This is a genomic window from Pseudomonas agarici, assembly GCF_001543125.1.
Classification (GTDB): domain Bacteria; phylum Pseudomonadota; class Gammaproteobacteria; order Pseudomonadales; family Pseudomonadaceae; genus Aquipseudomonas; species Aquipseudomonas agarici.
The window spans coordinates 3,353,557-3,397,054 of sequence record NZ_CP014135.1 but is presented as its reverse complement, the minus strand read 5'-3'; the positions used below and the strand labels follow the sequence as shown (position 1 = coordinate 3,397,054).

The following is a 43,498-nucleotide window of genomic DNA, read 5'->3' as shown; positions in this document are numbered from 1 at the left end:
TTAAGATGTCTCGCTCTTCAGTGACCCGCTTGAGTTCTGCTCGCAGACGACGCAGTTCAGCGTGCTGATCATCGTCCTGCTGCCGTTCTTCTTGAGGTTTGCTGTAGCGCTTTATCCAGGCGTAGAGGCTATGCGTCGACACGCCAAGACGGGCCGCTACATCAGCGACAGGCAGCTTCTTTTCGGTCACTTGATTGACCGCTTGGATTTTGAATTCTTCGGGATAACGCGGGTTGCTCATGGCACCTCCTGATTGGCCTCAGTTTAAGGCATGGAGGTGTCTACGGAACCTGGGGCGATTCATTGCGCTGTTCGATCCTGCTCAGCAAATCCAACAGATCGTGACGACTGATGTCGTAGATGGACCGCCCACCCAGCGTTGGCAGGACGTCTTTATTGAAGATTCTCAAGATTTGCGAGAGCGTGCTTTGGCGGCCCTCCTTCAGGCTCAGTCTGCGGAACTCCACCCACTGATCGAACACGGCCTCGAAGGTATGCTCTGTCGCAAAACGAACAGCACGGCGCTGCTGTTTTCGGTGCTCATAAGGATTGATGCCTTGGGCAACCAAGGCGCGCGCCTCGTCACGTCGTGTGCGCGCTTCTTTGAGGCTGATTTGCGGGTAACAACCCAAGGACATGCGCTTCTGCTTGCCCGTCCAGTAGTAACGGAAAAGCCAGATTTTTCCGCCGCTGGCCGTCACATTGAGCGTGAGACCATCGCTGTCACCGAGAGTGTAGTCATTACCAGTGATTCGGGCGTGCCGAACTGCCATTTCTGAGAGTGCCATCGCGAGCTCCTGAACAGAGTCAGGGCCAGATGCTCATCTCGCTACGCAAACTGCTCCAGCAACAAACCGATTCAGTGCGCATCAGAATCCTGGACTTAATCCTGGACTTAAACGCACCGGATAATGCTGGATTTCAGTGGTTCCCGCCGGAACGAAAAAAGGACCCGAAGGTCCTGATTTCAATCACTTACAGAATTCAGTGGAACTCTGCAGCGCAATATTTGGAGCGGGAAACGAGACTCGAACTCGCGACCCCGACCTTGGCAAGGTCGTGCTCTACCAACTGAGCTATTCCCGCGTCTTGGTGGAGCGCATTCTATAGAATCCACGCACCACGTCAACCTCTTGATTCAAAATAGTTTTATTTCTTTTCAGGATTTTCCGCATTGATCTTCAGATGCGGCCAGGCAGCCCGCAGATACTGCACCATCGACCACAAGGTCAGACCAGCGGCAATCATCAACAGGCTGTAGCCCACCAGAACCCAAAAACTGAAGTCCGACGGGTTGGCCAGCAGAATCACCAGCGCCAGCATCTGTGCCGCAGTTTTCCATTTGCCCATGTTCGATACGGCGACCTGCGCACGCTCACCCAACTCGGCCATCCACTCGCGCAGGGCCGAGACGACAATCTCTCGCCCAATGATCACCGCCGCTGGCAAGGTCAGCCAGAGGTTGCCATGCTCCTGCACCAGCAGGACCAGCGCCACCGCCACCATCAGCTTGTCCGCCACCGGATCGAGGAACGCCCCGAAGGGGGTGCTCTGTTCCAGGCGTCGTGCCAGGTACCCATCCAGCCAATCCGTCGCCGCAGCGAACGCGAACACCGAACTGGCCGCCATGTAGCTCCATTGGTATGGCAGGTAAAACAGCAAGATGAAGATTGGAATAAGTAAAACGCGTAGAACGGTGATCAGATTAGGGATATTCATCGGCACAACTGGCTACGAGGTGAGGGAGCATTCTACTCGCTGTGCAGATTTGCATAAATCAACTCCGCGAGCTTTTTACTGATCCCCGGTGCTTTGGCGATCTCGTCGATGCTGGCACGGGACAGCTCCTGCAAGCCACCAAAATGTTTCAATAGTTCACGGCGGCGCTTCGGCCCGACACCCGCCACCCCTTCCAGAGTCGAAGTCCGGCGGGTCTTGCCCCGTCGTGCACGGTGTCCGGTAATGGCGAAACGGTGCGCCTCGTCGCGAATCTGCTGGATCAGGTGCAGTGCCGGCGAATCGCCCTTGAGGGTGAACTCGTGAGCCGCATCGTTGAGGTACAGGGTTTCGAAACCAGCCTTGCGCGTGGCCCCTTTGGCCACCCCCAGCAGGATCAGGTCGGGCACCGCCAGCTCGTTGAGCACATCGCGGGCCATGGATAATTGTCCCTTGCCACCGTCCACCAACAGAATATCCGGTAACTTGCCCTCACCGTCCTTGAGCTTGCTGAAACGCCGGGTCAGCGCCTGATGCATCGCCGCATAGTCGTCGCCGGCGGTCACGCCCTCAATATTGTAGCGCCGATAGTCGGACTTGATCGGCCCTTCCGGCCCGAACACTACGCAGGACGCCACGGTCGCCTCGCCGCTGGAGTGGCTGATGTCGTAACACTCCAGACGCTGCGGCGATTCCTCCAGGTTCAGCACCTCGGCCAGCGCTTCGAAACGCGCGGCGACATGCTGACGGTTCGCCAGACGTGCGCCCAGCGCCTGCTCGGCATTGGTCACCGCCAGTTGTTGCCAGCGAGCCCGAGTACCGCGCACCCGGTGACTGATGCTCAACTCACGGCCACGCAACTCATCGATGGCGGCGATCAGGGTCGGGAAGTCTTCATGGACTACGTTGACGATCAGCTCGCTGGGCAGGTCGCGTTCGGGGCTGCTGATGAAGTACTGCCCGAGAAATGCCGCCATGACTTCGGAAACATCTTCATCGATCCCGACTTGCGGGAAGAAGTTCTTGCTGCCCAGGACCCTCCCGCCACGCACGCTGATCAGGTGCACGCAGGCGCCACCTGGGTTGACGAACGCGGCGATGACATCGACATCGCCGGTACCACCTTCCATGCTCTGCTGGTCCTGCACCCGCCGCAGCAGCGAAATCTGGTCGCGCAATTCGGCCGCCCGCTCGAAATCCAGGGTACTGGCCGCCAGCTCCATGCCAACATTGAGTTCGTCGGTCAGGGCGTTGCTGCGACCTTCCAGGAACATCACCGAATGGCGCACGTCCTCGGCGTACTCCTGCGGTTCCACCAGTCCGACACAAGGCGCCTTGCAGCGTTTGATCTGGTACTGCAGGCACGGGCGCGTGCGGTTTTTGTAGTAGCTGTCCTCGCACTGGCGCACATGGAAGGTCTTTTGCAGCAACGCAAGGCTTTCTCTGATCGCTCCGGCACTCGGGTATGGCCCAAAGTACTTGCCCTTGAGTTTCTTCGCCCCACGGTGAATGCTCAGGCGCGGGTAATCGCCGGCCGAGAGAAAGACGTAAGGATAGGATTTGTCATCGCGCAGCAGAATGTTGTATGGAGGCCGCCACTCCTTGATCAGCGTCTGCTCGAGCAACAACGCTTCGGTTTCGTTGGCGGTGATGGTGGTTTCCACCTGGGCGATACGCGCCACCAGGGCCATGGTCTTCGGAGCGAGGCCGGTCTTGCGAAAATAGCTGGCGAGGCGATTCCTCAGGTTCTTGGCCTTGCCCACGTAAAGCAAGCGCGCATCGCTGTCGAACATGCGATACACACCGGGACGTCCACTGCAGGTGGAAAGAAAAGCACTTGAATCGAACAGATTAGTCATTGTCAGCCGGCATCGATCATGCCATGGCGAACCGCCAGGAGCGTCAACTCAACATCACTGCTGACCGACAGTTTCTCGAAAATCCGATAACGGTAGGTATTCACGGTTTTCGGCGACAGGCACAGCTTGTCGGAGATGATCTGTACCTTCTGACAACCGACAATCATCAAGGCAATCTGGATCTCCCGCTCGGACAAGGCGTCGAATGGCGAGTCGCTGGCCGGCTGGAAGGATTTGAGCGCCAACTGCTGGGCGATTTGCGGGCTGATGTAGCGTTGTCCGGCGAACACCAGGCGAATCGCCTGGACCATTTCCGCCAATCCCGCCCCCTTGGTCAGGTAACCCGCAGCACCGGCTTGCAGCAGGCGCGTCGGAAACGGGTCTTCTTCACACACAGTAACCGCCACGACCTTGATATCAGGATGGCTACGCAGCAATTTACGTGTGGCTTCAAGCCCTCCGATGCCCGGCATCTTGACGTCCATCAGCACTACATCAGGCTTGAGTTCCCGCGTTTTGAGCAGGGCTTCCTCTCCCGACTCCGCCTGGCCTACAACCTGCAGGCCATCGATGTCAGCGAGCATCCGAGTAATGCCTGTACGCACAAGATCATGGTCATCGACAACTAGCACCCTAATCAAGCAGACACCTCGCGAATATGGTCTTATCAGGTTATTGAGCACCTTAGCAAAAAACCGTGGGCCAGACCTAGCTACAAGCGTCACATAAAAGCGTGTGAACGCACTGTAAGCACCCGCAGGGTCGCAAACGCTTGCGATCAATGCGCAAATGACTCACGAACCACCCGATCCCTTGTTGCCCCTGGTGCCATAGACGGCGATGGCTTCGGCCAGGGTCGCAGTCAACTGGCTGATCGCTTCCTGATCTTCTTTGCGCAGCGCGCGGTAGCTGCCCAGAACCTTCTCTTCGTTAGAGTTGAGGTTGTCCACCAGCGTGGGCGTTCGGTTGTTGGTCAGGACATACAACACATCGACGCCACGCGCGGCCACGCGTGACAAATAATCCGCCTTCGGTGCACGATCACCACTTTCATATTTACCCTGAGCGTTAGCCTCAACGCCTCCGATTTCGCCAAAAGCCTTCTGCGACAATCCGAGTCGCTCCCTCTCTTGTCGCAACCGCGAACCAATTCCACTCATTTGAATGTAAAATCCCAGTTTAGGCACCCCTAAGGATGGTATACTCAGCACGATTTGAACAAAATTGAACGGTTTTGAACTATGCCCGGTATTCGCACTGCCGCACAAGCCAAGGCTTGGCTGGAACATCAAGGGAAATCGGTTCAGGAGTTTGCACGCGAGCATGGTGTCGACCCGGCAACCACCTATCAAGTACTCGCTGGGCGAAAGAAGGGACGCCGTGGGGAAGCCCATAAGGTAGCGGTCCTGCTGGGCATGAAAGACGGAATCATCCTTGAAACCGACAATCAGGCTAGTGAATAAGCCAGCCTGATCAAGCCAGTATGCGCCTCAAAATATCAAGGGGTAGGTTAAATCCGAAAATACCATCAGTCGGATCCTATGCCCGCTTTCAAGGCCGAAGTGCTCATGCGAAAGAAGCATTCATCCTCCCCGACGACCTCCATCCCCACGCGCTGATAGAGCTGTCTTGCGGGGTTGCTCTTGAAGACGCTCAGCCGCATTTCCGGTCGACCTTCCCTGAAGGCGATATCACGGGCCTGGGCAATCAACCAGCTACCCAACCCTTGCCTGCGCGCTGTCTCGACCAGTTGCAGCTCGCGTATATAGAGAGCTCTCGGGTCCCGGCTGAAACTGACAAAACCCAAGACCTGCGAACCCTCGCACAACAAGGCGTTCTGCCGCCCGGCCCAAGCCACATCGAAGGCCTCTTCCTGCCAGAGCAAGTCGTACTCACGGTAATACGCCAGCATGTTGCGACGCGTCAGCGTCCGGGCAAACGCCAGGTCCGCTTCGGTCGCCGGTCGAAAACGCCAGTCCCGATTCACCATCGCTCAACCTCCACCACCTCGCCACGCCAGTGACCGCCAGTACATCGCCCGATCACCAACATCCCTCCCAACCCCATCGCGGCAATCACCCGCGCTGCGTCCAGATCACAATGCGCCCGGTCGACTGCCAACCACCCACAGCACCGCCATGATTGGCCATCAGCACTGCCCTGGCATGTTCACCAGCGTACCCTTCCAATAATGTGCTATCCGGTACATAACCGCCGCTGGCGATCAACAGGCCGGCTGCATACAGATTAGCGCCAGATTGCGCAGCATGCTGGACGTCCCTTGCGTGGGAAAAGTCAGCGCAGACTGACGGAGTGACAGCGTCGTCGTCGATGGCCAAGGCGGCGCCCGCTTTTCCGGGGAAAACGCTGGATATAACCCGGCCGGTGCGTCATACACCTTTAGCGCATTTTAAGTCATGGCGATTGCTCGATATGGCCTATAGAAATTTCTAATTGAACAGGTTCCTACCCCTCGAGTAAGCTCGCTGACATTCCATCGGAGACGGACCATGCACCCTGTTCATTTCGCGCCTTGCCACACCGTCAGCGCCTCGCGTTCGTCGGCGGCTGCCCGGATGAACGGTGTCGGTGCATCCACAAGCTTTTATTTTGGGTATTGGTTTAGCCACTGGCGCGCCTGATACCCAACCGGCGCCCACTACTCAAGGGTCGCCTACCAGAGAACTCTCAACCCCCGGTCGGCCTCCCGACCGGGGGTTTTGTTTTTTCAGCGCACTGTTTTTTCAACAGATTGCTCAACCAGATATTTTGAATCGAGGAATACCGACATGAACGACGCCACCGACTACCGCTACGAATCCACCATCGCCTGGCGATTTAGCAACCTCCGCTCGGGACAGCTCGCCGCCTCCGAACGGTCACGCACAGGTGGCAAGCACACACTCGTAGCCAATCCGGCTGTTGATTGTCGAACACCCCAGTAGGGCCGCGCGCGGGAAGACCCGCCGCCCGCCCAGGAAGCCCGAATATGAATGCGTCACTCCCGGCTCTGCCACTGTCCACGTTGTCGTCCGCCAACGAGTCGCTGACCCAGCGCCTGCCCAGTGCCCTGCAACTCAAACAACATCTGCCGCTCAATGCGCTGCTGGGCGAACAAGTCGCCAAGCACCGCCAGGCGGTGCGCGCCATCCTCGACGGTGACGACCCGCGCCTCCTGGTGATCGTCGGCCCCTGCTCGATCCACGACCGGCAATCAGCCCTCGAATACGCCGGCCATCTGGCCAACCTGGCCAATGATGTCAGCGACCAGATGCTTCTGGTGATGCGCGCCTATATCGAAAAACCGCGCACCACCGTCGGCTGGAAGGGCCTGGCCTACGACCCCCACCTGGACGGCAGCGACGATATGGCGGGCGGCTTGGCGCTGTCTCGCGAGTTGATGCGCGAAATACTGCGCATGGGCCTACCGATTGCCACCGAACTGCTGCAGCCCATGGCCGCCAGCTACTTCGATGACCTCCTGAGCTGGGTCGCAATCGGTGCCCGCACCACCGAATCGCAGATCCACCGGGAAATGACCAGTGGCCTGCCAATGCCCGTGGGCTTCAAGAACGGCACCGATGGCAGTGTCGGCATCGCCGCTGACGCCATGCGCTGCGCTGCGCATCCACACCGCCACTTCGGCGTCGACAGCCACGGCCATCCGGCGATCATCCAGACCCGTGGCAATCCCGACACTCACCTGGTGCTGCGCGGCGGTCATCGCGGCCCGAACTACGACGCCCAAAGCGTTGCCCGAGCCCGGGCAGACCTGGAGAAGCAAACCATTGCAGTGCGAATGATGGTCGACTGCAGTCATGCCAACAGCGGCAAGGACCCGCTGCGCCAACCGGCGGTGTTCGCCGATGTACTCGAACAGCGCCTGCTGGGCGACCGCTCGTTGATCGGGATGATGCTGGAGAGCCATCTGTTCGAAGGCTGTCAGCCGTTGAGCGGTGCATTGAAATACGGCGTGTCGATCACCGACGGCTGCCTGGGTTGGAAGGCCACCGAGCAGATGCTACGTGCCGCCGCCCAGCGCTTGCGCTACCCGCCCGCGGCCAAGGCGGTAGTCGCCTGACCCCTCGGAGTGTGGGTCGACTGACTTCCCCCCGAATGTCCCAGAACTTTTGCCGGGAAAAACCGGCTTGAATCCGGTAATCTCAGCACTTTCTTGAAAGGAGCATCTCCCCATGGCCAAAGCCACTGCCCGTCACATCCTGGTTAGCACTGAAGCCAAGTGCAACGAACTCAAGACCCTAATCGACGGCGGCGCCGATTTCGCAGAGATCGCCAAAGCGAACTCGACGTGCCCTTCCAGTCGTCAAGGCGGTGACCTGGGCTCCTTCGGTCCCGGCCAGATGGTCAAGGAATTCGACACCGTGGTTTTCAGCGCTCCGATCAACACCGTGCAAGGGCCGGTCAAAACTCAGTTCGGCTATCACCTGCTGGAAGTCACCAGTCGCCAGGATTGATCCCGCGGCCTGCCACGCAGCCTCCTGTGGCGAGGAGGCTTGCTCTCCTGGCGTCGATCACTTCGGTATATCAGACAGAACGAAGTGACCGATTTTACGACTGCTTGGCAGTCGAGCGCGGCGAGCAGGCGCCCCGACAAGCCCGCTCACCACACCACCCCGATACTTCGAACCGTCTTCAAGGCTGATGATGCGACTGGCTCTATCCCTGACATTTACCGTCCTGACCCTGTTCGCGGGGTCACGGGCTTTCGCCGCCACCGCGCAACATGCACTGACGGTCTACGGCGAACCGGCCAAGTACCCAGCCGATTTCAGCCACTTCGACTACGCCAACCCCAATGCCCCCAAAGGCGGCAGCCTGAAGCGCTCGGCCATCGAGATCGGCCAGTTCGATCACGTGCTGCCCTATGTCGACAAAGGCATCGGCGTTTCGCAGGTCGACGGCTGGATCTATTCACCGCTGGCCGTGCGTTCCCTCGACGAGCCCTACACCGTCTATGGCCTGGTCGCGGAAAAAATGCAGCGCTCCGATGACGGCCTGTCCCTGCGATTCTTCCTCAACCCCAAGGCGCGCTTCGCCGACAACACACCGATCACTGCCGAAGATGTGCGCTACACCTTCAACCTGCTGATGAGCGAAGGCAGCTTGAGCTATCGCCTGCAGTTCGAAGGGATCAAGGATGTCCAGGTTGAATCGCCGACCCAAGTCCGCTTCGATTTCAAGAACACCGAGAACCGTTCGCTGCCACTGGATATCGCAACCCTGCCGGTACTTCCACAGCACTGGTGGAAGACCCGCGACTTTGCCGATGGCGGCGGCTACGAAGCACCGTTAGGCAGCGGCCCGTATCGGGTCGGCAAGATCGACTCTGGCCGCAGCATCACCTTTGTCCGCAACGCCGATTGGTGGGGCAAGGACCTGCCGGTCAATCGCGGTTTGTACAATTTTGACCGTTTCAGCATCGAATACTTCGGCGACACCGATGTGGCCCGCCAGGTGCTGCGCGGCGGTGCCTACGACTACAACCGCGAATTTTCCGCCACCGCCTACTCCATCGGCTACGACAGCCCGGCCTTGAGCGACGGTCGCCTGCAAAAAGCCCACCTGGCGCAAGAGTCGCCGCAGCCGGCTCAGGGCTACGTGTTCAATCTGCAAAAGCCACTGTTCCAGGATCGCCGTGTGCGTCAGGCCCTGGCCATGCTCTGGGACTTCGAGTGGAGTAATCGGCAGATGATGCGCAACATGTACCTGCGCCAGCAGAGCTTCTTTTCCAATACGCCCTTGGCGGCCCGCGAACTGCCCGACAAGGCGGAACTGGCGATCCTCGAACCGTTGCGCGGGCAGATCCCCGAGGAAGTCTTCACCCAGGTCTTCGAAGCCCCCAAGACCGATGCCAGCGGCAACCTGCGGGACAAGCAGTTGCAGGCCCTGGCCCTGTTGGAACAAGCCGGCTGGAAACCCGACGGCGACCAGTTGGTCAACGCCCAGGGCGAACCGTTGAGCTTCACCTTCCTCAATGCCCAAAACGGCTTGGAGCGCCTGCTTCTGCCCTACAAGCGTAACCTGGCACAAATTGGCATCCGCATGAATATCCGTCGCATCGACGCCTCGCAGTATGTCAATCGCCTCAAGGCCCGCGACTACGACATGATCGTCAGCGGCTACCCGGTCAGCACCTCGCCGGGAATCGAGCTGTACAACTTCTTCGGCTCCTCGGCGGCCAACGATCCTGGCTCGAACAACTTTATGGCCCTGCGCAACCCCGCCGTGGACAGCCTGATCAGCGGCCTGATCAAGTCCGATACGCAGAAGCAGATGCTCAGCTACGCCCATGCCCTGGACAGGGTATTGCAATGGAATTACTACTGGATTCCCAACTATTATCCACCGGGGATCTCGACGGTCTGGTGGAACCGCTTCGGTATTCCACCCGTGCAGGCCAGCAATGACGCCGCCGTCGAAACCTGGTGGGAAGTCAGCCCGACGCCGCTGACCAACGAGCAGATGACCGCCGAGCTGATCAAGCGCGGCCACAGCGAAGGAGGCCATTGATGCTGGCCTATATCCTGCGGCGCCTGTTGTTGATCATCCCGACGTTGCTGATGATCCTGTTGGTCAACTTCGTGATCGTCCAGGCTGCCCCCGGCGGTCCGGTGGAACAGGCCATCGCCCGCTTACAAGGGCTGGGCGGCACTGGCGGCGCCATCGGTGGCGCAGGTGACTCGTTGCACGGTTCGTCCAGGGCCAGTCGTGGCCTCGACCCGAAGCTGCTTGCCGATATCGAACGCCAATACGGCTTCGACCAGCCAGCGCCACAACGTTTCTGGCTGATGCTCAAGAGCTACGCCAACCTGGATTTCGGCAAGAGTTTCTTCCGCGGCGCCCAGGTCACCGACCTGATCCTGGAAAAAATGCCAGTGACCATTTCCCTTGGCCTCTGGGCCACGCTGATCACCTATCTGGTGTCGATCCCCCTGGGTATTCGCAAGGCCATCCGCCACGGCAGTCGCTTCGATATCTGGAGCAGCACGGCCATTGTCCTGGGCTATGCCATGCCGGCCTTTCTGTTCGCCATGCTGCTGATCGTGACCTTCGCCGGCGGCACTTCGCTGAACTGGTTCCCGGTCCGCGGCCTGGTCTCGGACAACTTCGATCAATTGTCGACCCTGGGCAAGATCGCCGACTACTTCTGGCACCTGGTGTTGCCAGTGACCTCATTGGTGATCGGCGGCTTCGCCAGCCTGACCATCCTGACCAAGAATTCGTTTCTCAACGAGATCACCCGCCAGTACGTCGTCACCGCCCGAGCCAAGGGCCTGAGCGAACGGCGCGTGCTCTATGGCCACGTGTTCCGCAATGCCATGCTGTTGGTGGTCTCGGGGATTCCCCAGGCCTTTATCAGCGTGTTCTTCGCCGGCTCGCTGTTGATCGAGGTGATCTTCTCCCTCGACGGCCTCGGTCGCATGAGCTACGAGGCGGCAGTGTCCCGCGACTATCCGGTGGTGTTCGGGTCGTTATTCATCTTCACCCTGTTCGGCCTGCTGATAAAACTGCTCGGTGATCTGTGCTACACCCTGGTCGACCCGCGTATCGATTTCGCCGCGAGGAACGCCTGATGCTCAGACTTTCGCCCATGAGCCGGCGCCGCTTCGACCGTTTCAAGGCCAACCGCCGTGGCTGGTGGTCGCTGTGGCTGTTCGCCGCACTGTTGCTCCTGAGCCTGGGCGGTGAACTGATCGCTAACGACAAGCCGTTGGTACTCAACTACCAGGGCTCACTGTATTTTCCAGTGTTCAAGCGCTACACCGAGCAGGAGTTCGGCGGCCAGTTGCCGTTCCAAGCCGACTACCGTAGCGACTACGTGCGCCAGTTGATCACCAAGAACGGCGGCTGGATGTTGTTCCCGCCGGTCCCGTTCAGCGCCGACACCCCCAACTATGACCTCGACAAGCCAGCCCCCAGCCCACCGACCACGGTGAACTGGCTGGGTACCGACGACCAGGCCCGCGACGTGCTGGCCCGCGTGATCTTTGGCGCGCGGGTATCGATCCTGTTCGCCCTGGCCCTGACGGCTATCAGCGCGCTGATCGGTATCGCCGCCGGCGCGCTGCAGGGCTACTACGGCGGTTGGGTCGACCTGCTCGGCCAGCGCGTGCTGGAAGTCTGGTCCGGGTTGCCGGTGCTGTACCTGCTGATCATCCTGTCGGGCTTCGTCGAGCCGAATTTCTGGTGGCTGTTGGGGATCATGGCACTGTTTTCCTGGCTGGCCCTGGTCGACGTGGTGCGCGCCGAATTCCTCCGTGGGCGCAACCTGGAATACGTCAAGGCCGCCCGCGCCCTGGGCCTGAGCGACCGCAAGATTATCCTGCGCCATATCCTGCCCAACGCCATGAACGCCACCCTGAGCTACCTGCCGTTCATTCTCACCGGCGCCATCTCGACCCTCACCGCCCTGGATTTCCTCGGTTTCGGCATGCCCGCCGGCAGCGCTTCGCTGGGCGAACTGATTGGCCAGGGCAAACAGAACCTGCAAGCCCCATGGTTGGGATTCACCGCTTTTTTCACCCTGGCGCTGATCCTCTCCTTGTTGGTCTTTATCGGCGAGGCGTTGCGCGATGCCTTTGACCCCCGCTCATGAACAAGGCTACGCGATGACCGATAACCTGATTGAAATCCGCCAACTGAGCGTTACTTTCGGCGACCAGCCCGTGGTGCGCGAGCTGTGCCTGGATATCCGCGCCGGCGAATGCCTGGCACTGGTCGGCGAGTCAGGTTCGGGCAAATCGGTGACGGCCCACTCGATCCTGCAACTGCTGCCACGCACCGGCTGTCAATCCAGCGGCAGCGTGTCTTATCGCGGCCAGCAATTGCTCGGCGCCGATACCGCCACCCTGCGCAAGATTCGTGGCGACCGCATCGCCATGATCTTCCAGGAACCGATGACTTCCCTCAACCCGCTGCACAACATCGAGAAACAGATCGGCGAAACCCTGCTGCTGCACAAGGGCCTGGGTGGCAAGGCGGCCCAGGCGCGAATCCTCCAATTGCTGGAACTGGTGGGCATCCAGAAACCCCGCGAGCGGCTCAAGGCCTATCCCCATCAACTCTCCGGCGGCCAGCGCCAGCGGGTGATGATCGCCATGGCCCTGGCCTGCGAGCCGGAGCTATTGATTGCCGACGAACCGACCACCGCCCTCGACGTGACCGTGCAGCGCAAAATCCTGTTGCTGCTCAAATCCCTGCAACAGCGGCTGGGCATGTCGTTGCTGCTGATCAGCCACGACCTCAACCTGGTGCGCAGCATTGCCCAACGGGTCTGCGTGATGAAGGACGGGGAAATTGTCGAACAGGCCGACTGCGAAACTCTGTTCAACCAGCCACGACACCCTTACAGCCGCCTGCTACTGGATGCCGAGCCGGTCGGCGTGGCATTGCCGCTGGACGAGCATGAAAGCGTGCTGGAGGTCGACGACTTGCGCGTGCGCTTCCAGATCGGCGGCGGGCTGTTTCGCCGCAAGCAATACCTGCAAGCCGTGGATGGCATCAGCCTCAGTGTGCAACGCGGCAAAACCCTGGGTATTGTCGGTGAGTCCGGCTCAGGCAAGTCCACTCTGGGCCAGGCGATCCTGCGGCTGCTCGACTCGCAGGGCGGCATCCGCTTCCAGGGCCAGGCCCTCGATGGCCTGAACCAGAAACAGTTGCGCCCCTGGCGCAAGCAGATGCAGGTGGTTTTCCAGGATCCGTTCGGCAGTCTCAGCCCGCGCCTGTCGGTGGCGCAGATCATCAGCGAAGGCATCGAGGTACACAGTGCCAGCACCGCCGCCGAGTGCGAAGCCCAGGTGATCCGTGCCTTGCAGGAAGTCGGTCTCGACCCGCAAAGCCGCCATCGTTACCCTCATGAATTTTCCGGCGGCCAACGCCAGCGCATCGCTATCGCTCGCGCCCTGGTGCTCAAACCCGCGCTGATCCTGCTCGACGAGCCGACTTCGGCCCTCGACCGCACGGTGCAGAAGCAGGTGGTCGCCCTGTTGCGCGATCTCCAGGAAAAACATGGCCTGACCTACTTGTTCATCAGCCATGACTTGTCGGTGATGCGGGCGCTGGCCCACGACCTGATCGTGGTCAAGGACGGCCAGGTGGTCGAGCGCGGCAGCACCTGCGAGGTCTTCGACGATCCCCGGCACCCCTACACTCGGGAACTGCTGGCGGCGACCCTGCCAGCCTCCGCTACTTCGTGTAAACCTTGAGCGAAACGCCCATGAACGACCGCGAAAGTCTGCAGGACTACCAACGGGTCCGCCTGCTGGCAATTCGCTCACTGTTCGAGATCATCGAACAGTCCAGCGAAGGCACGGTGATCGTCGATCGCGACGCACGGATCGTCTGGATAAACGAACGCTACGCCAAGCGCTTCGGCCTCGCCAGCGCCGGGCAAGCCATCGGTCAGCCTTGCGAAAGCGTAATCCCCGGCAGCCTGTTGCGCGAAGTAGTGAAGACTGGGCGACCGATCTTGCTGGACCTGCAAGAGATGCCCAAGGAACCGCTGGTGGTGATGCGCCTGCCGATTCACGACGACGCGGGCGCGGTGATCGGCGCTATCGGTTTTGCCCTGTTCGGCGAACTGCACAGCTTGTCGCCGCTGCTCACGCGCTACCAGAGCATGCAGGCCGAGCTGGCATCGACCCGCTCACTGCTGCGGGCGCGGCAAACCAAATACAATTTCACCCACTTTATCGGCACCAGCGCCGCGAGCCTGGAAGTCAAGCGCCGCGCCCGACGCAGCGCCAGCACCGATTCGCCGATCCTGCTGCGGGGGGAAACCGGTACCGGCAAGGAGTTGCTGGCCCATGCCATCCACAGCGCCTCGCCACGGGCGCACCGGGCCTTTGTCAGTATCAACAGCGCGGCGATTCCGGAAACTCTACTCGAAGCCGAGTTCTTCGGCACCGTGCCTGGCGCCTTTACCGGTGCCGATCGCAAGGGGCGCCCCGGTAAATTGCAGATCGCTCAGGGGGGCACGCTGTTCCTCGACGAGATCGGCGATATGCCATTGCCCCTGCAGAGCAAGTTGCTGCGGGTGTTGCAAGAAAAGGAGTTCGAACCGGTGGGCTCCAACGAAGTACTGCGCAGCGACGTTCGGGTGATCGCCGCGACCTCGACCGACCTGGAAACGGCAATCAAGCGTGGCAAGTTCCGCGCCGACCTGTATTACCGCCTGAATGTCCTGCCGATCCAGGTACCGCCGTTGCGCGAGCGCCTGGACGATCTGCCGGCGCTGAGTGAGGCGATTCTCGAGGAGCTGCGCAGCCACCATGAACTGACTGCCGAGGCCCTCGACCTACTTGGGCAACATGCCTGGCCGGGCAATATCCGCGAACTGCGCAATGTACTGGAACGCGCAGCATTGCTGAGCGATACCCTGGCCCTGGACGTCGCCGACATTCGTGGCGCCATAGGTACCTTCAGCCCACTGGAACGCCCACATGTTCAAGCCCTGGCCCCCCAGGGCAATGAAACCTTCAGCGCTGCCCGGGCATGTTTCGACCGCCAACTGATTGAAGCCACCCTGGCCCAATGCGCCGGGAAGGTCGGCGAAGCGGCACACAGGCTGGGCCTGGGCAGATCGACCCTGTACAAGAAGATGCTCACCTTGGGTATCGCCGAGTCTCAATAGAGAGACACATGTTCTAAAATAGAGACGCCGCGCCCTGAAGCCAGGCCAATCCTCCTGCTGCGGGCGGTCTCGCCGCATTAAAGCGGGTTTCGGGTGCCATGAGTTGTGTACAGATGTCTCGCGATAGAGAAAAATTCTAAAAAGAAACTCAAAAAGCCATAACGCTTCAATATATTTCAATACATTTCAATTAGTTAGACGTTTGGCACGAAACTCGCTAACGCTTCCGGAGATCCAGACCTAACCCGCAAAAATAACAATTGGAGACACACCATGAGTGTGATCATCGCCCTCGCGGCCCTGGCGCTGCTGATGCTGGCCGCTTACCGTGGCTACAGCGTCATCTTATTTGCTCCCATTGCTGCCCTCGGCGCTGTCCTGCTAACCGATCCCTCCGCCGTGGCCCCTGCCTTCACTGGGGTGTTCATGGAGAAAATGGTCGGTTTCATCAAGCTCTACTTTCCGGTCTTCTTGCTCGGCGCGGTATTCGGCAAGCTGATTGAATTGTCCGGGTTCTCTCGCTCCATCGTCGCCGCCGCCATCCGCCTGCTCGGCACCCGCCAGGCAATGTTAGTGATCGTACTGGTCTGCGCGTTGCTGACCTACGGTGGCGTTTCGCTGTTCGTGGTGGTGTTCGCGGTCTATCCGTTCGCCGCCGAGATGTTCCGCCAGAGCAATATTCCCAAACGCCTGATCCCGGCGACCATCGCCCTCGGTGCGTTCTCCTTCACCATGGACGCCCTGCCCGGCACGCCACAGATCCAGAACATCATCCCCAGTACCTTCTTCAATACTACCGCTTGGGCCGCGCCCTGGCTGGGAGTGATCGGCACAGTGTTCGTATTCTGCGCCGGCATGCTGTTTCTGCAACGCCAGCGTAACAAGGCCCAAAGCGCAGGCGAAGGCTACGGCAGCGAACTGCACAACGAACCGGAAACAGCCGAGGATATTCAACTACCCAACCCTTGGATCGCCCTCTCGCCGCTGCTGTTGGTAGGCATCATGAACCTGCTGTTCACCCACTGGATTCCCCTCTGGTACGGCAAGACCCACAGTCTCAGCCTGCCGGGCATGGCCGCGCCGGTGCAGACCGAAATCGCCAAACTCACCGCCATCTGGGCGGTCCAGGCGGCACTGTTGGTGGGCATCATCATGGTGCTGGTATTCGGCTTCCGAGCCATTCACGGCAAACTGGCCGAAGGCAGCAAGAGCGCGGTCGGCGGTGCCCTGCTGGCGGCGATGAACACCGCCTCGGAATACGGTTTCGGCGCGGTCATCGCTTCGCTGCCGGGCTTCCTGGTGCTGGCCGACTGGCTCAAGAGCATTCCTAATCCACTGGTCAACGAAGCCATTACCGTGACCCTGCTGGCCGGGATCACCGGTTCGGCCTCGGGCGGCATGAGCATCGCCCTGGCGGCCATGGCCGACAGTTTCATCAGCGCCGCCCATGCCGCCAATATTCCCCTGGAGGTGCTGCACCGGGTAGCCGCCATGGCCAGCGGCGGCATGGACACCCTGCCCCACAACGGTGCGGTGATCACTCTGCTGGCGGTGACCGGACTGACCCACCGCGAAGCCTACAAAGATATTTTCTGCATTACACTGCTCAAGACCCTGGCGGTGTTCGTGGTGATCGCCACCTTCTACGCCACCGGCATTGTCTGAGGAATCGACTATGAGTCTCAAAGGAAAAACCGCATTAGTTACCGGCTCCACCAGCGGCATCGGCCTGGGCATTGCCCTGAGCCTGGCCAGGGCTGGAGCCGATGTGGTCCTCAACGGCTTCGGCGATGCCAGTGCGGTGATTGCCCAAGTGCGCCAGTTCGGCGGCCGGGTCGGCCATCACCCGGCCGATGTCAGCGACCCGGCGCAGATCGCCGATATGCTCGCCTACGCCGAACGGGAGTTCGCCGGGGTCGATATCCTCGTCAACAACGCCGGCGTCCAGCATGTGGCAGCGGTGGAAGACTTTCCGGTGGAGCGCTGGGACTCGATCATCGCGATCAACTTGTCTTCGGTATTCCATAGCACCCGCCTGGCGTTGCCGGGCATGCGTGCCCGCGGCTGGGGACGAATCGTCAATATTGCCTCGACGCACGGCCTGGTCGGCTCCGTGGGCAAGGCTGCCTATGTCGCGGCCAAGCACGGGGTAATCGGCCTGACCAAGGTGATTGGCCTGGAAACCGCCACCAGCAATGTCACCTGCAACGCCATCTGCCCGGGCTGGGTGCTGACGCCGCTGGTGCAGAAGCAGATCGACGATCGCGCGGCCGGCGGAGTCGATCCACAACAGGCACAACATGATCTACTGGCGGAGAAACAACCGTCGCTGGAGTTCGTCACGCCACTGCAACTGGGTGAACTGGTACTGTTCCTGTGCAGCGAGGCCGGTAGCCAGGTGCGCGGCGCGGCGTGGAATATCGACGGTGGTTGGCTGGCGCAATAGTCGCGCCCGTCCACTCATCCCAGATAACGCATCACCACTGCCCGGAAAGTACCGAGCAGTGAGTGTCCGGCCACCAGGATCCGCCGATCACTCTGCAAGGCAATCGCCGTGGCCGTGTCCAGGCTCTTGCCCAAACGGGTGCGTGCCCAGCCTTGGCCGGCGGCGAAGTCGCGGTCAAGTCGCCCATTCGGAAGATAACGTGCCAGCACCAGGTCCGAATCGAATCCCCCTACTGTCGAGCCGGCAGCGAGAATGGTGCCATCGGCTTGCACCGCGATTGCCGCCCATTGGCTGGCAGGGGCGTCGATTTCCAACAGCACTGCCTCGCCTTTGTTGAAACGCCCAGTGACGTAGCCATTGGCGGTAAAGCCCTGTAGCGCGCCGCCCAGCGGATCAAAACGATTGCCCACGCACAACACTTGATCCTGGGCGCCACGGGCCAGTTGCGTAACCATCGAACTGGCCCCGGCAAACCGCACGGACAAGTACCCCTCGTCACCAAACGCCGAATCCAGTCGACCATCGGCCAGGTAGCGGACAATCAGGCCGCTGGAAGGAAAATCAATCGAGCCACCCGCCAGGATCTTGCCATCAGGTTGAACCTGCACACAGCTAAGCCAGGTATTCACCCGCTGGCGCCGTACCACCACGAAACCATGGCCGTTGAAACTGTGGTCGAGAGCACCGTCCGGCTCTAGTCGAACCAACAGGCCGACATGATCGGCACAGGCATAATTGTGATTGAGGCTCAGCAGGATCTTACCGTCTGGCTGGAGACTGCCGGAGCAACTTTCGACACCCGGCAAACCCGGCGGCAACCAGCCGTCGCGAGGTCCCTCGGACAGATTGCCGGGCAGGCGCAACACCTGGATGCCCTGATTGCCAAACTGCGGATCAAGGCGGCCGTCGGCGAAAAACCGCGCCACGGCTGGCAAAGTCCGACGCTCATCCAGATAGTGCAGACCAAAGAGCAGAATTCGTCCGTCGGGTAACGGACACAGGCTGATACCGGTCGATTCGCCCTCGGTTTCGAAACCGCCGGCCAGGCTGCCGCTCTCGCCGAACGAGGTATCCATCGAGCCATCGCTATGCAAGCGCGCTAGGCCAAAACACGCGCCTTTGATAAAGTCCACCTTGGCCACTACCAGAATCTTACCGTCGGCGCAGAACACCACGTCATTGGCCTGACTCGACAAACTGCCGGGAAACCGTACCAACGCCTTACCCGAGCAACCGAACTCAAGATCGAGCTCACCCGCCGGACTGGCCCGTCGCAACGCTTTGAGCAGCATCAGCGGACTCCTCTCCATAAAAAGGGGCATCGCCTAAGACCATAGCAGCCCGCGCGACCTGCTCGTTATTCAATCCATCGAGGTGGCGCCACACAACTGTCAGAAATAACAGGTTTTGCGGTTTACCGTGCCATTTCACTGACTTTCCGTACCTTTCCCTACTTCTGGAACGATCAGAGGGGTGACTCCATCCCCCCCTATCGCCAGCTCGCGATGGCCAAAGAGCTGATCGAACAGCTCTTTGCCAAGACCGCGCGCCGCTCTTCGCCGGTCAGAGTGGAAATCAACACACGCCGAACACTTGTTCCATCCCGACGGTCCATACTCCTGAGTAATCTATGTCCTGATACCATTGGATCAGCAATTTCCTGCATAGGACCATCATGGAAGTTTCCGGAAGCCGGGCGTTCGAACAACTGGTCGAACGAGAAGCGCATTATCGAACCATGTTCGAGGCGGTCGATACGGGTTTCTGCACCATCGAAGTAAAGTTCGACGCCGCGGGCAAAGCGGTGGACTACCGCCTTATCGACATGAATCCCGCGTTCGAGCGCAAGACCGGGCTGATCGGTGGCCGGGGCCGCTGGGTACGCGACCTGCTCCCCACCCACGAGCAGCACGGGTTGGACATCTACGGCGAAGTCGCCGTAACCGGAGTGCCGCGGCGTTTTGAACACCATACCCAGGAACCGGAACGCTGGTACGCCGTGCATGCGGTCCGCATCGGTAACATTGGCGAGCACAAGGTCGCGGTGTTCTTCAACGACATTACTGAACGACGCCAGGTGGAAACCGCGCTCAAGCAACTGAACGCTTCGCTGGAACAGGAGGTCGCCTCCCGTACCGATGATCGCAACCAGCTCTGGATGCTATCTTCCGACATCATGCTGCGCTGCAGCTTCGAGGGCCAAATCATTGCCATCAACCCTGCGTGGACCGACACCCTGGGCTGGATCGAAACGGACTTGCTCGGCAGCTCGCTGTACGATCTGATCCATCCCGATGACCTGGAGCGTACCCTCGAAGGTGTTCGCCAATCTGCCTCGGGACATAGCTTTCTGCGTTTCGAAAACCGTTATCGCTGTAAAAATGGCGGTTATCGCTGGATCAACTGGTCTTCCAGCCCTTCCGACCAGGTCATCAATGCCGTGGGCCGCGATTGCACCCTCGACAAAGAACAGGCCCTGGCCAAGGCCGAGGCACAATTGCGCCAGAGCCAGAAGATGGAAGCTGTGGGACAACTTACCGGCGGCTTGGCCCATGACTTCAACAATCTGCTGACCGGTATCAGCGGTAATCTGGAAATGCTCCAGATCCGGATCTGCCAGCACCGGGTAAACAACCTCGAATGCTATATCAGTGCCGCGCTGACCGCTGCGCGTCGGGCCACGGCCCTGACCCATCGGCTGCTGGCCTTTTCCCGACGCCAGACCCTGGACTCCCGGGCCACTGACATCAACCAATTGGTGCATGAGACGGAGGATCTGCTGCGACGCACTATCGGCCCGTCGATACGGCTGGAATCGAATCTGTCCGATCGCCCGTGGATCACCCTGGTGGACCAAAACCAGCTGGAAAACTCGCTGCTCAATCTGTGCGTCAACGCCCGTGAAGCCATGCCCGACGGTGGCCGTTTGGTGATCGAAACCACGAATATCAACCTCACCTCGGCAGCGGCCTTAGCCCTGGAGTTGCTGCCCGGGGGCTACGTCTGCCTGAGTGTCACCGATAGCGGTAGTGGAATGTCGGCAGAGGTCCTGAGTAAAGCCTTCGACCCATTCTTCACCACTAAACCCCAGGGCACTGGCACCGGCCTGGGGCTGTCGACGGTCTACCGTTTTGCCCTGCAGTCCGGCGGCCAGGTACGGATCAACTCACACCCTGGTAGCGGAACGCAGGTACGCCTCTACCTACCGCGTCACTTTGTCGAGCCCGACGATCCGGGTGTACGCCACTCGCCACTGCCCGCCTTAGAAGCCATGGCCGGTGAGACCGTGTTGGTGGTCGACGATGAAGCTCAGGTACGGATGCTGGAAGTCGAATTGCTGGAGGAACGTGGCTACAAGGTATTGGAAGCCAGCGACGGAGTGGCCGGATTGAAAATCCTGCAGTCGCCGATCCGCATCGACCTGCTGGTCAGCGACGTCGGTCTGCCCGGTGGCATGAATGGCCGCCAGCTCGCAGAGCTGGCCCGACGCACACGGCCGGGGCTCAAGGTGTTGTTCGTCACCGGCTATGCCGAGAATTCGGTGATCTGCGACAGCGGCCTGCCGCCCGGCATGCAGGTGATGGCCAAACCATTTACCCTCGACGACCTAGCCAACCGCGTGCGAGAACTGATCAACAACCTCTGATCAGCCGCCACGGATCACCACGCCGCCATGTGGGCACCTAGTGGCCTGTGTGGTTAGTTCTATGAGTCAATTTCGGATGCCATAAATCCCTGGCTTGCGTTGCTGTTCCTCGCCATAGCCCGGCTATGACTCGTCACAGCGCCTTAGCCATGAACTCATGGCATCCGAACTTGAGCTAACGAACTAACCGTACAGGCCACTAGCCTGACGCCGACGCCCGTAGTGGGATAAAAATGCACACGGACCGCGTACCTTTGGCACCCAGGCCCAAGAGCAGCGCCTATTCTTGGTCGTCTCAATTTCGCAGAAGGGTCTTATTCAGGATCGATATGAAATACCGGATATACCATGGCTCGCAAGAGCCTGTCCGACACCTGCAAGAACAAACTCCAGGCAAAAAAAAGCCCAAGCGGCTGATGGACGCTTGGGGCTTAAAAATGCATAAACCGTGGTAGGTGAACGCGGGGCTATATTAACTGATCGAGGCGACTTGTAACAAGATATTTACCACATCATTTTACCAAAAATTTACTCTAACTCATTCAATAACCACATGTTTTTTCTGGACATCAATCGAGTCACGGCAGCAAGAGCTGCTGTAGTGGTTCATTCAGCCGAGCGCCCTTACTTTGCCCTAATCAGCTCATCCGACTAAACGAAATAAATAAAAAGACCACGGTGAAAGACTGAGAAACCGTCAGAAAGAAAGTCAACTCAACAGCTCCGCAGATAGATTATCCGATGACGCTCCAGCCTTTCCCGAAACAGGGAAGTTCCCTGATAGAGAAAAAATATAAACTCGCGCTGGCCCTCAACAGCGTTTGCGTCGCTGCCCGTGGCCGGTGACAATGACAGCTCCATTTATTTCGAGGTTCGCAACATGCGTAAAGCACTTACCGTCCTGGCGCTCAGCGCCCTGTTCGCCCAAGGCGCCGTGGCTGCCGGCGGTACCCAGGCGGCGGTTGGCGGAGGCTTGGGTGGCGTCTTGGGCAATGTGGTCGGTCAGCAGATGGGCGGCAGTACCGGCGCAGCCCTCGGTGCGGGCCTGGGCGGTGCGGCCGGTGGTGCCGTGAGTGCCAAGAAAGGCAAGAAGACCAAGGCAGCCCTCGGTGGCGGCCTGGGTGCGGCAGGCGGCTCGCTGTTGGGCAATCAGCTCGGCGGCAGCACTGGTGCGGCGATTGGCGCCGGGCTGGGTGGCGCGGCAGGCGGCGCACTGGGCGGTCGTAAGTAACCCTCAAATCCTCCTAAAAACCCGGCACCCGTTGTCGGGTTTTTTATGTTTTTTTTAAGCCAAGGCCTTGAATCAGTTGCCTCGTCGCGGTTTCAGCCAGCGACTTACCTTCCCTCTCGCAGGCCACTTTGATCCATGACATTTTTCACCTTGGTCGAGCAATCCGGGGTATTCCTGTTCCAAGCGTCAATATTTAACTGTATATTTATACAGATAACGATTGCCCGAAGCTTCAACTCCGAGCATTCTGTAGCCCTTTCCAGGCGCCGAATGAAACAAGGTGGTTATGCGGTTGTTCCTCTGTGAGAAGCCCTCCCAAGCCAAAGACATTGCCGCCGTGCTCGGTGCCACGCGCCGTGGCGACGGTTGCTGGGTAGGCCCGAATGTCACCGTCACCTGGTGCATCGGCCACCTGCTGGAAACCGCTCCGCCGGATGCCTACGATGCTCGCTACAAACGCTGGGTACTGGCCGATCTGCCCATCGTCCCGGAAAAATGGAAGATGCAGGTCAAACCCAAGACCGCCAGCCAGTACAAAGCCGTCAAGCGCCTTCTGGGTGAGGCACGGGAGTTGGTGATCGCCACCGACGCCGACCGCGAAGGGGAAATGATCGCCCGGGAATTGGTGGAGCATTGCCGTTATCGCGGGCCGATCCAGCGCCTGTGGCTATCGGCGCTGGACGATGCCTCCATCCGCAAGGCGCTGGCGACCCTCAAGCCAGGGAGTGAAACCTTCACGCTCTATCACTCAGCTCTGGGCCGCTCACGCGCCGACTGGTTGATCGGGATGAACATGAGTCGCCTGTTCACTCTACTTGGGCGCCAGTCTGGCTATCAGGGTGTGTTGCCGGTCGGTCGGGTGCAGACGCCAACCTTGCGCCTGGTGGTGGACCGTGACCGCAGCATCGCCGACTTCGTACCGGTGGCCTATTGGGCGATCGACGTACACCTGCTGCATGAGGGCCAATCCTTTGTCGCCCAATGGCGCGCTCCTCAGGATGCCTGTGATGACCAGGACCGTTGTCTGAACCAAGCCCTGGCGCAACAGGCGGCACATGCCATGGGCAGGGCCAGCGACGCCACGGTGATGAAACTCAAGACCGAGCGGATTCGCGAGCCGGCCCCCCTGCCCTTCGATCTCGGCACCCTGCAGGAAGTGTGTTCGAAACGACTGGGACTGGGCGCCCAAGAGACACTGGATATTGCCCAGGCGCTGTACGAAACCCACAAGGTCATCACCTACCCACGCAGCGATTGTGGTTTTCTGCCACTGAGCCAGCATGGTGATTGCGGGCGGGTATTGGCGGCACTGGAGCGGTCTGATCCGAGCCTGGGCAAGCTGGCGCCCTATCTTGACCCGACGCGTCGCTCGCGGGCCTGGAACGATGCCAGGATCACCGCCCACCACGGTATTATCCCGACAGGCAGCGGTGCCAGCCTTGACCGTCTGCAAGGCAAGCCACGGGCAGTCTATACGCTGATTCGTGCCCGTTACCTGGCACAATTCCTACCCAACCATGAATACGACCGGACCCAGGCTGATTTCGACTGTGCCGCACAGGCGCTGCGAGCGGTGGGCAAGCAGATTGTCGAGCCTGGCTGGAAACGGGCGTTGCCTGAAGCGCTGGCGCCGACCAAGGGACGCGAGCCCGCCGAACCACAGGCCCTGCCAGCATTGCGTGAAGGCTGCGAATGCGCGGTGAACCGGGTCGACCTCAAGGACCTTTGGACCCAGCCACCGAAGCCCTTCACCGAAGGTGACCTGATCAAGGCGATGAAAAACGTCGCCAAATACGTGGAGGACCCGCGCCTCAAGCAGAAGCTCAAGGACACCACTGGCATCGGCACCGAAGCGACCCGCGCCGGAATTATCCAGGGCTTGCTGGATCGCCATTACCTGGTCAAGCACGGGAAAAGCCTGTCAGCGACCTCGGCGGCCTTCAGCCTGATCGATGCGGTACCACGGGCGATTGCCGACCCCGGCACCACGGCGATCTGGGAACAGGCGTTGGACATGGTGCAGAGCAGCGAGATGAGTCTGGAAGAATTTGTCGCCAAACAGGCGGCATGGATGAGCAAGCAGGTGGGGCGTTGTGTCGAGCTGAAGCTGCAAATCACCCTACCGACCGGGATGACGGCACCGGCACCGTGGAAGAAAAAACGCAAGTCGGTAGGCGCCAAGACAACAAGGAGCCGCCCTCCGAAGAAGTCCTGACGGCCTCGAAAGACCAAGGACCGACAACCAACCTTATTTCAAGGGCAGCGCAGAGCAACCCACCCAAAATGCAGATTAGATAGGCGCAGAGCCCCATCAGGCACTAGACGCAAAAAAGGGCCAATCTCTCGATTGACCCTGTTTAACCGCCCAGCAGAGCGGATTTTGTTTGGTAGGCGCGATTGGACTCGAACCAACGACCCCCACCATGTCAAGGTGGTGCTCTAACCAACTGAGCTACGTGCCTGCTGTGGGCTGCATTCTACGGATTTTCAGCGAGGTGGCAACCTGTTTTTTTGCTAAGCCTATGAATAGACTTGGAAAATCATCGGTTCATTTGAGACTGTTTTAGCCGGGCACTTAGCGCTTGAGCCTTGCTCTAACGCACGTCGTTACTGCTTGTGTCAAATCCGACGCCAACTTACACACACAAAAGTCACGCACATGAAAAAGCCCGATACTGTGAATATCGGGCTAAGTCATTGAATTAATTGGTCGGGACGGAGTGATTCGAACACTCGACCCCTTGCACCCCATGCAAGTGCGCTACCGGGCTGCGCTACGCCCCGACACTGAGTAGCTGTGCTTCCAAACCTCTGAAAGCGATTAGGAATTTAACCTAACCTTTTGAATTTTGGAAGTATTATTTCCAAAAAAATTACTTCTTCAGCACCATCAACACATCCTCCAGCTCGGAAATCATCTGGCGGATAAGCTGTTTGTACTGGGTGCTGTCGTCCCTGGCCTCATCGCCGGAGAGGCGCAGACGCGCCCCGCCGATGGTAAAGCCTTGGTCGTACAGCAAAGCGCGGATCTGCCGGATCATCAGCACGTCGTGACGCTGATAATACCGACGATTACCACCACGCTTGGCGGGGTTGAGTTGAGGAAACTCCTGCTCCCAGTAACGCAGCACGTGTGGTTTTACCGCACACAACTCGCTGACTTCACCAATGGTGAAGTAGCGTTTGCCTGGGATCGGCGGGAGCTCGTCGTTATGACTTGGTTCCAGCATAGGCCTCAACTCGGGCTTTCAACTTCTGCCCTGGACGAAAGGTGACCACACGGCGAGCCGTAATCGGGATTTCTTCTCCCGTTTTTGGATTGCGGCCAGGCCGCTGGCGTTTGTCCCGCAGATCGAAATTGCCGAATCCCGACAATTTGACCTGCTCGTTGTCTTCCAGAGCGTGTCTGATTTCTTCAAAAAACAGTTCGACCAATTCCTTGGCCTCCCGTTTATTCAGACCCAGCTCCTCGTAGAGACGTTCCGCCATTTCAGCTTTCGTCAGAGCCCCCATACGTCACTTCCTTAACGTGGCGTTCAACCTTTGTTCGAGCGAGGTGAGAATGTTTTGCGTCGTGGAATTCACCTCATCGTCATTAAGAGTGCGCGATGGATGCTGCCAGGTCAAGCCAACTGCAAGGCTTTTTCTATGCGGATCAATGCCTTTACCCTCATAGACGTCAAAGAGCCTGAGCTCTGTGAGCCATTCGCCTGCATTTTCACGAATTACTTCCAGTACGGCACTGGCCGCCACGCCCTTGTCCGCCACCAGTGCGAGGTCACGACGCACCTCAGGGAAGCGCGACAACTCGTTGAATTTCGGCATTTTACCCAATGCCACTTCGGCCAAGACCAGCTCGAAAACGAAGACGGGGCGATCAAGACCGAGGGTTTTCGACAGTTCGGGGTGGATCGCGCCAATGAAACCGACCAGACGCCCTTCCCGTTCGACGCGCGCGGTTTGACCCGGATGCAACGCGGGGTGCTTGCCCGCCACGAAAGTGAACGAATCCAGCGCACCGGCAAAGCCCAGCAACGCTTCCACGTCTGCTTTGACGTCGAAGAAGTCGACGGTATCGCGACCCTGTGCCCAGCCCTCCGGCAGGCGACTGCCACAGACCACCCCGGCGAGCATGGGTTCTTGCTTCAGGCCTTCCAGCTGCCCGACGAAACGCAGGCCGCTTTCGAACAGGCGAACGCGATCCTGTTGGCGGTTCAGGTTGTGCTGCAACACCTTGACCAAACCTGGCCACAGGGACGAGCGCATGGCCGCCATGTCATTGGAGATCGGGTTGGCCAGCAACAACGGCTCGACGCCAGGGTTGAACAATTCGAACTGCTTTGGATCGATGAAGCTATAGGTGATTGCTTCCTGGTAACCACGGGCCACCAGCAGGCGGCGCAGCTCCGGTAGCTCGCTACGAGCTTCGGCCTTGGCTTTGGGTGCCAGGCGGGCTTGCGGATAACGAACCGGCAGGCGGTTGTAACCATACAGGCGCGCCAGCTCTTCGATCAGATCGACTTCCAGGCTGATATCGAAGCGATGGCTGGGTACCTCGACCTGCCACTGCCCTACTCCGCTGGCGACAATGCTCAGGCCCAGGCCGGACAGCAGGCGCTCCACCTGGGCCGCGTCCATTTCCATGCCCAGCATCTGGGTGACGCGCTCGGCACGCAGAGTCACCGGAGCTACGGCAGGCAGGTGCGCCTCGCTGACAGTTTCGATGATGGGGCCGGCTTCGCCACCGGTGATTTCCAGCAGCAGGCCGGTGGCGCGTTCCATGGCTTCACGGGCCAACTGCCAGTCCACGCCACGCTCATAGCGATGCGAGGCATCGGTGTGCAGCCCATAGGAACGGGCCTTGCCAGCGACAGCGATCTGATCGAAGAAAGCACTTTCCAAAAAGATGTCGCGGGTGGTCGCGGTGTTGACACCACTGTGTTCGCCACCCATCACGCCGGCCATCGCCAGGGCACGAGTGTGGTCGGCAATCACCAGGGTATCGCTACGCAGGCTGACTTCCTGACCGTCGAGCAGCACCAGCTTCTCGCCCTCCTCAGCCATTCGCACACGGATGCCGCCGTTGATCTCGGCGAGGTCGAAAGCGTGCAGCGGCTGGCCCAGTTCGATCATCACGTAGTTGGTGATGTCGACGGCGGCATCGATGCTGCGCACGTCGCAACGACGCAGGCGCTCGACCATCCACAACGGGGTCGGCTTCGACAAGTCGACGTTGCGAATCACCCGCCCCAGGTAACGCGGGCAAGCTGCTGGCACCAACACCTCGATCGACCGCACTTCGTCATGCACGGCAGGCACAGCCTGGACCAATGGGCGAGTGACTGGAGCGGCATACAGCGCGCCGACTTCACGGGCCAGGCCAGCCAGGGACAGGCAGTCGCCGCGGTTCGGGGTCAGGTCGACCTCGATGCTGGCGTCGTCCAAGCTCAGGTAAACACGAATATCTTCGCCAACCGGCGCATCGGCGGCCAGCTCCATCAAGCCGTCATTGCCTTCACCGACCTGCAACTCGGCTTGCGAGCACAGCATGCCATGCGACTCGACGCCGCGCAGCTTGGCTTTCTTGATCTTGAAGTCGCCGGGCAGTTCGGCACCGATCATCGCGAACGGAATCTTCAGACCTGGGCGCACGTTGGGTGCGCCACAAACAACCTGGAAGGTCTGCGAACCGTTGCTGACCTGACAGACACGCAATTTGTCGGCGTCCGGGTGCTGCTCGGTGCTGAGTACTTCACCGACGACCACGCCGCTGAAAGCGCCGGCGGCCGGGGTCACGCTATCGACCTCAAGACCGGCCATCGACAGACGAGCAACCAGCTCGTCGCGGCTCACCTGCGGGTTTACCCAGCCGCGCAGCCATTGTTCACTGAATTTCATCCTGTTCTCCTAATAAGTTCGTGACGACTAGCGAAATTGCGCGAGGAACCGCAAGTCGTTATCGAAGAACAGACGCAGGTCGTTCACGCCGTAACGCAGCATGGCCAGACGCTCGACGCCCATGCCGAAGGCAAAGCCCTGGAATTCTTCAGGGTCGATGCCAGACATGCGCAGTACATTGGGGTGTACCATGCCGCAGCCCATGACTTCCAGCCAGCCGGTCTGCTTGCAGACGCGACAGCCTTTACCGCTGCACATTACGCATTCCATGTCGACTTCAGCGGATGGCTCGGTGAATGGGAAGTACGAAGGCCGAAAACGCACCGCCAGTTCTTTCTCGAAGAACACCCGCAGGAACTCTTCGATGGTGCCTTTGAGGTCGGCAAAATTGATGTCGCGATCGACCAGCAGGCCTTCGACCTGGTGGAACATCGGCGAATGAGTGATATCGGAATCGCTACGGTACACACGGCCTGGACAGACGATGCGGATCGGCGGCTTCTGCGACTCCATGGTGCGCACCTGTACCGGTGAGGTATGGGTGCGCAACAGCATGCTGGCGTTGAAATAAAAGGTGTCATGCATCGACCGGGCCGGGTGATGGCCAGGGATGTTGAGCGCCTCGAAGTTGTGGTAATCGTCTTCCACCTCGGGACCTTCGGCGATGCCGTAGCCGATGCGGGTAAAGAATTGTTCGACGCGTTCCAGAGTCCGGGTAACCGGATGCAGACCGCCCGAGGTCTGGCCGCGGCCAGGCAGGGTCACGTCAATGGACTCGGCGGCGAGTTTGGCAGCCAGATCCGCCTCCTCGAACGCAGCCTTGCGCGCGTTGAGAACCTCTGTGACACGCTCCTTGGCGACGTTGATCAGAGCACCGACTTGCGGACGCTCCTCTGCCGGCAGGCTCCCCAGGGTCTTCATCACCTGAGTCAGCTCGCCCTTCTTGCCAAGGTAGTGAACCCGGATTTGCTCCAGGGCATTGATATCTTCAGCGCTTTGCACAGCCTCAAGTGCTTGAGAGACCAGTGCGTCCAGGTTTTCCATGTACAGACTCCAGATACGAAATAGGGGAAGAGCTTTAAGGCTCTTCCCCTATTTACTGACGTTTAACACCCGAGCCCGCAAAGGCGTGCCCAGGTGATTGTCGGGGGGTACTTAAGCCAAGGTGGCTTTAGCTTTCTCGACAATCGCAGCAAACGCCGCTTTTTCGTTCACTGCCAGATCAGCCAGAACCTTACGGTCGATCTCGATGGCCGCTTTTTTCAAGCCGGCGATGAAACGGCTGTAGGACAGACCGTTGATACGCGCACCGGCGTTGATACGAGCGATCCACAAAGCGCGGAACTGACGTTTTTTCTGACGACGGTCACGGTAGGCGTATTGGCCTGCCTTGATAACCGCTTGCTTGGCAACACGGAATACGCGCGAGCGAGCGCCGTAGTAGCCTTTAGCAAGTTTCAGAATTTTTTTGTGACGCTTACGGGCAATGACGCCACGCTTTACACGAGCCATGAGTTACTTCCTCTATTCTTGATCCAAAAATTAACGAAGGCGCAGCATGCGCTCGACCTTTGCCACGTCAGACGGATGCAGCAAGCTGCTACCGCGCAGTTGACGCTTACGCTTGGTCGACATTTTGGTCAGGATGTGGCTCTTGAAAGCGTGCTTGTGCTTGATACCGTTAGCAGTTTTCAGAAACCGCTTAGCAGCACCACTTTTAGTTTTCATCTTTGGCATGTTCGGATACTCCGCATTCAGTTGATAAACATAACCGCAAGGCCTGCCGTGCCCTGGTGGTTACTTCTTCTTTTTCGGGGCGATGACCATAATAAGCTGGCGTCCTTCCATCTTAGGATGCTGTTCGACCGAACCGTACTCAAGCAGGTCACTTTCAACCCGCTTGAGGAGTTCCATCCCCAGCTCCTGGTGGGCCATCTCACGACCGCGGAATCTCAAGGAAACCTTGGCCCTGTCCCCATCACTCAGGAAACGTACCAGGTTGCGCAGTTTTACCTGGTAATCCCCTTCCTCCGTCCCTGGACGAAACTTGATTTCTTTAACCTGCACTTGCTTCTGGTTTTTCTTCGCAGCAGCAATTTGCTTTTTCTTTTCGAAAATCGACTTGCCGTAGTCCATCACCCGACAAACGGGTGGCACTGCATCGGCGGAAATTTCCACCAGATCCAGCTTGGCTTCTTCGGCAATCCGAAGCGCTTCATCAATCGAGACGATGCCAATCTGCTCGCCATCAGCGCCAATTAACCGAACCTCGCGTGCCGAGATATTCTCGTTGATCGGGGCCTTCGGTGCAGCTCGTTTATCTTGTCTCATTTCACGCTTAATAATAATTACTCCGAATCTGGGCGACCACGCCGGGAAACCGCTTGCGCGAGGAACTCGGCGAACTGGGCGACGGGCATCGAGCCCAGGTCAGCACCTTCACGAGTACGCACAGCGACAGTCTGCATCTCGACTTCCCGATCTCCGATAACCAAAAGATAGGGAACCTTGAGCAAAGTATGCTCGCGGATTTTAAAGCCGATCTTTTCATTTCTCAAGTCGGACTTGGCACGAAATCCGCTTTCGGCCAGAGTTTTTTCCACTTCGAGGGCGAAATCAGCCTGTTTGTCCGTGATATTCATGATCACGGCCTGGGTGGGCGCCAGCCAGGCCGGGAACGCACCTTCGTAGTGTTCGATCAAAATGCCGACGAAGCGCTCGAACGAGCCGAGGATCGCCCGATGCAACATCACCGGGTGCTTGCGGCTGTTGTCTTCGGACACGTATTCGGCACCGAGACGGATAGGCAGGTTGAAATCGAGCTGCAGGGTACCACACTGCCACACGCGGCCGAGGCAGTCCTTGAGCGAAAACTCGATCTTTGGACCATAGAAGGCCCCTTCGCCCGGTTGCAGGTCATACGGCAGGCCGGCGCTGTCGAGTGCCGCCGCCAAGGCATTTTCGGCCCGATCCCACAACTCATCGGAACCTACGCGTTTCTCCGGACGAGTGGACAGTTTCATCTCGATGTCCTTGAAACCGAAGTCGGCGTAGACATCCATGGTCAGCTTGATGAACGCGGCGGATTCGGCCTGCATCTGCTCTTCGGTGCAGAAGATATGGGCGTCGTCCTGGGTAAAAGCACGCACGCGCATGATGCCGTGCAGCGCGCCCGACGGCTCGTTGCGGTGGCAGGCACCGAATTCGGCCAGGCGCAGCGGCAGCTCGCGGTAGCTCTTCAGGCCCTGGTTGAACACCTGCACGTGGCATGGGCAGTTCATCGGCTTGATCGCGTAGTCGCGGCTTTCCGATTCGGTGGTGAACATGTTCTCGGCGTAGTTGGCCCAATGCCCGGACTTCTCCCACAGGGAGCGATCGACCACTTGCGGGGTCTTGATCTCCAGGTAGCCGTGGTCACGTTGCACCTTGCGCATGTACTGCTCAAGCACCTGGTACAGGGTCCAGCCGTTCGGGTGCCAGAACACCATCCCCGGCGCTTCTTCCTGGGTGTGGAACAGGCCCAGGCGCTTGCCGATCTTACGGTGGTCGCGTTTTTCCGCTTCTTCGATGCGCAGGATGTAGGCAGCCAACTGTTTCTTGTCCGCCCAAGCCGTGCCGTAGACACGTTGCAGTTGTTCGTTCTTGGCGTCGCCGCGCCAGTAGGCACCGGACAGCTTGGTCAGCTTGAACGACTTCAGGAAGCGCGTGTTCGGCACATGGGGACCACGACACATGTCGACGTATTCTTCATGATAATACAAGCCCATGGCCTGTTCATTCGGCATGTCCTCGACCAGACGTAGCTTGTAGTCCTCGCCACGTTGGGTGAACACGTCGATCACTTCGGCGCGCGGCGTGACTTTCTTGATCACGTCGTAGTCTTTTTCGATCAACAACTGCATGCGCTGCTCAATCGCGGCCAGGTCGTCCGGAGTGAAAGGACGCTCGTAGGCGATGTCGTAGTAGAAACCTTCGTCAATGACCGGACCGATCACCATCTTGGCCGTCGGGTACAGCTGTTTGACCGCATGGCCAACCAGGTGGGCACAAGAGTGACGAATGATCTCCAGCCCCTCCTCATCCTTGGGCGTGATGATCTGTAGCGTGGCGTCGGCGTCGATCAAGTCACAGGCATCGACCAGCTTGCCGTCGACCTTACCGGCCACCGTGGCCTTGGCCAGGCCGGCACCAATGGAGGCGGCAACCTCAGCGACGGAAATGGGACGATCGAACGAGCGTTGACTGCCGTCGGGAAGAGTAATAGTGGGCATGGCGCCTCCTCTCCTAGTGGTGACCCCTACCAAAGGTCACGTGGGTTGGGATGAGCAGCCAGTACATGATCCGTCCAGCCGTTCAGTGAAGAACGCCTGCCGCACAGTGGCAGGAGCCGCAAGGGCCAACCGGAAAACGAACCACCGTGACTGGAGTTCAAAAAAGGGTTGATGGCAGTGGCATCGATTAGTTGCAGCTCGCACCGATGCCGGAAATAGCCAGGTCGGGGATGCTAGCACAGATGAACGGTCATCGCCTCGCTTGACGCACAAACTGCTAAAGTCCGCGGGTTAATAGCCCGACTGAACTTGAATTGCACCCACGCCCTCAAATACGGGGCAAGCGCTACTACTCAGCCCGTCGTTTTTATCCGGAGAAGTATTCAACCATGCGCCTGACTCAGCTTTTTGCCTTTGCCGTTCCAACCCTTCTCCTGCTGCCCTCGGGTGCCCACGCTGACTGGCCTTCAAAGGAAACGCGCACTGCCTACATGAACGACTGTACCGCTGCCGCCAGCCGGAGCGTCCCGGTCAACGTGGCGAAACAACACTGTGCCTGTAGTGCCGACAAGCTGCGGGACAACTTCAGCAAGAATGAAATCTCCGCACTGATGAACGCCAAAAAAGAGCCCAGTCCCGAACTCAAGACCAAGGCCCTGGGCGCCATTGCCGACTGCCGGGTCGTCAAATAATCCCTGACATACGGAGATTTACGCGGTCTTCAGAACCAAAAACGGCTTGAAAACCAGCCTTTTCACACATTTTATGCAGCTTTACGGCTTTTTTTATCACCGCCGGTTTTTCCTGCAACCCTTTTAAACCGGGGCTCTCAGCCAATCACTGCGATAAAGAAAGCACGACTGCTTGGCAATCGGGAACTGCGGGGGGCTCCCAAGTCGAACATTTCGACTATGATAGGCCTGTGTGCCCAGTTGGCCTGAGCAGCACAGTACTACTGAAAATATATGTTTCTTGGAGATACACCATGTCTAATCGCCAAACCGGCACCGTAAAATGGTTCAACGATGAAAAAGGCTTCGGCTTCATCACTCCTCAAGGTGGCGGTGACGACCTGTTCGTACACTTCAAAGCTATCGAAAGCGACGGTTTCAAAAGCCTGAAAGAAGGCCAGAGCGTTTCCTTCGTGGCTGAGAAAGGCCAAAAGGGTATGCAAGCTGCACAGGTTCGTCCGGAGTAAATTTCCGCGAACTGAAAAAACCCCGTCCACGTGGCGGGGTTTTTTATGGAGGCTACAAAACTCAGCCGCAATTGACCCGCTCGATCTTGCCCGCGCTGTCCGCATTAAGGTTCAGGCGTTCTGAACGATATTCCAGGGTGACCATATCATCGGGTCCAAGAATCCGTGCCATCTGTGCGCCACTGCGGTTGCGCGCCTGCTCAAGCAGCTCGGCGGAGGCCTGCTTGCCAAGCGCGAACTCGGCGCCTTTAGCTTCGCAACGGCTATGGCCACTCTCGCCGGCAGACGCATTGGCCGTCGAGGCCGAGCCGCCATTCGCGCAACCCGCCAGGACCAACATGGCGAACAACGCCCCCAAAGATGCAAGCTTGCAAGGCATGAAGCCTCCTTTAAAAAAATAAGTAGAGTGCGTGCGACCGTCGTTTACGTCATTGGTTGCATGCCGAACAATCGTCAGCCCGATTCCTACGGCAACGAAGGATAAGTCTGCCTGAGTCGCCGGCTCACCCGTGCAATGAATCGTGACTGAATATGAACGCATTGTTGAATCAGTAAACATCGATGTAATCGGATGGCGGATTGGGCCAGTTTTCTTTCAACGCATTGAAGACCTGCATGACCCAGACTTCGTCACTGGCCGCGACGTTGCCGACATAACCGGAACCGGCTGCCCAGGTTTCGAGCCGGAACGACAGACCCTCGATATCCTGCCCGCCGACGACACGAGAAGACAGATAGGCGATGCCGGAACGGGTCACCCGCAATTGAGCGTGCACCTCGTCACTGGCCGATGCGAGCAACTGGCGCACGGCCTCGAGGGTCAGGTTGGCGGGGTTGTTCAAATCGATTTGCACGGATGGGTTCCAGAAAAAGCAAAACCCGATTCTGGCATGCTGCCGCCCCTTGTGCCTAGGAACCCGCAGGCAAGTGCCCGCGGGTTATCACCGTTACTTCAGGCGGGCCAGGCGCGCCGTCAGCAGGTCGAAGAAGCCCTGGGCGTCGCCATTCTCGACCCAGAACACGTTTTTGTTCTGTTGCAGGCCATCGTACCAGTCGACAATGGTCTGGCCGAAGGTCGGGCCTTCACGGCTGTCGACCACCATGTTGACCCGGCGCCCGCTGAATAACTCGGGCTTGAGCAAATAGGCGATCACCGTGGCGTCATGTACCGGGCCACCAGGGATACCGTAGTGCTCCATATCGCCCTTGACGTATTCGTTGAGAATATCGCCGACCACCTGGCTGGCGTTGTTGTTCAGCGCCGCGATCTTCTTCAGGCGCTCGTCACTGGTGAGAATCTTATGGGTCACGTCGAGCGGTAGGTAGGTCAGCTTGACCCCACTCTTGAGCACCACCTCGGCGGCCTGGGGATCGGCGAACAGGTTAAACTCGGCCACCGGGGTGATATTGCCACCGTTAAAGTGCGCGCCGCCCATGACCACCACTTCCTTGATGCCCTGGGTGATCTCGGGATCTTGGATCAAGGCCAGCGCCAGGTTGGTCTGTGGCCCCAGCATGGCAATGGTGATGCTGTGGGGCTTGGCGCCACGCAGGGTTTCGATCAGGTAGTTGATGGCATTGCCCTTGGCCAGGGGTGCCTTGGGTTCGTGCACGGTGACGCCGGAGATGCCTTCCTTGCCGTGGATGTTCTCGGCATAGATCGGCGTGCGCAGCAACGGCTTGGGCGCACCGGCATACACCGGCACCTCCTCGCGCCCTGCCCATTCACGGGCCAGGCGCGCGTTGCGCGAGGTCTTGTCCAGGCGCACGTTACCGGCCACGGTGGTCAAGGCACGAATATGCAACTCCTCAGGCGAAGCCAGGGCGAACAGCAGCGCGACCACGTCGTCGGCCCCTGGGTCGGTATCGATGATCAGATCGATTTTTTCCGCCGCCTGGGCGCCTGTAGCAGTGAGCAAGGACAAAATCAGCAGACTCCGGAACCAGCGTTGCAAGATCTGAGCATAGCGGTGCATTGTGCGCTCCTTGTGCGAGGGTTTGAATCGGGAAAGAGGCTCTTAAAAAGTAACGCCTGCAACCAGGACGATGTTGCAGTACGGCTGACACTCGCCGGTGCGTACCACCGCCCTGGCCTGGCGGTTGAGTAACTTCAAATCCTCGTGACCGAGCAGGCGGCGCTGCCCGAGATTGCCCTGGGCATTCAAGGCTTCCAGGTACTCCAATGGCGGCGGACGCTTGAGCAGGATTTCCTCGGCCAGCACGTGACTCTCTACCTGCATCTCGCTAAGCACGGTGCGCAGGGTACTGACGAAATCCGGAATGCCTTGGGTCAGGGCCAAATCGATCAGCTCGACGCCCGGCGGCACCGGCAGACCGGCATCAGCGATTACCAACATATCGCCATGCCCCAGCGAGGCGATCACGCGGGACAGGGCGATATTGAGCAGCGGTGTTTTTTTCATGGCTGTTTGAAACCCTGTACGTCGGACAAATGCGGAATGGACGGCTGCGCACCGGCACGGGTGACCGACAACGCCGCCGCCGCCTGGCCAAAACGAATGGCCTCGGCTTCGCTCTTGCCGCAGGCCAGCGCCGCGGCAAAGCCACCGACAAAGGTGTCGCCGGCGGCGGTGGTATCGAGCGCCTTGACCTTGGGCGCCGGGAAATGCACCAAAGCCTGGCCATCGGCAAACAACAAGCCCTGGGCACCGAGGGTGATGATCACCTTCCCTGCCCCGGCCGCCATCAGGTGGGTCGCGGCAGTCTCGGCGCTCGCCAGCGAATCCACCGGCAAGCCGCTCAGGGCCTCTGCCTCGCTCTCGTTGGGAATCAGATAGTCGATGGATGCATACCAGTCAGCCGGCAGCGGCGTACTGGCCGGTGCCGGATTGAGGATGACGGTCTTACCCAGCTCACGACCGCGTTTGAGCGCATAGCCGACGGTTTCCATCGGCACTTCGAGCTGACAGATGATGACATCCGCCTCTCGCAGCACCGCATCGAAGCCCTTGAGCACATCGGTGGTCAGGCAGCCGTTGCCGCCAGCGACAATGACAATCGCGTTCTGGCTGCTGGCATCGACCACGATCAAGGCAACTCCGCTGGACACGCCGCCAACCGCCGTGACCGCCTGGCAATCGATGCCCTCGACCCGTAACGCATCCCGCAGTTGCTCACCGTAGGCGTCATCGCCGACGCAGCCGATCATCGACACCTGCGCGCCCAGACGCGCCGCCGCCACCGCCTGGTTCGCGCCCTTGCCGCCGGAAACCGTGGCAAAGGACTGGCCGATTAAAGTCTCGCCCGCGCGCGGCAGACGTTCGGCCCGTGTAACCAAATCCATGTTGAGACTGCCTATGACCGCTACTTTTGCTTGCATGCACCATTACTCTTGAATTCAATTCGGTCAGATTCAGCGCTATGGCCCCAAAGGGACTTATGCGAGCCCGGTCGAAACTGGCGCCGTCGACTCGCGCAAGACGATACTCGGGATCACGATCCGCTGATCGATCGGCACATGCGGCGTGGCAATACGCCGCAGCAGCAGCTCAGCCGCCGTCTCCCCCAGGTGCAGGATCGACTGGCCGACCGTGGTCAGCGCCGGATAGACATAGCGACTCATCTGGATATCGTCGAAACCGATGACCGACAGTTCGCCGGGCACGCGGATATTACGTTCCGCCGCTGCCCGCAATACGCCAATGCCGAGCAAGTCGTTACCGGCGAAAATCGCGCTAGGGCGCTCGCCGTCGAGCAATCCGGCCGCCGCTTGATAACCGCCGGTGCTGGTGAAGTCGCTGGCCAGCAGCCACTTGGCGGGCACCTTGACCTTCGCCTGCCGCAGCGCCCGCAGATGACCGGCCAGGCGCAGTTGCGCCACGCTGGTATTGTCCGGTCCGCCGATAAAGGCAATCGCCCGATGTCCCAGCTCCAGCAGGTGCCGGGTCGCCAGGTACGCGCCTTCTTCGTGGTCGATACGCACCATATCGGTTTCCAGACCGACGACACCACGGTCGACGATTACCATCGGCGTGCGCACCGCCGACAGGCCCGCCGCGCAGCTTTCGTCGCCACCGGTTGAGGCCACGATCAGGCCGTCGACGCGCTTCTCCAGCAGCACCCGCAGGTAACTGCGCTGCTTGTCCGGATCATCGTCGGAATTGCAGAGGATCACGCAATAGTTGTTGCGTTCACAGTAATCCTCGATGCCCCGTGCCAGTTCGGCGAAGTATGGATTCAGGCTGTTGGGCACCAGCAAGCCGATAGTCGCGGTAGTCTTGGCCTTCAGCGACCGCGCCACGGCACTGGGTACATAGTCGAGGGCGGCAATCGCCGCCTCGACCTTGAGCCGGACTTCCTCGCTGACCGGCCGGGTCTTGTTCAACACATGGGACACCGTGGTGTAGGAGATCCCAGCCAGCGCGGCAACATCCTTGATGGTTGCCATGCTTCAAGCCCGCCGACGAGCGCGCTGACTGCGGTAGGTATCCAGCACCACCGCGATCACGATCACGGCACCGGTGATGATCCGTTTGGTCGGCTCGCTCGCGCCGATCTGTGCCAGGCCAGCGGCCAGCACGGAGATGATCAGGACACCGAAGAAGGTGCTGATGACCGAACCGCGTCCGCCCATCAGACTGGTTCCACCGATCACCACGGCGGCGATCACCTGCAGTTCCAGGCCGGAGCCAGCATTCGGGTCAGCCGCTTCCAGACGCGAGACCTGAAACAGTGCCGCGATTCCGGCCAGCAGCCCCATCAGGCTGAACACCAGGATCTTGTAGGGCTTGGGATTGATCCCCGCCAGCCGTACCGCTTCCTCGTTGGTACCGATACCGATCAGGTAGCGACCGAACACCGTGCGGGTCAGCACCAGTTGGGCGGTGATGATGATCGCCAGGGCGATAATGAATGAGGGCGAGATACCGAAGGCCATCGGGTTCGACAGCCAGGCGAACGAGTCGCCGATATAGGCGGTGCGCGAGCCGGTCATCTGGTACGCGACACCACGGGCCATTTCCAGCACGCCAAGGGACACGATAAACGACGGAATCCGCCAAGCCACCGTGATCGAGCCGGTCAGGGTCCCGGCCAAGGCTGCACAGCCCATGCCCAGCGCCGCCGCCGGCAGCACGCTCCAGCCCCAACTGAGAATCGCCACGCTGACCGCCGATGCCGCCAGCGCCAGCACCGACCCCACCGACAGGTCGATGCCACCGATGATCAGCACGAAGGTCATGCCCACGGCCAGCACCATCAGATCGGGAATCTGGTTGGCCAGGGTGCTGAAGGTGTCATAGGAGAGGAAATGACTGCTCAGGCTGGAGAACAGGATAATCATTGCCAGCAGCGCGCCGGCCAGCCCCAGGTAAGTCCCAAGGCCATAGAAGTTGCGACTGGCTTTGCTGGTCGAGGGTGCAGTTTTCATAGGGTCCCCCTAGGCGCTGCATCGTTGAGCAACGCGTCACGTTTTTGGTAGCCGGCAAAGGCGGCGGCAAGCAAATCATCCTGGGTCCAAGTGCCGCGCTCGAAGGTTTCGATCAAGCGCCCGGCCGACAGCACACCGATCCGGTCGCAGATCAGCATCAGTTCACGCAGGTCGCTGGACACCACCACCAGCGCCTTGCCTTGGCGGGTCAATTCGCCGAGCAAGGCATAGATATCGAACTTGGCACCGACGTCGATCCCGCGCGTCGGCTCATCGAACAGCAATACCGAACAATCGCGCTCCAGCCAGCGACCGATCACCACCTTTTGCTGATTGCCGCCGGACAGCTCGGACACTTGTTGGTCCGGGCTCGAACTGCGAATGCGCATGGCCTCGATCTGTCGCCGCGCCAGAGCTACTTCGGCACCTCCATTGACCAGCCCACCGCGGGAGATCGCCGGCATATTGCCCAACGCGATATTGGCGCTGATCGACTGCGTCAGCAGCAACCCCTCGCCCTTGCGATCCTCGGTGATCAGGGCAATGCCATGACGTACTGCATCCACCGGCGAACGGATGTCCACGACCTGCGCCGGCGAACCGAGGGACACCGTGCCACTATCGGCGGTATCCGCGCCGTAGATCAAGCGCAGCAACTCGGTACGGCCCGCGCCGATCAGGCCGGAGATGCCATAGATTTCCCCAGCGCGGACTTCGAATGAGACATCGAGTACCTTGTCTGAACGGCTCAGGCCCTTGATCGTCAGGGCCGGCGCGCCAACATTGCGCACGCCCCTATCCATCTGTTCGCCGAGTGTGCGGCCCACCATCAGATTGACCAGCTGCTCGCTGTTGTAATTGACCATCGGTTCGACGCAGACCAGGTTACCGTCGCGCAGTACCGCGATGCGCTGGGCGACCCGTGCCAGCTCTTCGAGCCGATGGGAGATATAGATGATCGACACGCCCCGGGCCTGCAGGCGGGTAATTTGCTCAAAGAGCATTTCGACTTCGCGAGCGGTGAGCATCGCAGTCGGCTCGTCGAGAATCAGCACATGGCAATCGCCGATCAGGTTACGGGCGATTTCCACCATCTGCTGATGGCCGATGCCCAGCTCGCCGACCAGAGTATCCGGGTCGATGGCGTCAAGTCCGACCTGGGCCATCGCCTCGATGGCGGCCTTGCGTAGTTGCTTGCGGCTGATCCAGCCGCCATGGCTGGGCAGGTTGTCGAGAAACAGATTCTCCGCCACCGACAGGGTCGGCAGCAGATTGAGTTCCTGCATGACCATGCGGATCCCCTGTTCTTCTGCCTGACTCCGGCTACCGGGGGTATAGGCCCGGCCGTTGAACTGCATCTGACCGGTGGTCGGCGCGACCAGCCCGCCGATGATCTTCGACAAGGTGCTTTTTCCCGCGCCGTTTTCACCGGTCAGCGCCAACACTTCACCACGCATCAGCGTCAGGTCGATGTCGTTCAGCACGGGTTGCGCGTAGATCTTGCCGATACCGCTGACCGCCAGGACAACGTTCGGTGCGGAAGATGACATAGGAAAGCTCTCCAGGCACCCGCTCAGGACGAGCGGGTGCTATCGCGTGCGGCTAAGTGCGGGGATTACTGCTTGAGGACCAACTCGACCGGGGTTTCGATCACGCCGTCGACACTATCGACTTTTTCGCCCTTGACCAGCTTGAGCGCGTTCTGGATACCGAAGACGGCTTGCTGGGCGGCAGCCTGGTCAGCGGTGGCCAGGACACGACCGTCCCGCAGCATCGGCTTGATGGCTTCGATATTGTCGTAGCCGACCACTTGCACTTTGCCGGCCTTACCTGCGGCACGGACCGCGGAAACAGCGCCCAGGGCCATGTTGTCGTTACCCGCCAGCAAGGCCTTGAGGTCCGGGTACTCGCTCAACATGGCCGAGGCTACCTTGTTGCCCTGGTCGATTTCCCAGTTGCCGGATTGAGTGGAAACGATCTTCATGCCAGCCGCCTCCATCGCGTCCTTGAAGCCGGCGGTACGCTGCTGGGCGTTGGTGGTGGTCGGTACGCCTTCGATGATGCCGACCTTGTCGCCCGCGGCCAGGGTCTTGGCCAGGTAATCGCCCACCAGGCGCGCGCCCTTACGGTTATCCGGCCCTACGAAGGGGATATCGAGGTGTTTGCTTTTCAGTACATCCGGATCCAGACGGTTGTCGATGTTGACGACCTTGATACCGGCGTCGCTGGCTTTCTTCAGGACCATCACCAGGGCCTTGGAGTCAGCCGGGGCAATCACCAGTGCATCGACCTTGGACAGAATCATCTGGTTGACGATATCGATCTGCGCGCTCGTATCGGTTTCATTCTTGATGCCGTTGGTGATCATGTCGAAATCGGCGGAGTGGGCTTTCTGGTAATCCTTAGCGCCATCCTGCATGGTGACGAAGAATTCATTGGCGAGAGATTTCATGACCAGGCCAACCTTCGGTTTGGTGGCGGTTTGCGCGGCGAAGGCCGAAGAAAACGGCAGAGCGGCAGAGGCGGCAGCCAGCACACCGACAGCGAGAAGACGTCCAGCGAATGGCAACTTCATGGGGTTCACTCCGATCTTATGATTATTGTGAGCAACGCCAGGAGCGCGACAGGGCTTTCGGTGCGTTTTTTTGGAGAAAGCCCCTAAAACAGTCAGCGCAAACGTTTGCGTAAGACAAACTATGAGAACCTCGCCGAATTTTGTCAACGGGCTTGTAGGGGTTTTAGCCAAAGAGTTCCATGAAGAAAGCGTCATCGACAAGCCCTCGACACGCAGTGGCGATCAGACGGCTGTATTGATCGTGAAGCCCAAACTCGCCGGTTCGATTAAGCCCCCTACCAGGACGCTGATTGCTTTCATCAGATTGCCTTCGGTCTTGGATTTAGCCGAGCCTGCTATCGATACCAATCCAGACACTTCAACCTACATTCAACGCCGCAAAAGCTGAATCCCCCTACCAGTTAAAAATCATCAGCTGACATCCATCCTATTGTAAATCCTTATAATTTTCCCTACGACTGACATCAAATCGCAAAAATAGTTGTCAGAAAACGCACCAGATTTTGCTAAGAGTTGCGAAATTGCCTACGTTTAAATACTGTATGCACGTACAGTTTATTAAGGATAGTTCCGTGGCAAATCCAATCTCAGTCTCCGCCGCCCCCAGCGCCTACGAACGCATGGGCCTGCGCGTACAGAACATCATCAACTCACCGACAGCCCAGAAAGCCAGGGCCGCGCTGATCTTCCGCCTGCTGGAAGAGTCTATCGACGACTGGGAACAACTGCTCGAGGAAATCGCCGAGAACGACAACGTCACCCTCGCCTATCGCGATGACGGTGGCGTGCAGATTTTCTGGGTCGTGCCGAAGGAAGACTGAAACAATGCTCGTGCGTGTTATCGCTTTGCTCTGCCTGTGTTGGCTGCTACCGGCCCAGGCCGAGGCCCCTCGCACCTTCGCCGAAGCCAAGAAAATCGCCCGCAGACTCTATGAGCGACAGTCCACGGAGTTCTATTGCGGCTGCAAGTACAACGGCAACCGGGTCAATCTCGAAGCCTGCGGTTATGTCCCGCGCAAAAATGCCAACCGCGCCGCACGCATCGAGTGGGAGCATATCGTTCCGGCCTGGCACATCGGCCACCAGCGCCAGTGCTGGCAGCAAGGCGGGCGCAAGTACTGCAGCCAGCACGACCCGGCCTACAAACGTGCCGAAGCCGACCTGCACAACCTCGTACCGAGCATCGGCGAAGTGAACGGCGACCGCAGCAACTTCAGCTTCGGCTGGCTGCCGGAGCAGAAAGGCCAATACGGCTCGTGTCTGACCCAGGTCGACTTCAAGGCAAAGAAAGTGATGCCACGCCCTTCGATTCGCGGAATGATCGCCCGCACCTATTTCTACATGAGCAAGCAGTACGGCCTGCGCCTGTCGAAACAGGATCGCCAGTTGTATGAGGCGTGGCACAAAACCTATCCCGTGCAGGTTTGGGAACGCCAACGCAACCAGCGCGTGGCCTGCGTGATGGGCCGCGGCAACGAGTTTGTCGGCGCGGTGGACCTGAAGGCCTGTGGCTGACACCTGACTGCATGGATCATAGAGCCCAGTGTTGCTACATCGCGAACCGCGTAAGGCTCAAGGTTGCGCCTGATGCTCCACGACCTCGGAATCCATGTTTT

General features: G+C 59.4%; 45 protein-coding genes, 3 tRNA genes and 1 pseudogene (1 of these 49 cut by a window edge). 19 read left to right on the top strand and 30 right to left on the bottom strand.

Features of this window, described 5'->3' with window-relative positions; translation table 11 throughout:
• From AWM79_RS14865 to AWM79_RS14835, 7 genes and pseudogenes are all read right to left on the bottom strand, one after another.
• Positions 1-241 (bottom strand): transposase (locus tag AWM79_RS14865; RefSeq protein WP_060783151.1); only part of this gene is annotated, 241 nt, incomplete at its 3' end.
• Positions 242-305: 64 nt separating this feature from the next.
• A pseudogene (locus AWM79_RS14860) lies at positions 306-788 on the bottom strand (tyrosine-type recombinase/integrase); the annotation flags it as partial.
• A gap of 222 nt (positions 789-1,010) precedes the next feature.
• A tRNA-Gly gene (locus AWM79_RS14855) sits at positions 1,011-1,086 on the bottom strand.
• Positions 1,087-1,149: 63 nt separating this feature from the next.
• Positions 1,150-1,719: a CDP-diacylglycerol--glycerol-3-phosphate 3-phosphatidyltransferase gene (gene pgsA / locus AWM79_RS14850; protein ID WP_026013470.1), complete on the bottom strand. Its 570-nt coding sequence runs from the start codon at positions 1,717-1,719 to the stop codon at positions 1,150-1,152.
• A gap of 32 nt (positions 1,720-1,751) precedes the next feature.
• A complete protein-coding gene (gene uvrC, locus AWM79_RS14845; RefSeq protein WP_060783149.1) occupies positions 1,752-3,575 on the bottom strand; it encodes an excinuclease ABC subunit UvrC in 1,824 nt (607 codons plus the stop codon).
• A gap of 2 nt (positions 3,576-3,577) precedes the next feature.
• Positions 3,578-4,216, bottom strand: a complete 639-nt coding sequence (gacA, locus tag AWM79_RS14840; RefSeq protein WP_026013468.1) for a response regulator transcription factor GacA — start codon at positions 4,214-4,216, stop codon at positions 3,578-3,580.
• Positions 4,217-4,369: 153 nt separating this feature from the next.
• Positions 4,370-4,735 (bottom strand): helix-turn-helix domain-containing protein, encoded by a 366-nt coding sequence (locus AWM79_RS14835; RefSeq protein WP_039792967.1) that lies wholly within the window; start codon positions 4,733-4,735, stop codon positions 4,370-4,372.
• Between the two features lie 81 nt (positions 4,736-4,816).
• Between AWM79_RS14835 and AWM79_RS14830 the strand changes: the two genes are divergently transcribed.
• Positions 4,817-5,038: a DNA-binding protein gene (locus AWM79_RS14830; protein ID WP_060783148.1), complete on the top strand. Its 222-nt coding sequence runs from the start codon at positions 4,817-4,819 to the stop codon at positions 5,036-5,038.
• 65 nt (positions 5,039-5,103) lie between these two features.
• Here AWM79_RS14830 and AWM79_RS14825 read toward each other — a convergent pair whose 3' ends face one another.
• Both AWM79_RS14825 and AWM79_RS14820 read right to left on the bottom strand, forming a co-directional pair.
• Positions 5,104-5,562: a GNAT family N-acetyltransferase gene (locus tag AWM79_RS14825; RefSeq protein ID WP_082712689.1), complete on the bottom strand. Its 459-nt coding sequence runs from the start codon at positions 5,560-5,562 to the stop codon at positions 5,104-5,106.
• Between the two features lie 88 nt (positions 5,563-5,650).
• Positions 5,651-5,914: a hypothetical protein gene (locus tag AWM79_RS14820; protein WP_017134381.1), complete on the bottom strand. Its 264-nt coding sequence runs from the start codon at positions 5,912-5,914 to the stop codon at positions 5,651-5,653.
• Between the two features lie 450 nt (positions 5,915-6,364).
• Here AWM79_RS14820 and AWM79_RS25300 point away from each other — a divergent pair, with 450 nt between their 5' ends.
• From AWM79_RS25300 to AWM79_RS14775, 10 genes are all read left to right on the top strand, one after another.
• Positions 6,365-6,520, top strand: coding sequence for a hypothetical protein (locus tag AWM79_RS25300; RefSeq protein ID WP_167375431.1), 156 nt, complete (start codon positions 6,365-6,367; stop codon positions 6,518-6,520).
• 44 nt (positions 6,521-6,564) lie between these two features.
• Positions 6,565-7,656, top strand: a complete 1,092-nt coding sequence (locus AWM79_RS14815; protein WP_060783146.1) for a 3-deoxy-7-phosphoheptulonate synthase — start codon at positions 6,565-6,567, stop codon at positions 7,654-7,656.
• A 112-nt stretch (positions 7,657-7,768) separates the two neighbouring features.
• Positions 7,769-8,050 (top strand): peptidylprolyl isomerase, encoded by a 282-nt coding sequence (locus AWM79_RS14810; RefSeq protein ID WP_017134379.1) that lies wholly within the window; start codon positions 7,769-7,771, stop codon positions 8,048-8,050.
• Between the two features lie 190 nt (positions 8,051-8,240).
• The gene (locus tag AWM79_RS14805; protein ID WP_060783145.1) at positions 8,241-10,106 is read left to right on the top strand and encodes an extracellular solute-binding protein; all 1,866 of its coding nucleotides are present in this window, start codon (positions 8,241-8,243) and stop codon (positions 10,104-10,106) included.
• On the top strand, positions 10,106-11,170 hold the full coding sequence (locus AWM79_RS14800; protein WP_060783144.1) for a microcin C ABC transporter permease YejB: 1,065 nt from the start codon (positions 10,106-10,108) through the stop codon (positions 11,168-11,170). Before AWM79_RS14805 ends, AWM79_RS14800 begins: the two co-directional genes overlap by 1 nt.
• The gene (locus tag AWM79_RS14795) at positions 11,170-12,192 is read left to right on the top strand and encodes an ABC transporter permease (RefSeq protein ID WP_060783143.1); all 1,023 of its coding nucleotides are present in this window, start codon (positions 11,170-11,172) and stop codon (positions 12,190-12,192) included. The genes AWM79_RS14800 and AWM79_RS14795 overlap by 1 nt, the downstream gene beginning before the upstream one ends.
• Positions 12,193-12,205: 13 nt before the next feature.
• Entirely contained in the window at positions 12,206-13,801 is a 1,596-nt protein-coding gene (locus AWM79_RS14790; RefSeq protein WP_060783993.1) for an ABC transporter ATP-binding protein, read from the top strand.
• Between the two features lie 11 nt (positions 13,802-13,812).
• A complete protein-coding gene (locus tag AWM79_RS14785; protein WP_060783142.1) occupies positions 13,813-15,228 on the top strand; it encodes a sigma-54 interaction domain-containing protein in 1,416 nt (471 codons plus the stop codon).
• Positions 15,229-15,501: 273 nt separating this feature from the next.
• On the top strand, positions 15,502-16,893 hold the full coding sequence (locus AWM79_RS14780) for a GntP family permease (protein ID WP_017134373.1): 1,392 nt from the start codon (positions 15,502-15,504) through the stop codon (positions 16,891-16,893).
• Between the two features lie 10 nt (positions 16,894-16,903).
• Positions 16,904-17,674, top strand: coding sequence for a 3-hydroxybutyrate dehydrogenase (locus tag AWM79_RS14775; RefSeq protein ID WP_060783141.1), 771 nt, complete (start codon positions 16,904-16,906; stop codon positions 17,672-17,674).
• Positions 17,675-17,688: 14 nt separating this feature from the next.
• Here AWM79_RS14775 and AWM79_RS14770 read toward each other — a convergent pair whose 3' ends face one another.
• Complete coding sequence (locus tag AWM79_RS14770; RefSeq protein ID WP_017134371.1) at positions 17,689-18,966, bottom strand: NHL repeat-containing protein; 1,278 nt, start codon at positions 18,964-18,966, stop codon at positions 17,689-17,691.
• Between the two features lie 383 nt (positions 18,967-19,349).
• Here AWM79_RS14770 and AWM79_RS14765 point away from each other — a divergent pair, with 383 nt between their 5' ends.
• The 3 genes from AWM79_RS14765 (at position 19,350) to AWM79_RS14755 (ending at position 24,766) form a co-directional block, all read left to right on the top strand.
• Entirely contained in the window at positions 19,350-21,320 is a 1,971-nt protein-coding gene (locus AWM79_RS14765) for a hybrid sensor histidine kinase/response regulator (RefSeq protein ID WP_060783140.1), read from the top strand.
• A gap of 880 nt (positions 21,321-22,200) precedes the next feature.
• The gene (locus AWM79_RS14760) at positions 22,201-22,551 is read left to right on the top strand and encodes a hypothetical protein (RefSeq protein ID WP_026013467.1); all 351 of its coding nucleotides are present in this window, start codon (positions 22,201-22,203) and stop codon (positions 22,549-22,551) included.
• Positions 22,552-22,837: 286 nt separating this feature from the next.
• Positions 22,838-24,766 (top strand): DNA topoisomerase III, encoded by a 1,929-nt coding sequence (locus AWM79_RS14755; RefSeq protein WP_017134367.1) that lies wholly within the window; start codon positions 22,838-22,840, stop codon positions 24,764-24,766.
• Between the two features lie 170 nt (positions 24,767-24,936).
• Here the strand turns inward: AWM79_RS14755 and AWM79_RS14750 are convergent.
• The 10 genes from AWM79_RS14750 to thrS all read right to left on the bottom strand — a co-directional run bounded on the left by AWM79_RS14750 (position 24,937) and on the right by thrS (position 32,720).
• Positions 24,937-25,013: transfer RNA gene (locus AWM79_RS14750), tRNA-Val, on the bottom strand.
• Positions 25,014-25,258: 245 nt separating this feature from the next.
• Positions 25,259-25,335 (bottom strand) — tRNA-Pro (locus tag AWM79_RS14745).
• 89 nt (positions 25,336-25,424) lie between these two features.
• The gene (locus tag AWM79_RS14740) at positions 25,425-25,781 is read right to left on the bottom strand and encodes a MerR family transcriptional regulator (protein WP_017132444.1); all 357 of its coding nucleotides are present in this window, start codon (positions 25,779-25,781) and stop codon (positions 25,425-25,427) included.
• A complete protein-coding gene (gene ihfA, locus AWM79_RS14735) occupies positions 25,762-26,064 on the bottom strand; it encodes an integration host factor subunit alpha (RefSeq protein WP_002553164.1) in 303 nt (100 codons plus the stop codon). Before ihfA ends, AWM79_RS14740 begins: the two co-directional genes overlap by 20 nt.
• Positions 26,065-26,067: 3 nt before the next feature.
• A complete protein-coding gene (gene pheT / locus AWM79_RS14730; protein WP_060783139.1) occupies positions 26,068-28,449 on the bottom strand; it encodes a phenylalanine--tRNA ligase subunit beta in 2,382 nt (793 codons plus the stop codon).
• 27 nt (positions 28,450-28,476) lie between these two features.
• Entirely contained in the window at positions 28,477-29,493 is a 1,017-nt protein-coding gene (gene pheS / locus AWM79_RS14725) for a phenylalanine--tRNA ligase subunit alpha (RefSeq protein WP_017132442.1), read from the bottom strand.
• 111 nt (positions 29,494-29,604) lie between these two features.
• Positions 29,605-29,961 (bottom strand): 50S ribosomal protein L20, encoded by a 357-nt coding sequence (gene rplT / locus AWM79_RS14720; RefSeq protein ID WP_017132441.1) that lies wholly within the window; start codon positions 29,959-29,961, stop codon positions 29,605-29,607.
• A 30-nt stretch (positions 29,962-29,991) separates the two neighbouring features.
• Entirely contained in the window at positions 29,992-30,186 is a 195-nt protein-coding gene (rpmI, locus tag AWM79_RS14715; protein WP_002553160.1) for a 50S ribosomal protein L35, read from the bottom strand.
• Positions 30,187-30,246: 60 nt separating this feature from the next.
• Positions 30,247-30,798 (bottom strand): translation initiation factor IF-3, encoded by a 552-nt coding sequence (gene infC, locus AWM79_RS14710; RefSeq protein ID WP_176987518.1) that lies wholly within the window; start codon positions 30,796-30,798, stop codon positions 30,247-30,249.
• Positions 30,798-32,720 carry a threonine--tRNA ligase gene (gene thrS, locus AWM79_RS14705; RefSeq protein ID WP_017132439.1) on the bottom strand — a complete coding sequence of 641 codons (1,923 nt, stop codon included), beginning with the start codon at positions 32,718-32,720 and terminating at the stop codon, positions 30,798-30,800. The genes infC and thrS overlap by 1 nt, the downstream gene beginning before the upstream one ends.
• A 389-nt stretch (positions 32,721-33,109) precedes the next feature.
• Here thrS and AWM79_RS14700 point away from each other — a divergent pair, with 389 nt between their 5' ends.
• Complete coding sequence (locus AWM79_RS14700) at positions 33,110-33,412, top strand: hypothetical protein (protein WP_017132438.1); 303 nt, start codon at positions 33,110-33,112, stop codon at positions 33,410-33,412.
• A gap of 293 nt (positions 33,413-33,705) precedes the next feature.
• Entirely contained in the window at positions 33,706-33,918 is a 213-nt protein-coding gene (locus AWM79_RS14695) for a cold-shock protein (protein WP_017132437.1), read from the top strand.
• A gap of 61 nt (positions 33,919-33,979) precedes the next feature.
• Here AWM79_RS14695 and AWM79_RS14690 read toward each other — a convergent pair whose 3' ends face one another.
• The 9 genes from AWM79_RS14690 to AWM79_RS14650 all read right to left on the bottom strand — a co-directional run bounded on the left by AWM79_RS14690 (position 33,980) and on the right by AWM79_RS14650 (position 41,882).
• On the bottom strand, positions 33,980-34,297 hold the full coding sequence (locus AWM79_RS14690) for an I78 family peptidase inhibitor (protein WP_017132436.1): 318 nt from the start codon (positions 34,295-34,297) through the stop codon (positions 33,980-33,982).
• A gap of 169 nt (positions 34,298-34,466) precedes the next feature.
• Positions 34,467-34,772 carry a hypothetical protein gene (locus tag AWM79_RS14685; RefSeq protein WP_060783138.1) on the bottom strand — a complete coding sequence of 102 codons (306 nt, stop codon included), beginning with the start codon at positions 34,770-34,772 and terminating at the stop codon, positions 34,467-34,469.
• A gap of 93 nt (positions 34,773-34,865) precedes the next feature.
• Positions 34,866-35,894 carry a nucleoside hydrolase gene (locus AWM79_RS14680; RefSeq protein ID WP_017132434.1) on the bottom strand — a complete coding sequence of 343 codons (1,029 nt, stop codon included), beginning with the start codon at positions 35,892-35,894 and terminating at the stop codon, positions 34,866-34,868.
• A 42-nt stretch (positions 35,895-35,936) separates the two neighbouring features.
• Positions 35,937-36,341, bottom strand: coding sequence for a D-ribose pyranase (gene rbsD, locus AWM79_RS14675; protein ID WP_017132433.1), 405 nt, complete (start codon positions 36,339-36,341; stop codon positions 35,937-35,939).
• Entirely contained in the window at positions 36,338-37,258 is a 921-nt protein-coding gene (rbsK, locus tag AWM79_RS14670; RefSeq protein ID WP_026013227.1) for a ribokinase, read from the bottom strand. The genes rbsD and rbsK overlap by 4 nt, the downstream gene beginning before the upstream one ends.
• A gap of 57 nt (positions 37,259-37,315) precedes the next feature.
• Complete coding sequence (locus tag AWM79_RS14665; RefSeq protein WP_060783137.1) at positions 37,316-38,326, bottom strand: LacI family DNA-binding transcriptional regulator; 1,011 nt, start codon at positions 38,324-38,326, stop codon at positions 37,316-37,318.
• A 3-nt stretch (positions 38,327-38,329) separates the two neighbouring features.
• Positions 38,330-39,307 carry an ABC transporter permease gene (locus AWM79_RS14660; RefSeq protein WP_060783136.1) on the bottom strand — a complete coding sequence of 326 codons (978 nt, stop codon included), beginning with the start codon at positions 39,305-39,307 and terminating at the stop codon, positions 38,330-38,332.
• Positions 39,304-40,857 (bottom strand): sugar ABC transporter ATP-binding protein, encoded by a 1,554-nt coding sequence (locus AWM79_RS14655; protein WP_017132430.1) that lies wholly within the window; start codon positions 40,855-40,857, stop codon positions 39,304-39,306. Before AWM79_RS14655 ends, AWM79_RS14660 begins: the two co-directional genes overlap by 4 nt.
• 65 nt (positions 40,858-40,922) lie before the next feature.
• On the bottom strand, positions 40,923-41,882 hold the full coding sequence (locus AWM79_RS14650) for a sugar ABC transporter substrate-binding protein (protein WP_017132429.1): 960 nt from the start codon (positions 41,880-41,882) through the stop codon (positions 40,923-40,925).
• A 121-nt stretch (positions 41,883-42,003) separates the two neighbouring features.
• On the opposite strand from AWM79_RS14650, the gene AWM79_RS14645 reads away from it, so the two are divergent.
• The 3 genes from AWM79_RS14645 (at position 42,004) to AWM79_RS14635 (ending at position 43,397) form a co-directional block, all read left to right on the top strand.
• On the top strand, positions 42,004-42,270 hold the full coding sequence (locus tag AWM79_RS14645; protein WP_017132428.1) for a hypothetical protein: 267 nt from the start codon (positions 42,004-42,006) through the stop codon (positions 42,268-42,270).
• A 154-nt stretch (positions 42,271-42,424) separates the two neighbouring features.
• Positions 42,425-42,703 carry a DUF1654 domain-containing protein gene (locus AWM79_RS14640; protein WP_074862409.1) on the top strand — a complete coding sequence of 93 codons (279 nt, stop codon included), beginning with the start codon at positions 42,425-42,427 and terminating at the stop codon, positions 42,701-42,703.
• 4 nt (positions 42,704-42,707) lie between these two features.
• Positions 42,708-43,397, top strand: a complete 690-nt coding sequence (locus tag AWM79_RS14635) for an endonuclease (protein ID WP_017132426.1) — start codon at positions 42,708-42,710, stop codon at positions 43,395-43,397.
• 57 nt (positions 43,398-43,454) lie between these two features.
• Here AWM79_RS14635 and AWM79_RS14630 read toward each other — a convergent pair whose 3' ends face one another.
• A protein-coding gene (locus AWM79_RS14630; protein ID WP_244159562.1) for an SPOR domain-containing protein crosses the window boundary here: on the bottom strand, positions 43,455-43,498 show its 3' portion. Its footprint extends 292 nt past the window's final position; 44 of the gene's 336 nt are visible here — the last part of the coding sequence; the start codon falls outside the window, past its right edge — the gene reads right to left on this strand; the stop codon is at positions 43,455-43,457.

What these genes read in the sequence shown, in the direction of transcription:
- pgsA (WP_026013470.1), bottom strand. Translation starts at nt 1,719, where the DNA reads ATGAATATCCCTAATCTGATCACCGTTCTACGCGTTTTACTTATTCCA.
- uvrC (WP_060783149.1), bottom strand. Translation starts at nt 3,575, where the DNA reads ATGACTAATCTGTTCGATTCAAGTGCTTTTCTTTCCACCTGCAGTGGA.
- AWM79_RS14835 (WP_039792967.1), bottom strand. Translation starts at nt 4,735, where the DNA reads ATGAGTGGAATTGGTTCGCGGTTGCGACAAGAGAGGGAGCGACTCGGA.
- AWM79_RS14830 (WP_060783148.1), top strand. Translation starts at nt 4,817, where the DNA reads ATGCCCGGTATTCGCACTGCCGCACAAGCCAAGGCTTGGCTGGAACAT.
- AWM79_RS25300 (WP_167375431.1), top strand. Translation starts at nt 6,365, where the DNA reads ATGAACGACGCCACCGACTACCGCTACGAATCCACCATCGCCTGGCGA.
- AWM79_RS14815 (WP_060783146.1), top strand. Translation starts at nt 6,565, where the DNA reads ATGAATGCGTCACTCCCGGCTCTGCCACTGTCCACGTTGTCGTCCGCC.
- AWM79_RS14810 (WP_017134379.1), top strand. Translation starts at nt 7,769, where the DNA reads ATGGCCAAAGCCACTGCCCGTCACATCCTGGTTAGCACTGAAGCCAAG.
- AWM79_RS14805 (WP_060783145.1), top strand. Translation starts at nt 8,241, where the DNA reads ATGCGACTGGCTCTATCCCTGACATTTACCGTCCTGACCCTGTTCGCG.
- AWM79_RS14800 (WP_060783144.1), top strand. Translation starts at nt 10,106, where the DNA reads ATGCTGGCCTATATCCTGCGGCGCCTGTTGTTGATCATCCCGACGTTG.
- AWM79_RS14795 (WP_060783143.1), top strand. Translation starts at nt 11,170, where the DNA reads ATGCTCAGACTTTCGCCCATGAGCCGGCGCCGCTTCGACCGTTTCAAG.
- AWM79_RS14790 (WP_060783993.1), top strand. Translation starts at nt 12,206, where the DNA reads ATGACCGATAACCTGATTGAAATCCGCCAACTGAGCGTTACTTTCGGC.
- AWM79_RS14785 (WP_060783142.1), top strand. Translation starts at nt 13,813, where the DNA reads ATGAACGACCGCGAAAGTCTGCAGGACTACCAACGGGTCCGCCTGCTG.
- AWM79_RS14780 (WP_017134373.1), top strand. Translation starts at nt 15,502, where the DNA reads ATGAGTGTGATCATCGCCCTCGCGGCCCTGGCGCTGCTGATGCTGGCC.
- AWM79_RS14775 (WP_060783141.1), top strand. Translation starts at nt 16,904, where the DNA reads ATGAGTCTCAAAGGAAAAACCGCATTAGTTACCGGCTCCACCAGCGGC.
- AWM79_RS14770 (WP_017134371.1), bottom strand. Translation starts at nt 18,966, where the DNA reads ATGCTGCTCAAAGCGTTGCGACGGGCCAGTCCGGCGGGTGAGCTCGAT.
- AWM79_RS14765 (WP_060783140.1), top strand. Translation starts at nt 19,350, where the DNA reads ATGGAAGTTTCCGGAAGCCGGGCGTTCGAACAACTGGTCGAACGAGAA.
- AWM79_RS14760 (WP_026013467.1), top strand. Translation starts at nt 22,201, where the DNA reads ATGCGTAAAGCACTTACCGTCCTGGCGCTCAGCGCCCTGTTCGCCCAA.
- AWM79_RS14755 (WP_017134367.1), top strand. Translation starts at nt 22,838, where the DNA reads ATGCGGTTGTTCCTCTGTGAGAAGCCCTCCCAAGCCAAAGACATTGCC.
- AWM79_RS14740 (WP_017132444.1), bottom strand. Translation starts at nt 25,781, where the DNA reads ATGCTGGAACCAAGTCATAACGACGAGCTCCCGCCGATCCCAGGCAAA.
- ihfA (WP_002553164.1), bottom strand. Translation starts at nt 26,064, where the DNA reads ATGGGGGCTCTGACGAAAGCTGAAATGGCGGAACGTCTCTACGAGGAG.
- pheT (WP_060783139.1), bottom strand. Translation starts at nt 28,449, where the DNA reads ATGAAATTCAGTGAACAATGGCTGCGCGGCTGGGTAAACCCGCAGGTG.
- pheS (WP_017132442.1), bottom strand. Translation starts at nt 29,493, where the DNA reads ATGGAAAACCTGGACGCACTGGTCTCTCAAGCACTTGAGGCTGTGCAA.
- rplT (WP_017132441.1), bottom strand. Translation starts at nt 29,961, where the DNA reads ATGGCTCGTGTAAAGCGTGGCGTCATTGCCCGTAAGCGTCACAAAAAA.
- rpmI (WP_002553160.1), bottom strand. Translation starts at nt 30,186, where the DNA reads ATGCCAAAGATGAAAACTAAAAGTGGTGCTGCTAAGCGGTTTCTGAAA.
- thrS (WP_017132439.1), bottom strand. Translation starts at nt 32,720, where the DNA reads ATGCCCACTATTACTCTTCCCGACGGCAGTCAACGCTCGTTCGATCGT.
- AWM79_RS14700 (WP_017132438.1), top strand. Translation starts at nt 33,110, where the DNA reads ATGCGCCTGACTCAGCTTTTTGCCTTTGCCGTTCCAACCCTTCTCCTG.
- AWM79_RS14695 (WP_017132437.1), top strand. Translation starts at nt 33,706, where the DNA reads ATGTCTAATCGCCAAACCGGCACCGTAAAATGGTTCAACGATGAAAAA.
- AWM79_RS14690 (WP_017132436.1), bottom strand. Translation starts at nt 34,297, where the DNA reads ATGCCTTGCAAGCTTGCATCTTTGGGGGCGTTGTTCGCCATGTTGGTC.
- AWM79_RS14680 (WP_017132434.1), bottom strand. Translation starts at nt 35,894, where the DNA reads ATGCACCGCTATGCTCAGATCTTGCAACGCTGGTTCCGGAGTCTGCTG.
- rbsD (WP_017132433.1), bottom strand. Translation starts at nt 36,341, where the DNA reads ATGAAAAAAACACCGCTGCTCAATATCGCCCTGTCCCGCGTGATCGCC.
- rbsK (WP_026013227.1), bottom strand. Translation starts at nt 37,258, where the DNA reads ATGCAAGCAAAAGTAGCGGTCATAGGCAGTCTCAACATGGATTTGGTT.
- AWM79_RS14665 (WP_060783137.1), bottom strand. Translation starts at nt 38,326, where the DNA reads ATGGCAACCATCAAGGATGTTGCCGCGCTGGCTGGGATCTCCTACACC.
- AWM79_RS14660 (WP_060783136.1), bottom strand. Translation starts at nt 39,307, where the DNA reads ATGAAAACTGCACCCTCGACCAGCAAAGCCAGTCGCAACTTCTATGGC.
- AWM79_RS14655 (WP_017132430.1), bottom strand. Translation starts at nt 40,857, where the DNA reads ATGTCATCTTCCGCACCGAACGTTGTCCTGGCGGTCAGCGGTATCGGC.
- AWM79_RS14650 (WP_017132429.1), bottom strand. Translation starts at nt 41,882, where the DNA reads ATGAAGTTGCCATTCGCTGGACGTCTTCTCGCTGTCGGTGTGCTGGCT.
- AWM79_RS14645 (WP_017132428.1), top strand. Translation starts at nt 42,004, where the DNA reads ATGAGAACCTCGCCGAATTTTGTCAACGGGCTTGTAGGGGTTTTAGCC.
- AWM79_RS14640 (WP_074862409.1), top strand. Translation starts at nt 42,425, where the DNA reads ATGCACGTACAGTTTATTAAGGATAGTTCCGTGGCAAATCCAATCTCA.
- AWM79_RS14635 (WP_017132426.1), top strand. Translation starts at nt 42,708, where the DNA reads ATGCTCGTGCGTGTTATCGCTTTGCTCTGCCTGTGTTGGCTGCTACCG.